We start from the raw sequence: 54303 nt of genomic DNA on the forward strand, positions 1-54303 counted from the left end.
TGGACACGTTCCCACCGTGGTCGTCGGAGGTGAACGGGAACCAACGCCGGGATAGCCGGTGAAGAGCCGTCCAGCATCCGGTGAACTTCTGGTGCTCCGACCCGATTCGCGCCTCGGGTGGGAGTCGAGCGCTGCATCCTGAGGACGTGAGAGTCGCGATCGTGACAGAGTCCTTCCTTCCGCACATGAACGGTGTCACCGGATCCGTCCTGCAGATCCTCAGTCACCTCGAACGTGCTGGCCATGATGCGCATGTGATCGCGCCCGATGGGACCGGCATCCCCGGGGAGGTGCACGGAGCCGCTGTGGAGGCGGTCCCCAGCCTCGCGCTGCCGGGGTACCGCAGTGTGCGCGTGGGGACCCCGCCTGCACGTCAGGTCGCGGCATCGCTGCGACGCTTCCGCCCCGATGTCGTCCACCTGGCTTCGCCCTTCGCCCTCGGATGGCGAGGCGCGCTCGCCGCAGAGCACATCGGCGTCGCCGCCGTCGCCGCGTACCAGACCGATGTCGCGGCATACACGCAGAGGTATCGCATCCCTGTGGCGACCGGTGTCGCCGAATCGCACATCGCGCGGCTCCATCGGCGCGCGACCATCACGCTCGCGCCGTCGCCCGACTCGGCGCAGCAGCTCGCGCAGCTCGGTGTGGATCGCATCCGTCTGTGGGGGAGAGGCGTGGATGCCGAGCGGTTCCAGCCGGCCCGCCGGAGCGCGACACTGCGCGCGGAGTGGGCGAGCGAGGTCGTGATCGGCTACGTGGGCAGGCTCGCACCCGAGAAGCAGGTGGAAGACCTGGCAGTGCTGCAGACGATCCCCGGTGCGCGCCTCGTGATCGTGGGCGACGGACCGAGCAGGCCTCGACTCGAGTCCCTGATGCCCGGTGCGTGCTTCCTCGGGCACCTCGAAGGCGACGCGCTCGCAGCAGCCATCGCATCCTTCGACGTGTTCGTGCACCCGGGAGAGAGCGAGACCTTCGGACAGACCCTCCAGGAGGCCCACGCCAGCGGGGTGCCCGTCGTCGCCACCGGTCGCGGCGGCCCCCTCGGCCTCGTCCGGATGGGAATCGACGGATGGCTCTACCGTCCCGGCGATCTCGGCGACCTGCGGATGCGCGTGGTCGACCTCACCGGCGACGGCCGCAAACGCCGGGCGTTCGGCGCAGCGGGACGCGAGGCCGTGCAGGGTCGCAGCTGGGCGAACGTCTGTTCTCAGCTGATGGGGCATTACGAGGAGGCCCGAGAGCTCAGGATGATCGATGAGGGAGCGCGCGCTCGCCGCCTGACGCGGCCGGAGCCCATCGCCCCGGTGCAAGCGCGCACCTGGCGGCGTTACGTGGCGCTGGGGGACTCGCTCACGGAAGGCCTGTGCGATCCGGCACCGGATGGTGCGCTCCGTGGATGGGCCGACCGGCTCGCCCTGCTGCTCGCCGCACGCGGAGGTCTCCGGTATGCGAACCTCGCCGTCCGGTCGAAGCGTGTGCGTGATGTGTGCGGCACCCAGCTCGATCGAGCGCTCGAACTGCAGCCGGACCTCGTGTCCATCCTGATCGGCGCCAACGATCTGGTTAAGTCGACGGTCGACGTGCCCGCGCTCGCCGCGGAGCTCGAGGGCGCGGTCACCCGGCTCCGCGACATCGGGGCCGACGTGCTGCTCGTCACGCCGTTCCTGCCCCGACGGAGAGCGGCCGGGATCTACACCAGGAGGTTCGCGGCATTCGCCACGGCACTGTCCGGCATCGCGGCGCGGACGAGCGCGATCCTGATCGACACCGACCTGTACCCGTCGCTTCCGGATCGCCCGAACTGGGGGGAGGACCTCGTCCACCTCAGCAGTCGTGGTCACAGATTCCTCGCGTATCGCGCGGGCGAGGTCCTCTCGGTGCCGCACGCCGACGCACTGGGGGTGCTCGATGCCGCGCTGCATGAGAACGAGCAGATCGGCGCGGGACTGTGGTGGCGCCGCCATGCGCTGCCCTGGGTGTGGCGACGACTGCACGGTCGGGCGGCCGGCGATGGCCGGGTCGCGAAGCACGACGACTACGTCTATCTCGGACGATCGAGCGCTCCGCAGGACGTCAAGGTCCACTGAACGAACCCGCCGCGGACGGAAACGGAGGACATCCAAGGGCGCGCTGATAGGCTGGAGGAGGTCGACGTGTGTCGACCGCACAATTTCATATCGACTCATGGAGCGATCGGCGGAGAGCTGGTCCCCTGTGGTGGGTTCCTCGGCGCGACGTCGGGTGGCTTTCTACTGGTGGCCAGCGTAGGTGAGATTCGCGGGGATGCCCGCGCGCCCGTATCCGGCTGAATCCGCTCCTTCATGAATGCGCTCGCGCGTCACACGGACTCGCGAGTCTAAACAAAGAAGGAGAGACCTCTTGGAAGGTCCTGAAATCACCGCCACCGAGGCCGTTCTCGACAACGGCCGCTTCGGCACCCGCACCATCCGCTTCGAGACCGGCCGCCTCGCGCAGCAGGCTCAGGGCGCAGTCGCCGCGTACCTCGACGGCGAGACCATGCTCCTCTCGGCCACCAGCGCAGGCAAGCACCCGCGCGAAGGCTTCGACTTCTTCCCGCTGACGGTCGACGTCGAAGAGCGTTCGTACGCAGCAGGCAAGATCCCCGGCTCGTTCTTCCGTCGTGAGGGACGTCCCTCGACCGAGGCGATCCTCGTCTGCCGTCTGATCGACCGTCCGCTGCGTCCGTCGTTCGTCGACGGCCTGCGCAACGAGGTCCAGATCGTCATCACCGTCCTGTCGATCGCCCCGGGCGAGTTCTACGACGCCCTCGCGATCAACGCGGCTTCCGCGTCGACGCAGATCTCGGGTCTCCCGTTCTCGGGTCCCGTCGCCGGTGTGCGCCTCGCGTTCATCCCCGGCCACGGCGAGCACGCGGACCAGTGGGTCGCGTTCCCGACGGCTGAGCAGGTCAGCGAGGCCGTGTTCGACCTGATCGTCGCCGGTCGCGTCGTCACCAAGTCCGACGGCACCGAAGATGTCGCGATCATGATGGTCGAGGCTGAGGCCACCGAGGGCAGCTGGAACCTCATCAAGGCCGGCGCCACCAAGCCCGACGAGGCTGTCGTCGCGCAGGGCCTCGAGGCATCGAAGCCCTTCATCGCTCAGCTCGTCAAGGCTCAGGCCGAGCTCGCCGCCAGCGCGTCGAAGGAGCCGGGTGTGTACCCGGTCTTCCCGCCGTACTCCAGCGAGGTCTACGACTTCGTGGCCGAGCGCTCCTACGACGACCTGGTGAACGTCTACCAGATCGCCGACAAGCAGGAGCGTCAGGGCAAGGACGACGAGGTCAAGGACCGCGTCAGGGCGCAGCTCATCGAAGCGGTCGAAGCAGGCAACCTGCCCGCTGGAGCCCCGATCGAGTTCTCCGCAGCGTACAAGTCCGTCACGAAGAAGATCGTCCGCGGCCGCATCCTCACCGAGAGCGTGCGCATGGACGGCCGCGGCCTGGCCGACATCCGTCCGCTCGACGCCGAGGTCCAGGTCATCCCGCGCGTTCACGGCTCCGCGATCTTCCAGCGCGGCGAGACCCAGATCATGGGAATCACCACGCTGAACATGCTCAAGATGGAGCAGCAGATCGACTCGCTGTCGCCGACCACGAGCAAGCGCTACATGCACCACTACAACTTCCCGCCCTACTCGACCGGTGAGACCGGCCGGGTCGGTTCGCCGAAGCGTCGCGAGATCGGGCACGGCTTCCTCGCCGAGCGCGCGCTCGTGCCGGTGCTGCCCAGCCGCGAGGAGTTCCCCTACGCGATCCGTCAGGTCTCCGAGGCGCTGAGCTCCAACGGCTCGACGTCGATGGGTTCCGTCTGCGCGTCGACCCTGTCGCTGCTGAACGCGGGTGTGCCTCTGCGCGCAGCCGTCGCCGGCATCGCGATGGGACTCGTCTCCGATGAGGTCGACGGAGAGACGCGCTACGCGGCCCTCACCGACATCCTCGGCGCAGAGGACGCACTGGGCGATATGGACTTCAAGGTCGCCGGTACCAGCGAGTTCGTCACGGCCATCCAGCTCGACACGAAGCTCGACGGCATCCCGTCGTCGGTGCTCGCCGGCGCGCTGACCCAGGCTCGCGACGCCCGTCTGACCATCCTCAACGTGCTGAACGCCGCGATCGACGCTCCCGACGAGATGGCGCCGACCGCGCCGCGCGTCATCAGCGTGCAGATCCCGGTCGACAAGATCGGTGAGCTGATCGGCCCGAAGGGCAAGACGATCAACGCGATCCAGGACGAGACCGGCGCGCAGATCTCCATCGAGGAGGACGGCACCGTCTACATCGGCGCGACCGACGGCCCCTCGGCCGAGGCTGCCCGTGCCCAGGTCAACGCGATCGCGAACCCGACCAACCCGGAGGTGGGAGAGCAGTTCCTCGGAACCGTCGTGAAGATCGCGACGTTCGGTGCGTTCGTCTCGCTGCTGCCCGGCAAGGACGGCCTGCTGCACGTCACCGAGGTGCGCAAGCTCGCCGGTGGCAAGCGCGTCGAGAACGTCGACGACGTCCTGTCCGTCGGCCAGAAGATCCTCGTGAAGATCACGAAGATCGACGACCGCGGCAAGCTGTCGCTCGAGCCCGTGCTCGACGACGCCCCCGCAGCGGACGCAGCTCCTGCTGACGAGGCCGCTGCCGAGTAATCGCCAGCGCTTCGACACGAGGCCCGGGCTGTCCACACGGACGGTCCGGGCTTCGTCGTATCCGATGTGATCAAACCGTTATGGGAAGTTCTTGCGCCGTTCCCCGTATTGGTCGGGGAGTTCGCAGATCTCGCCTACTCTCGAAGTACGCACCGGGGGGTGCATTTCAGGCAGTGACGCAGGTCGGTACGCACCGATTGACGCGGGGGTGAGGATATGCGGTTGTTCAGTGTAGGCGCAGGAGCGCCGGCCGATCGCGCGCAGCAGGGCGCCGCAGAGCACCCGTCCGCACCCATCCCGATCGTCGGACCCGGAATAGGGGAGACCATCCGCGTCCCTCTCGGCGAGACCGGGCTCGAGACCTTTCCGCTCATGCTCGGTGCGGCGGAGTTCGGCTGGAACGTCGATCTCGAGACGAGCCATGGGATCCTCGACCGCTACGTCGAATTCGGTGGCAACGCCATCCACACCGCCGACGGATTCTCCGGCGGTCGCAGCGAGCACATCATCGGCCAATGGCTGCAGTCCAGAGGGCGACGCGACCGCGCCCTGCTGAGCGTGCGGATCGGTGCTCACGCAGACAATCCGGGTCTCGGCTCGGTGAACCTCGTCCGCGCTGTCGAGGGGTCGCTCACGCGACTCGGCGTCGAGCGCATCGACGTGCTGTATCTCGACGCGACGCTCGACCGCACGACGAATCTCGAGGACACCCTCGCGACGGTCGAGTGGATGGTCGACGCGGGCAAGATCGGCGCACTCGGCGCATTCGGCTTCGCACCCGAGCGGCTCGTGGAGGCGCGCATCCTAGCCTCGGCCGGGTACCCACGCATCGAGGTCATCGATTCGCCGTACAACCTCGTCCGCCGTCAGCCGTTCGAAGGGGACCTGCGTCTGGTGGCGGGTGCGCAGAGCCTCGCGGTCACGCCGTCGCACGCTCTCGAGCACGGTTTCCTCTCCGGTCGCCACCGCAGCAAGGCGCTGACCTCGCGGGGCGTACGCGGGGAGCAGCTGCGGGGGCATCTCAACAGGCGTGGCACGAAGATCCTGCGGGCTCTCGACCAGGTCGCGACCGAACTCGAGGTTCCCGTGGCCGCCGTGTCCATCGCGTGGCTGCTCGCGCAGCGGACCATCGCGGCGCCCATCGTCAACACCTTCGCGACCGAGCACGTCGACGAGCTGATGCAGGGCGCCGGCGTCACGCTGTCGCGCGCACAGGTCACCGAGCTCACTCGCGCCGGCAACTGAGCGTCGTAACGCCTCTGTCACAGACCTGGCATAGGGTGGAGTGAATCCCGGCGGACGCTGTCGATGAAGCGAGCGAGTTTGTGACGCATTACATATATCTGGTCAGACATGGTGAACATCAGGACGCCGAGCACGGTCTCGCCGACGGACCCCTGTCGCCGCGTGGCCAGCGTCAGGCCGAACTCATCGCAGATCGGCTCTCGGGACTCCCGCTCGACGCCGTCTGGCACTCTCCGCTCCTGCGCGCCAACGAGACGGCCCGTGCGATCGCCGAGCGGCTCCCGTCGGTCGATCCAGAGCCGACCGCACTGCTGTTCGACTGCGTGCCCACGGGGATGACCGACGAGACCCCGGCCGCCTACGAACCGTTTTTCGGCTCGGTGACCGAGGCGGAGCTCGATGCCGGGCGTGCTCAGATGTTCGACGCGGTCAACGAGTTCCTGGTGCGCAAACCGGGTGACGTGCACGAGGTTCTCATCACGCACAACTTCGTGATCTCGTGGTTCGTGCGTGAGGTCCTCGGTGCCCCCGAGTGGCGATGGATGACCTTGAACCAGGCGCACTGCGGCCTCACGGTGATCGCCCAGAAACAGGGCCGGCCCTGGACGCTCCTCACTCACAACGACACCGGGCACCTCCCGGTCGAGCTGCGCACCGGCATCCCCGATGCGATGCCCGTCTGATTCCCCGTTGATTCCCTGAGTTCCGGCCCGCCGCGCCGGGCGGATCGACGTCGCGAAATAGACTGAACGCATGACCACCCAGGTAGCACTCGTCGGCGGAACCGGGAAGCTCGGATCGATCATCGGTGCGGTGATCGACGAGCTCGAGGGCTTCGAGGTGACGCGCGTGCTGACGTCTCGTAGCGACCTCGCCGAGCTCGACGGTGCGGACCTGGTGATCGACGCCACCACGCCTCAGGTCAGTGTCGACGTCGTGCGCGCTGCGGTCGAGCGCGAGATCAACATTCTCGTCGCCACGTCGGGATGGTCCACCGAGCGGATCGCACTCGTGCGTCCTCTGGTGGAGAACGCCGGAACCGGGGCTGTCTTCATCCCGAACTTCTCGCTGGGATCGGTGCTCGGTTCGGCTCTGGCCGCAGCAGCCGCGCCGTTCTTCGGATCGGCGGAGATCGTCGAGGCGCACCATGAGGCGAAGGTGGATTCGCCGAGCGGCACTGCGGTGCGCACGGCCGAGCTCATCGCCGCCGCACGCGCCGAACAGGGCCCCGTCAGCGCACCGCACGCCGACCAGCGAGCGCGCGGACAGCAGGTCGGCAGCGTGCCGATCCACTCGCTCCGGCGTCCCGGCGTCATCGCCAAGCAGGAGGTCGTCCTGTCCGGCCCCGGTGAGTCCCTCACGTTCACGCATGACACGGTCGACCCCGCACTCGCCTACGCCCCGGGCATCCGTCTCGCGGTGCCGTTCGCGGCCCAGGCGATCGGCGTCTTCGTCGGGCTCGAGAGCATGATCGACATCGGCATCCGCTCGTGATGTCGCGGATCGGCGTCGGCCTGATGGCCGCCGCACTGCTGGTCTACCTCGCCGTCGCCATCTGGTTGGCCGTGATGTTCTTCGCTGTCGGCACACCGGTGTCCATCGGCATGGGCATCGCGCTGATCGTTCTCGCCCCGATCGGGGCATGGGCGCTCGTCCGAGAGATGCAGTTCGGGTTCGCTGCCGACCGGCTCGGGCGTGAGCTCGATGCCGAGGGCGGTATGCCCGCGGCGGAGTCCGAGCTGACGCCGAGTGGCCGAATCGCTCGTGCCGACGCAGACCCGCTCATCGCTAGATACGCGGGGGAGGCGGATGCGGTGCCGACGGACTGGCGCGCGCGCTACCGACTCGGCGTCGTCCAGGATGCCGCTGGCCGCCGCAAGGACGCTCGCGCCAGCATCCGCGAGGCGATTCGCATCGCTCGCGGATGACCGACGTCAGGCGAGCGTGGCCTCGAGCGTGATCTCGATGCCGGCGAGCGCCTGCGATACGGGGCAGCCGACCTTCGCCTCGGCAGCGATCGACTGGAACTCCTCAGGGCTGAGCCCGGGGACGACCGCGTTCACGTTGAGGTGGCTTCCGCTGATTCCGACACCGGGCTTGAAGGTGACGGACGCGCTGGTGTTGACGCGCTCCGGCGGAGTGCCGTTCTCGGACAGCGCGTGAGACAGCGCCATGCTGAAACACGACGCGTGGGCTGCGGCGATCAGCTCTTCAGGCGTGGTGGTGGTGTCGCTGCCCTCGCTGCGGGCCTTCCAGTTGATCGGGAAGGTCCCGAGCTTCGACGAGGAGAACGCGACTGTGCCCGAGCCCTCGGTGAGGGATCCGGTCCAGGTGGTGGTGGCTTCGCTGGTGACGGGCATGATTCCTCCGTTGTATCGCGCGCTGCTCGATGCGGGTCGCGTGTGCGGCCAGCCTATCGAGCGTGGGCGTGCGGCGGAACAGCGCTCAGGCGGTCGACGCCGCGCGACCGAGGATGCCTGCTCGCTGCAGCAGCAGATAGATCTGGCATCCGAGGCAGAAGGAGAACGCCGCATTGAGGAAGGCGGCGATGAAAGCGGCGGCGGTCGCGATGGGCAGCGCCCACGGGACCCCGGCGAGGTGCAGCACGAGACCGATCGTGACGACGACGAGACCGACACCCTGGGCGAACCGCGGTGGACGCGGATCCTCGAGCTCGGTCGGAGCGGCCAGTCTCGGACGGATGACCCTGCGGAACACGACGCCCCATGGTGCAGTCGCGGGTGACAGGACGCCCCACAGGAACAGCAAGGCGATCACGATCGTGAGGAGGAACCCCGGGTCCAGCGCGCGCTGTGCAAGGGTCGCCGACGTCACGGCCCACGTGGCCGAGCCGATGTCGGCCGAGTCGAGCGGCTGATAGGCGAACCAGCCGAAGGTCCGTGCGGTCGAGATGCCGACCAGCGCCAGATATGTCGCGACGAGCAGCAGCACTGTCGTGACCGTCGCTGCGAATCGCGGGCCGCGGGGATCGATGCCGGCCGGTGTCGTCATGCGCTTTCCGTCCTCGTCATACGGTTGCCAGCGCGTCGTTCAGCGCGTGTCGATGGGGCACGCCATGGAAGCGTGCGCGGACGGCTCCTGATCCGTCGACGATGAAGGTCGTCGGTGTCTGCATGACCTTGTATCGAGCCGACAGATCCGGTCGATGCGTCAGGTCGACCTCCACGTGGTCCAGGCCCTCCGATTCTGCGACGTAGCTGCTGAGCATGCGTCGTACCTGGGGGCAGCGGGTGCACATCTCGGTGCTGAACTGCACGACTGTCGCTCTCGCGCCCAGGCGCGACACGCCCGCGTCGTTCGGATCGAAGCGCAGATGGCCGCCTCCGCGACGCCGTCCGTCGAGAAGTCTCAGCACGACACCGATCGTGCCGGCGAGCACGAGCAGCGCTGCGGCGAGGAGAAGGGCGACGGCGGGTGACATGCGTCGAGAATACGGGTGATCCGGCACCGCCCGGGCCGATATGTCGCATCGTGACGATCCGACTCGACAGCCCCCAGGGCGGGTAGTCTGGCACACATGAGCGCAGCCGTCCCGACGCCGTACGAAGACCTTCTCCGAGACGTGCTGGAATCCGGCACTCACAAGTCCGATCGAACAGGAACCGGCACCACCAGCGTCTTCGGGCGGCAGATCCGCTTCGATCTCTCCGAGGGCTTCCCGCTCATCACCACGAAGCGGGTGCACTTCAAGTCGATCGCCTACGAGCTCCTCTGGTTCCTCAGGGGCGACTCGAATGTGAAGTGGCTGCAGGAGCATGGCGTCACCATCTGGGACGAATGGGCGGATGCCGACGGCGATCTGGGTCCTGTCTATGGAGTGCAGTGGCGCAGCTGGCCGACGCCGGAGGGTGAGAGCATCGATCAGCTCGCTCAGGTGATCGAGCAGATCCGGCAGACGCCCGACTCCCGGCGACTCATCGTGTCTGCCTGGAACCCGGCCGACATCCCCGACATGGCGCTTGCTCCTTGTCACGCCCTGTTCCAGTTCTACGTGGCGGACGGCAAGCTCTCCTGCCAGCTCTATCAGCGCAGCGCCGACCTGTTCCTCGGCGTCCCGTTCAACATCGCGTCCTACGCCCTGCTGACGCTGATGATCGCCCAGCAGGTGGGACTCGAGCCTGGCGACTTCGTCTGGACCGGGGGTGACTGCCACATCTACGACAATCACCTCGACCAGGTGAATGAACAGCTCACGCGCGAACCGTATCCATACCCGACGCTGAGGTTCGCCCGGAAGCCCGAGTCGATCCTCGACTACGACTACGAGGACTTCGTCGTCGAGGATTACCAGCACCACGCTCCGATCAGGGCGGCGGTCGCGGTATGACCTGGGTCGGGCTGATCTGGGCCGAGGCGCACGGCGGCGTCATCGGAGCAGAGGGCGGCATGCCCTGGAACGTCCCCGAGGATCTCGCTCACTTCAAGGAAGTCACCCTCGGCGCTCCCGTGATCATGGGTCGCAAGACGTGGGACTCGCTCCCTGAGCGCTTCCGCCCGCTTCCAGGGCGAGAGAACATCGTCATCACCCGCCAGCAGGACTGGTCCGCGGACGGCGCCCGTCGTGCCGCGACCGTCACGGACGCGGTGCGCGGCCACGAGAAGGTATGGATCATCGGCGGCGCCGAGATCTTCCGCCTGGTGATCGCCGACGCCGACCGCCTCGAAGTCACCGAGCTCGACATCGAGGTCTCCGGCGACGCGTATGCGCCGTCCAAAGCCGGGTGGCGGCTCGTGAACGAGGGGGAGTGGCAGACGTCGCGCTCCGGCATCCGGTTCCGCTTCCTGGGATACGAGCGCTGATGCCCACCGCACTGATCACCGGAGCGAGCGCCGGCCTCGGCGCAGAGTTCGCGCGCCAGTTGGCCCGGCGCCGAGCCGATCTGATCCTCGTCGCACGTTCCGCCGGCGATCTCGAGGTCGTGGCGGCCGAGTTGCGCAGCGAGCACGGTGTCGCGGTCGAGGTGCTTCCCGCCGACCTGTCGATCGACGAGGATGTCGAGCGCGTGGCCGACCGTCTCCGTGATGCCTCCGATCCGGTCGACCTTCTCATCAACAATGCAGGCTTCGGCCTCCCGCTGCAGTTCGCCGACAACGACATCGACGACGAGGTGCGCCATCTGCGCGTTCACGTCGAGGCGTCGATGCGGCTCATGCACGCGGCGCTTCAGACGATGCGCGGCCGTGGGGGCCGGATCATCAACGTCGCGTCCGTCGCAGGGTTCATCTCGCGCTCCACGTATTCCGCGTGCAAGAGCTGGTTGATCGGATTCAGCCGCTGGGCGAATGTCGAGTACGCACCCGACGGAGTGACGGTCACCGCCGTCTGCCCGGGTTTCACGCACACGACCTTCCACGAGCGGATGGGACTCGAACCGGGGCACGAGGGCGTTCCCGGCTTCATGTGGCTCGACGCGCGGAATGTGGTCCGCGAGGCGCTCCGTGACGCGGCGCGCGGAAGGGCCGTCTCGATCCCGTCGCTGCGTTACAAGGCGATCGTCGCTGTCGCGTCCCTGCTTCCGAGCGCGCTGACCTCCGGCGTCGCACGTCGCGGCCGCGTCTGATCTGAACGTCGACCGCGTCCCGCTGTGGGCGCGCCGTGCGCGAATGAGGGCGCTAGGAGATCAGCGGAATCTGCCCAGACGGATACCGGCGTATCCGATCGCCGCCACGGTCTCTCCATCGGTGATGCGGCCATCGGAGATCATGCCGAGGACGTCGGAGAACGGTACCCAGGTGACGGCGTCGATGCCCTCCTCCGCCTGCGTGTGAGTGGAGTCGTCGGACGGAGTCAGACCCCGAGCGAGGAACACGTGCTCGGGGGCGTGGGCGATCCCGTTCAGGGCGTTCATCGTTCCGAGTTCCGTCCAGTCCTCGGCGACGAAGCCCGTCTCCTCGAGCAGCTCGCGCTGCGCTGCAGCGAGCGGTTCTTCGCCGTCGCTTCCTCCGGCAGGAATCTCTATCGACACTCCGGTCGTGTAGCGCTCGAGAGTGATGAGGCAGACGCGGTCCTCGTCATCGAGTGCGACGACGAAGACCGCCGGATGCCGCATGGTCACCACGCCGTAGATGCCATCGCCCCCGGGCCCCGTGACCTGGTCCTCCCGAACCTCGATCCACCGGTTCTCGTACACCGTCGACGATTCGCGTGTAACCCATGCCATGGAGTCGAGCCTATGTGGATCCCAATCAAGATGATGGTCGCGATCGTCCGGGGAGATGTCATCCGCCGTCCCTCGTCTGGGTGAGCGGCATTCGAACCGATACGCTGGGGGCATGACGCACTCGGGCAACCCCTTCGGACAGGTTCTCGTCGCGCTCGTCACTCCGATGACGGCCGACGGCGAAGTCGATTGGCCCGCCGTCGAGAAGCACATCGATGACGTCATCACCGCCGGTGCTGACGGAATCGTCGTGACGGGAACGACCGGCGAGACCTCGACCCTGACGGACCCTGAGAAGCTCAAGCTCGTCGAGGTCGGAAAGTCGGTCTCGGCCGGACGCGCCAAGATCATCACCGGCGGTGGATCCAACGAGACCGCGCACGCGATCGAGCTCTACAAGGCGAGCGAGAAGGCCGGCGCAGACGCCATCATGATCGTCACGCCGTACTACAACAAGCCGACCCAGGCCGGGATCCTCACGCATTTCCGCCTGGTGGCCGACGCCACCGACCTGCCGGTGATCCTCTACGACATCCCCGGTCGCACCGGCGTGCCGATCAAGTACGAGACCATCCTGCGCCTCGCCAAGCACCCGAACATCCTCGCCGTGAAGGACGCCAAGGGCGACTTCTCCGAGGTGAGCCGCGTCCTTAACCAGACCGACCTCATGTACTTCTCGGGAGACGACGCGAATGTTCTGCCGCATCTCGCCATCGGCGCGACCGGCCTGATCGGCGTGACCGCCAACGTCGCGGCGGCTCCGTACCGCACCATCATCGACGCCGTCAACCGAGGCGATCTGACGACGGCCACGGCAGAGCACAAGAGGCTCGAGCCGCTCGTGCGCGCGGTCATGACGCATGTCCCGGGAACCGTCGCCGCGAAGTACATCCTGCACGGCCTGGGCCGGATCTCCAGCCCCCGCGTGCGTCTGCCCCTGGTGGGTCCCGAAGAGTGGGAGGCCGCGCTCATCGAGGACGAGCTCGATCTCGTGAGGGACGTTCCGGGAGCAGACTTCTCCAACTTCCGCCCCGACCGCAACGCGGCCGCGGGCGGCGCCCTGCCGAAGGTGCACGGCACGACCCGCTGAGAACGCACGCGCCGAGGCGCGTCACCATGAACGAACGGACGCGTGGAGTGTCCGACTGAGGAGACAGCATGTCCATCCCGCTCGCAGAACCCGCAGCTCTCGACGAGGGGACGCTGCGGGTCACTCCGCTCGGCGGACTCGGTGAGATCGGTCGCAACATGACCATCTTCGAGTTCGACGGCAAGATCCTGATCGTCGACTGCGGAGTGCTCTTCCCGGAGGAGCACCAGCCCGGAGTCGACCTGATCCTGCCGGACTTCGAGCCGATCAAGAGCCGCCTCGACGACATCGTCGGAGTCGTCCTCACCCACGGGCACGAGGACCACATCGGTGCCGTTCCCTACCTGCTGCGCCTGAAGAGCGACATCCCCGTGATCGGATCGGGCCTCACGCTCGCGCTGGTCGAGGCGAAGCTCAAGGAGCACCGCATCAAGGCCTACACCCTCACGGTGAAGGAGGGCCAGCGGGAGCAGGTCGGACCGTTCGACCTCGAGTTCGTCGCGGTCAACCACTCGATCCCGGACGCACTCGCCGTGGCGATCCGCACTCCCGCGGGCCTCGTGCTGGCGACCGGCGACTTCAAGATGGACCAGCTTCCGCTCGACGGACGCATCACCGACCTCCGCGCGTTCGCCCGCCTCGGCGAGGAAGGGGTCGACCTGTTCCTCGTCGACTCGACGAACGCCGACGTGCCCGGGTTCACTCCCACGGAGCGCTCGATCGGCCCCGTGCTCGATCAGGTCATCGGCAAGGCGCCTCGCCGGGTCATCGTCGCGAGCTTCTCGAGTCACGTGCACCGCGTGCAGCAGGTTCTCGACGCCGCGCATGCGCACGGCCGACGGGTCGCGCTGCTCGGACGCAGCATGCTGCGCAACATGACGATCGCCGAGGACCTCGGATACCTGAAGGTGCCGAGCGGTCTTCTCATCGACTACAAGAAGGCCCGCGACCTTCCGGACGACAAGATCGTCTACATGTCCACCGGCTCGCAGGGCGAGCCCATGGCCGTTCTGAGTCGCATGGCCAACCTCGACCATGCGATCGAGCCCGGACCGGGTGACACCGTCATCCTGGCCTCGAGCCTCATCCCCGGCAACGAGAATGCCGTGTACCGCGTGATCGACGGTCTGACCAAGCTCGGCGCGAACGTGGTGCACAAGGCGAACGCCAAGGTGCACGTCTCGGGCCATGCTGCAGCGGGTGAGCTCATCTACTGCTACAACATCCTGCGACCCAAGAACGTGCTGCCGGTGCACGGCGAGTACCGCCATCTGATCGCCAACGCCAAGCTGGCGCAGGACACGGGCATCGAGGCCGAGCGCACGATCATCGCCTCGAACGGCACGGTCATCGACCTGAAGGGCGGCGACGCCCGAGTGGTCGGCCAGCTCGATCTCGGTTTCGTGTACGTCGACGGCTCGACCGTCGGCGCGATCACGGACGCAGACCTCAAGGATCGTCGGATCCTGGCTGAAGAGGGCTTCGTCTCCGTGATCGTCGTGGTCGATGCCGCCACCGGTCGCATCATCTCCGGTCCGGAAATCCACGCGCGTGGCATCGCCGAAGACGATTCCGTCTTCGATGACGTCACCCCGAAGATCATCGCCGCCCTCAAGGAGGCCTCCGGCAACGGCGTGCGCGACACGCATGCGCTCTCGCAGGTCATCCGTCGGACCATCGGGCGCTGGGTCAACCAGAAGCTCCGTCGTCGTCCGATGATCGTCCCGCTGGTCATCGAAGCGTGATCGGAGCCCGGTGGTTCGCGGGTTCCCAGTCGACCGACACTCGGCTGTAACGCGAACGGCCTAGGCTCACTCCATGCCGGACGTCTTCTCGATTCGACCCGCCGACCAGGCGGACGGGAGCTTCCTCGGCGACATGGTCGTCGAGGCGGCGAACTGGCGCTCCGGCGGGGCACGCGCTCGGCATGAGATTCTCAGCGCCGTCGAGCACCGGCGCTACATCGCGGGGTGGATGCGGCCGGCGGATGCCGGTTTCATTGCGCTCGACTCCGATCTGCGACCCATCGGTGCGGCGTGGTATCGGATGCTCGCGCCGGACGACGCAGGCTTCGGTTTCGTCGGAACCGCGGTGCCCGAGCTCATCATCGGAGTGCAGCCGATCTGGCGGGCGCACGGAGTCGGACGGACCCTGCTTCGACGCCTCGTCACCCACGCGCGCGAGCAGGGGCACCCTCGGATCAGCCTCAGCGTCGAACGGGACAACTTCGCGCACGCCCTGTATCGGTCGGAGGGCTTCGTGGTCACCGACGCGGGGGATCTCCGTGACACGATGGTGCATCGCACGTCCTGATCTCCCTTCGCGGGCCCGGGAACCGGCCGGAATGCCGCGTCATTACGGGTGAATGTCGGCCTCTGGCCGTAACGTGAGATCATGGCCAGGAGTACCACGAAGTCCGCGCGCGCGTCCGAGAGCGCCACGCCTCGCCCGAAGCGGCAGGCTGCGCCGAAGGCCCAGGCTGCGCCGAAGAAGTACATCGACGAGATCGACAAGCCTCCGGTGGCGGTACGAGCGTGGAACGGGCTCGCCCACGGCGTCGGTGGTCTGTTCCGGGCATTCGGCCCGGAGACGCTCGACAAGGATGACCGGCGCGACGGATTCCCCTTCCTGCTGGTGCTTCTGGCGATCGCCGGAGCGGTCAACGAATGGTTCTTCATCGGCAACGAGGTCGCGTCGAACATCAGCGCCTACTCGGTGGGGCTTCTGGTCGGGCGTGTGGCTTTCGTCATGCCCGTGCTGCTGCTGCTGCTGGCAGGGTGGCTGTTCCGCCATCCCTCGTCCGTCCACGACAACGGGCGCATCGGCATCGGCTTCGGACTCTTCGTGCTCACCCTGGCAGGCTTCTGCCACATCGCAGCGGGTCGAGTCGACTCCGCCGGACTGCTCGTTCGTGCGCAGCCCCGGGACGGCATGCCTGCGCTCAGCGAAGCGGGCGGTCTCTTCGGCTGGATGATCGGTGAGCCGCTCTCGTATCTCACTCCGGTGGGTGCCTATATCGTCCTGGCCCTGCTGGCGGGACTCAGCATCCTGATCCTGACCAAGACTCCGCCGAACCGTATCGGGCAGCGCCTGGGCGACCTCTACGCGTGGATGTTCGACGCTGAGCGCACCGAGAAGCCTGCGAAGGAAGCCGCGGCGATCGACGAGTCCGACAAGGTCGACGACCCCGACGTCCTTCCCTGGTGGCGGCGGAACAAGACCGGCCGTGAGGAAGACCCCGACGAGGGGACGCTGGGCTCCGACGACATCACCGCGCTGCTGACGACCTCCGAGCCGACTCCGGCTTACGATCAGGCCGTCGTCGTGGAAGATCCGTATGACGCGGCGACCGAGGTGCTGACGGACGTGCGGTCCGTGACGGAATCCCTGGCAGGGCAGCAGACCACCGCACTGCTAGACGACGAGTCCGACACCGGAGAGATGCCGGAGCTTCCGGGTCTCGACGGCTTCGGCACGGCCGGGCCGGGGGAGCGAGGCCCCCAGGCCCCCGTCGCCCCGTACGTGCTGCCGTCGCCAGGTCTTCTGGTCGAAGGGCCTCCACCGGTCGCGCGCTCCGAGGCGACCGACAAGGTGATCGAGCAGATCACGAGCGTGCTGACACAGTTCAAGGTCGACGCGAAGGTCACTGGTTTCTCGCGTGGCCCCACGGTCACCCAGTACGAGGTCGAGGTGGGGCACGGCGTCAAGGTCGAGAAGATCCTCCAGCTGAGCAACAACTTCGCGTATGCGGTCGCATCGAACGATGTGCGGATCCTCTCGCCGATACCCGGAAAGAGCGCGATCGGAATCGAGATCCCGAACGCCGACAAGGAGATGGTCGCGCTCGGCGATGTGCTCAGGTCTCCGGCAGCGCACAAGAGCACCCACCCGATGACGATCGGCGTCGGAAAGGACGTCGGTGGGAACATCGTCATCGCCAACCTCGCGAAGATGCCTCACCTGCTTGTCGCCGGTTCCACCGGCTCCGGAAAGTCGAGCTTCGTCAACTCGATGATCACGAGTCTGCTCATGCGCGCCCGACCCACGGATGTGCGGATGGTCCTGATCGACCCCAAGCGCGTGGAGCTGACGAGCTACGCCGGGGTGCCGCACCTGATCACACCCATCATCACGAACCCCAAGAAGGCGGCGGAAGCGCTGCAGTGGGTCGTGAAGGAGATGGACATGCGGTACGACGACCTCGCGTCGTTCGGGTTCCGTCACATCGACGACTTCAACCGTGCCGTCCGCGCCGGCGAGGTGGAGCTTCCCGTGGGAAGCGAACGCGTGCTCAAGCCCTACCCGTACCTCCTCGTCGTCGTCGACGAATTGGCGGACCTGATGATGGTCGCCCCGCGCGACGTCGAGGACTCGATCGTCCGCATCACCCAGCTCGCACGCGCGTCCGGTATCCACCTCGTGCTAGCGACGCAGCGACCCAGCGTCGATGTCGTGACCGGTCTGATCAAGGCGAATGTCCCCTCGCGCCTCGCGTTCGCCGTCACGAGCGTCACAGACAGTCGCGTGATCCTCGACAGCCCCGGCGCCGACAAGCTGATCGGACAGGGCGATGCGCTGTTCTCGCCCATGGGGTCGTCCAAGCCGTTCCGACTGCAGGGTGCGTGGGTCGATGAGAAGGAGATCGACGCGGTCGTCAAGCACGTGACGCGTCAGGCCCGTCCGGACTACCGCGCCGACGTCCAGGAAGCGCTGGAGCCCACGAAGAAGAAGGAGGTCGACGAGGACATCGGCGACGATCTCGAGCTTCTTCTCGCCGCGGCCGAACTCATCGTGTCGTCGCAGTTCGGGTCGACGTCGATGCTGCAGCGCAAGCTCCGCGTCGGGTTCGCGAAGGCCGGTCGCCTGATGGACCTCCTCGAGTCGCGAGAGATCGTCGGCCCGTCAGAAGGATCGAAGGCGCGCGATGTGCTGGCGACGGCCGAACAGCTGCCCCAGGTCATGGCGAAGCTGCGAGGCGACGACACTCCGCCGAAGCCGCCTGCCCCCTCCTCGGCCGCGACTGCTGCCGGGACGCCGCACGACCCGGTCGAGGCGCAGTTCCAGGGACTCCCTGTGGTCGAGGCTGAAGACGATGGCGACGAAGACGCCTGGGGACTGACGGGACGCGACTGATGGCCATTCCACGGCAGCTTCCCAACGCGATCACGGTCGCGCGCATACCGCTCGCGGTGATCTTCTTCGTCCTCCTGCTGATCGGTGGCACGTTCGGACTCGACGACATCGCTGTCCGCTGGATCGCCGCCGTTCTCTTCATCGTCGCGATCTCGACCGATTGGGTCGATGGCTATCTGGCCCGCCGCTACGAGATCGTCAGCGACTTCGGAAAGCTCTGGGACCCGATCGCCGACAAGCTGCTCACCGGCGCCGGTTTCATCGGTCTCGCGATACTCGGCGAGCTGAACTGGTGGCTGGTGATCATCATCCTCATTCGGGAGTGGGGCATCACGATCCACCGTCTCATGGTGGCGAAGGAGCACGTCGTGGCTGCGGCCTGGATGGGCAAGATCAAGACTGCAGTGCAGGCGGTGGCCTTGTCCTGGGCGCTGCTTCCGTTGCACGTCGTGATCGGGCTGGAGCCGTGGCTGCTCGTGACCGCGATCCTGATGGTGCTCGTGCTGATCCTGACCGTGGCGAGCGGAATCGACTACATCGTCGCGCAGGCACGAGGCGCGCGGCAGCCCTCGTGACATCTGCGTCGGCCGTGCTCGCCGCGCTGGTCGAGCGTGGCTGGACGCTCGGTGTCGCGGAGTCGTTGACGGGCGGTGCTCTCGCTGCCGAGTTCGTCTCCGTGCCGGGGGCGTCGGCCTCCCTCCGCGGAGCGATCGTCGCGTACGCCACTCCGGTGAAGCACACGCTGCTGGGCGTGGACGACGCGCTGCTCGACGCGCACGGTCCCGTGCACCCCGACGTCGCTCTTCAGATGGCGGCGGGGGTGCGCGGTGCGTTGAACGTCGACGGGGCCCCTGCCGACGTCGGCGTCTCGACCACGGGTATCGCGGGGCCGGACTCACCTGACGGTCAGCCGGTCGGCACGGTGCATGTGGCCGTGGTGACGCCGGATTTCTCGGTCACCGAGTTGTTTCGATTCGCCGGTGATCGTGCCGAGGTGCGGGCGCAGGCGGTCGACGCGGCGATCGATATGCTCGCTCGGGTTCTGCGGGAATAGGGGATGGGTGCGCTCCGTTATGTCCTATGTGCTCACACCGAAAGCACAGCGTGCGAAGGTAGATTTTGTGAAGGTCGGTAGGACTAGACTGGCGGTCTCTTCGAGGGAGACCTCGAGAAGGCGATCTGGGAGGAGGTTCCGATGATTCTTGTACGACAGGAAATCGGCGATGTGCTGAGGGACTTCCGCCTGCAGAAGGGGCGGACGCTCCGGCAGGTTGCAAGCAAGGCTTCTGTGGCGCTGGGCTATCTCAGCGAGGTCGAGCGGGGCCAGAAGGAAGCGTCGAGTGAGATTCTCGCCTCGGTGGCTGACGCTCTGGATGTTCCCATCTCGATCATCATGCGCGAGGTCGGCGACCGGATCTCGGTCCTCGAAGGAATTCAGGTCTTCCCTGATGTCGTTCCGGACGACCTCGTGGCTTCTGTCGAGCCCGAGCTGTCGCTCCACTGAACGTCGGACTCTCATAGCCTCTGATGCGACGTAGTGAGTTCCTCCGCGCAGTCGACGCTGAGTTCGGCGGTCGCGGGTCATCTCTGATCAGCGACCTCGTTCTGACTCAGCTCGCCGGGCGCACTGCCGACGAAGCGCTGGACGCTGGCGTCGCACCGCGCGAGATCTGGCTGGCGCTGTGCGCCGAGACGGATGTCCCCCTGGAGCGGCGACACGGTGCAGGTCGTCTGGAGCCGCGCAAGCGATGACCCTCTGAGGCGTTCGCGGCGAGGGCCGCGTTCGAGGCGGTTTCGATTTGCGACACGCCGCGACGGCGTGTCGTCGAATATGTGTTCGAAACGGGCGTAGTCTTCTGCACAAGTGGTTCAGAGACGTTTCTCTCCCTGTTTCGCGGTGCTGACGACGCAATGTCGGAGGCTCCTCCTACGGTGAAGAACAAGCCGAAGAGCCATACGCCTTGTCGGAGAGTTCCGCCCAGCCGGGAGGACCGCGACAGCCTACAGGCGGCACCACGCGAGCATAAGGAGCACGTCATGCCATCACCCGCTGACCGCGAGAAGTCCCTCGAGACCGCCCTCGCCCAGATCGATCGTCAGTTCGGAAAGGGCTCGGTCATGAGACTGGGCAGCGACGAGCGTGCGCCTGTCGCCGTCATTCCGACCGGTTCCATCGCTCTCGATGTCGCCCTCGGCGTCGGAGGACTGCCGCGTGGACGAATCGTCGAGATCTACGGTCCTGAGTCGTCGGGTAAGACGACGCTCACCCTCCACGCGATCGCCAACGCTCAGCGCGCTGGCGGAATCGCTGCCTTCATCGACGCCGAGCACGCGCTCGACCCTGACTACGCCGCGAAGCTCGGTGTCGACATCGACGCCCTTCTCGTCTCGCAGCCCGACACGGGTGAGCAGGCGCTCGAGATCGCGGACATGCTCGTCCGCTCCGGGGCGATCGACCTGATCGTCATCGACTCCGTGGCCGCGCTCGTGCCTCGAGCCGAGATCGAGGGCGAGATGGGTGACTCCCACGTGGGTCTGCAGGCTCGTCTGATGTCTCAGGCGCTGCGAAAGCTCACCGGTGGGCTCAACCAGACGAACACCACGATGATCTTCATCAACCAGCTGCGAGAGAAGATCGGTGTCTTCTTCGGCTCGCCGGAGACCACCGCGGGTGGAAAGGCGCTGAAGTTCTACGCGTCCGTCCGAATGGACATCCGCCGAATCGAGACTCTGAAGGACGGCACCGACGCAGTCGGAAACCGTACGAGGGTCAAGGTCGTGAAGAACAAGATGGCTCCGCCGTTCAAGCAGGCTGAGTTCGACATCCTCTACGGCGTCGGCATCTCCCGTGAGGGCAGCCTGATCGACTTCGGTGTGGAGCACGGCATCGTCAAGAAGTCCGGGTCCTGGTACACCTATGACGGTGACCAGCTGGGACAGGGCAAGGAGAACGCGCGAACGTTCCTGCTCAAGAACCCCGACATCGCGCTGGCGATCGAGACCCAGATCAAGCAGAAGCTCGGCATCGGAGGAGCCACCGAGGCACCTGCTGACGAGCTCGCCGAGCGCCGCCCGGCATGATCGTGATGGTTCGCGGTTGTGGCGCAACCGGAGCGAACTATGAGTGATGGCGGGGGCGAGCCTCAGGAGCTCGCCCCCATCATCCCTCTGTTCGGCCGTGATTCCGCGCGGATGAAGCCGGTCGATCGAAGCTCTGTCGGGTCCGATGCAGGTACCCGCCGCGCCGCGGAAGACGCAGGCCTCGTGGAATCGACGGCGGTGGGAGTCGCATCCACCGGCGACTCGGCTCCAGCTCCACTCGTCGACTCTCGTGGGCCCAGCGAACGGCATCCTGCTCGAGGCGCTGCGGCTCGGTCTGCACCCCGATTGCGTGCACTGCAACCACACGACGACGACTCAGCAGATGAGAGCGGCGTCGATCCGTCGAAGCTGCGCGTCGACGCCGAGGAGCTTCTCGTGCGCAAGCTGAGGGCTCGATCGCTCTCGTTGTCCGAGGCGCGGATGGTGCTCAGGGGCTACGAAGAGAACGGCGTCCGGCTCGACTCCGGGTCGATCGACGACGTGATCGACGACTTCTGTCGCCGCGGCTACCTCGATGACGCGGTTCTCGCCGATCAGCTCGTGATGTCGGGAATCGAGCGAAAAGGACAGGGGCGGGTCGCTCTTTCGCGGGTGCTCTCGCAGCGGGGGATTCCCCGCGATGTGATCGACGCGGCATTGGGCGATGTTCCCGACGACGACGCGGAGCGCGCACTCGAGTACGCTCGCTCGAAAGCACGATCGATGTCCCGCCTCGACCCGGATACTGCTCTGAGACGCCTCGTCGGTCAGCTATCACGTCGCGGGTACAACGGTTCCATCGCGATGACGGCTGCGAAGACGGCCCTCGCCGAGGAATCTTCCGGCTCGTCGTCGCGGGTCCGATTCGTCGATTCGGACTGACACCGGGGAGGGCGCGCACCTCGCCCGGCGCCGGCCGGTCAGCGGCAGCGGCAGCGAGGGGGGAACCGCTCGTACAATGGGGAGATCATGACTATCCCGCGCAGTGAACCGACGATCATCGCGTCGTCGTCAGCCGCAATCGACCGTGACGGGCGCCAGCGTTCGTACGAGGTCCGCACCTTCGGCTGCCAGATGAACGTCCACGATTCCGAACGTCTCTCGGGCTCGCTCGAAAGTGCGGGATACGTCCGAGCCACGGACGGCGCCGAGGCCGATGTCGTGATCATCAACACGTGCGCAGTTCGCGACAATGCCGCGGGCAAGCTCTACGGGACCCTCGGTCAGCTCGCTTCGGTGAAGCGCCGCAAGGACGGGATGCAGATCGCCGTCGGGGGCTGTCTCGCCCAGATGGACAAGCAAGCCGTTCTCGACAAGGCCCCATGGGTCGATGTGGTCTTCGGCACGCACAACATGGGGTCGCTTCCCGGCCTTCTCGAGAGAGCGCGACACAACGGTGACGCCGAGCTGGAGATCCTCGAGTCGCTCGAGGTGTTTCCCTCGACGCTCCCGACCAAGCGCGACTCTGCGCACAGCGGGTGGGTGTCCATCTCGGTCGGATGCAACAACACGTGCACCTTCTGCATCGTTCCGAGCCTTCGCGGCAAGGAGAAGGACCGCCGTCCGGGTGACATCCTGAACGAGATCCGCCTCCTCGTGGAGGACGGTGCCATCGAGGTCACCCTGCTCGGACAGAACGTCAACTCCTACGGCGTGGAGTTCGGCGATCGCCAGGCATTCGGCAAGCTCCTGCGCGCGGCGGGCGAGATCGACGGACTCGAGCGCATTCGCTTCACGAGTCCTCACCCGGCTGCGTTCACCGACGACGTGATCGACGCGATGGCTGAGACTCCCACTGTGATGCCGCAGCTTCACATGCCGCTGCAGTCCGGCAGCGATCGCATCCTCAAGTCCATGCGTCGTTCTTATCGCAGTGAGAGGTTCCTCGGAATCCTCGACCGCGTCCGTGATCGCATTCCGCATGCCGCGATCACCACCGACATCATCGTCGGGTTCCCCGGTGAGACCGAGGCGGACTTCGAGGACACGATGCGGGTGGTCGAACAGGCCCGCTTCTCGAGCGCCTTCACCTTCCAGTACTCGATCCGCGAGGGCACACCGGCGGCGACCATGGAAGACCAGGTTCCGAAGGCCGTCGTGCAGGAACGCTACAACCGGCTCATCGCGCTGCAGGAGCGCATCTCGCTCGAAGAGAACCAGAAGCAGATCGGCCGCGAGGTCGAGGTCCTCGTCTCGACGGGCGAGGGCAAGAAGGACGCCGAGACGCATAGGCTGACCGGCCGGGGAGAGGACAACCGCCTCGTGCACTTCGAGGTGACCCCGGGGTCGGCTGTTCCCCGGCCCGGTGACGTCGTCTCGGTGACCATCACCCATGCGGCTCCGTTCCACCTGCTCGCCGATGACCCGACGGGCTCCCCGCTCAAGATCCGTCGCACGCGCGGCGGGGACGCGTGGGATCGCGCCCAGGCGGAATCGTGCGCCGTGCCGGCGCCTGCGGCGCCCGACGGCACGCGGGCGGTGTCTCTCGGCCTGCCGACGCTGCGCGTCGGCAGGTGACCGCTGCTCGCGACGAAGCCGGTATCCAAGGGATGACTGGTACGGAGCCGGGCGGCACGCACGATGCGCCGCGGCTCTGGGCGGTCGTCGGCGCGACCGGGACGGGCAAGAGCGATCTCGCGCTCGATCTCGCCGCGGCGCTGCGCCGGCGGGGCAACGCGGCCGAGATCGTGAACGCCGATGCGATGCAGCTCTACCGCGGAATGGACATCGGCACGGCGAAGCTCGCCGCCGCTGACCGACGCGGCATTCCGCACCACCTCTTCGACGTGCGCGAGGTCGACGAGGAAGCGGCGGTCGCCTGGTATCAGCCTCTTGCGCGCTCCGTGATCATCGATATCCAGCGCCGTGGTGCTGACGCCATCCTCGTCGGCGGCTCCGGGCTCTACGTCTCCAGCGTCGTCTTCGACTTCGCCTTCCCGCCGCGCGACCCGGTCATCCGCGCTCGGCTCGAACGCGAGCTCGAGGACGAGGGTGCGGGGGCGATGCTCGACCGGCTGAGAGCGCTCGACCCGGCCACGGCGGCGCGCGTCGACCCCCACAACGGGAGACGGGTGATCCGCGCCCTCGAGGTGCTCGAGCAGGGCAGCGCCACACACGGTGCCGCTCTGCCGGAACAGCCGTCGCTCTGGCAGGCGGACACCCGACTGATCGGTCTCCATGTCGAGCGCAGCGTCCTCGTCGAACGGCTCGACGCACGGGTCGAACAGATGTGGCGTGCAGGCCTCGTCGACGAGGTGGCGGGGCTCCGGCGGCAAGGGCTCGAGGATGGCGTCACTGCGCAGCGTGCCATCGGCTACTCCCAGGCTCTGGGGCAGATCGACGGGCGGCTCAGTCAAGACGAGGCGATCGCCGAGACGCAGGCCCTCACGCGTCGGTATGCCCGACGTCAGGTGTCCTGGTTCAAGCGGTATCCGGGTCTCACCTGGCACGAACCCCCGGTCGACGCGACGGCACTCGTCGAGTCCTGAGTCGACATCTCCCTCACCGCCATCGCGCGATGTCGGTGACCGATGAGAAGGTGGATGCATGGCCACCCACTTCTACACGGCGAGCAGCCTCGACGGTTTCATCGCGACTGACCAGCACTCCCTCGATTGGCTCCTCAAGCAGGACATCGACGCCGAAGGACCGATGTCCTATGGGGCGTTCGAGAAGACGATCGGGGCGCTGGCCATGGGGGCATCGACCTACAACTGGGTCATGCAGCACGAAGAAGGGCGCTGGGGCTACGAGCAGCCGACCTGGGTGTTCACGCGCAGGGAGCTCGAGATTCCCGTCGGCGCCGACGTCCGCAAGGCGCAGGGCGATGTGACCGCCGTTCACTCCGAGATGGTCACTGCCGCCGGCGGCAAGGATCTGTGGGTCGTCGGCGGCGGAGACCTGGCCGGGCAGTTCGCGGATGCGGGTCTTCTCGATGAGGTGTGGGTGCAGTACGCGCCGGTCACTCTCGGATCCGGGGCGCCCCTGTTGCCGCGGATGCTGGACCTCGAGCTCCTCGAGGTGGCTCGCAACCGCAACTTCATGTGCGGGCGTTACCGCGTGCGCCGTGGCTGAGGCGTCAGCCCCTCGGCGCGCAGTCGAGAGCTGGCCGGTCCGGGCGTTCGACCGGGCGCACACCGAGGCGGTTGTCGCGCTCTGGGATGAGGCCGGGCTCACGCGCCCGTGGAACGATCCGCGGCTCGACATCGAGCGCAAGCTCACGGTGCAGCCGGAGCTGTTTCTGGTCGTCGAGAGCACCGAGCCCGAATCGAGCTCAGCGTCGATCCTCGGGACGGTCATGGCCGGCTACGACGGCCACCGCGGCTGGCTGTACTACCTGGCGACCGCCAAGTCGCACCGCCAGCGGGGGATCGCGCGAGCACTCGTGCACGAGGCCGAACGGCTTCTCGTCGCCATGGGCTGCCCGAAGGTGCAGCTCATGGTCAGGGAGGGGAACGAAGGCGTCCTCGGTTTCTACGACGACCTGGGCTACGAACGATTCTCCGTGTCGAACACGGGCAGACGCCTGATCGTCGACGCCTAGCCGAGATCTCTAGACTGGACGAATGGTCGCATTCACCAAAGGGCACGGTACGGGCAACGATTTCGTGATCATCGCCGACCCCGACGGCTCACTGGAACTCAGCTCGGAACAGGTCGCAGTGCTCTGTGACCGGCACCGCGGCATCGGAGCCGACGGCATCCTTCGTGTCGTGCGCTCTGCAGCGATCGTGGACGGGCGGGCGTCACTCGCTGAGGAGCCGGCAGCTGAATGGTTCATGGACTACCGCAACGCCGACGGATCGATCGCCGAGATGTGCGGCAACGGCATCCGCGTCTTCGCGCACTATCTCGTGCGCTCCGGGCTCGCCACGATCCAGCCCGGCTCGACGCTCCCGATCGGAACCCGAGCGGGCGTGCGCGACGTGACCCGCAGTGAGACGGGATATCAGGTGGATCTCGGCCTGTGGAAGCTCTCCGGCGACGACCCTCTTGTCACGGCGGACGGGCTCCCCGTCACGCGCCCGGGGCTGGGCATCGACGTCGGGAATCCTCATGTGGTGGTCGCCCTCGCATCCGAGGCGGAACTCGCCTCACTCGAACTCCACCGTGCTCCGGTGCTCGAACCCACCCCGCCCGCGGGTGCGAACGTCGAGTTCGTCGTCCCAGGTGAGCCGCTTGTGCGGGACGGGATCGGGCACGTCTCGATGCGCGTCTCCGAGCGCGGTGTGGGGGAGACCCTCAGCTGTGGCACGGGTGTGGCGGCCACAGCTCTGGCGGTGCGCTACTGGGCAGGTGCGAAGGCGCCCGACAACTGGCGGGTCGAGGTGCCGGGTGGCACGCTCGGCGTGCGCATGTTCCCCGCGGAGGACGGCGAGCACGTCGCGCTGTCCGGCCCCGCGCAGCTCGTGTTCAGCGGCGAGGTCGACCTGATCTGATGGGCGCGACCGGTCCGATCGATCTGGTCATCTTCGACTGCGACGGAGTCCTCGTCGACAGCGAGCGGCTCTCGATCGAGGTGGACCGGCGGGTACTCGCCGATCTCGGGTGGGAACTGTCCTCGGACGAGATCGTGCACCGGTTCGTCGGACGTTCTGCCGCCTACTTCCGCTCGGAGATCGAGTCGTACCTCGGGAGCCCGCTTCCCGACGACTGGGAGGCAACCTATCAGCCGTGGTACGTCGCCGCCTTCGCTGAGCTGATCGCGGTGGACGGCGTCGAGCGCGCACTCGACGAGATCGTGGCGGCCACGTGCGTGGCTTCGAGCGGTACCCATGCGAAGATCCGGAGAACGCTCGGGATGACCGGTCTCCTTCCGCGATTCGAGGGAAGGATCTTCAGCGTGGATGACGTGGTCGTCGGTAAGCCCGCCCCGGATCTCTTTCTGCACGCCGCAGATCGGCTCGGGGTGCACCCCGAACACTGCGCGGTGGTCGAGGACAGCCGGTTCGGCGTCCGCGCCGCTCGAGCCGCCGGGATGCGGGTATACGGCTACGCCGGCGGGCTCACCCCAGCCGAGTGGCTCGAACAGGAAGGAGCCGTCGTGTTCGCCGACATGCGCGACCTTCCCGACCTTCTCGGTCGCTGATGTCGCTGCGGCGAGACGTCAGACGAGAGCGATCGGCTCGGTGGGTGGGGTGCCGTGCTTGCGCACCTTGAGGATGCGATAGCCCTTGGAGGTCGCGGTGCGGTGCACGCTGAAACCAGGATGGAACGTCGAGCCGATCCACCGTTGCAGCGAATCCGCGCCGAGGTTGCGCTGCACGACGAGCCACGCGTCGCTGCGCTCGTCGAGGCGGGGGATCCACTTCTCGAGCAGGCCGTGAAGCTCGTTCTTGCCGACGCGGATCGGAGGATTCGAGCGGATCGAGCGGAAAGTCACGTCAGCGGGAACATCCTCGGGCAGTGAGGCGTTGACATTCTTGAGACCATGAGCCGCGGCGTTGCGACGCACGAGATCCAGAGCCCGCTCGTTCACATCGACCGCCCATACGGTCGCATGGGGCGCGGCCAATGCCATCGACAGCGTGACCGGTCCCCACCCGCTTCCGAGGTCGAGAAGATGGCCTCCCGGCGGAACCGGAGGCGTGTTTGCGAGAAGGACGGCAGTACCGGCATCCAGCCGATCCGGGCTGAAGACGCCGCCAGCAGTGGTGACGTCCAGCTCTCGGCCTGCGAGCGTCACACGGATCGATCGCAGGTTCTCGGGGCTTGCCGGGGCCGCGGTGAAGTAATGGTCGGACCCCATACCGTGAGCGTAGCGGACAGCGCGGGCTAAGGTTAAGGCTCGCAACAAAACCCAGAGATAAGGGACGGATGACGGAGACCAGCACACACTCCACAGGTGACGAAGCAGTCGATCGCGTTCTCGCGAATGCGGAGAAGCGGACGGAGGCACGAGTGTTCGGCGCCGCTCAGGCGCTGCAGGACCAGTCCACCGCGTCACACGCGTTCTCGGACGGCGACCAGTGGGACCTCGAGGATCGTCATGCGCTGCGGCGCGTCGGCGGTCTCTCCACAGAACTCGAAGACGTCACGGAGGTCGAGTACCGCCAGCTCCGGCTCGAGAACGTGGTGCTGGTCGGCGTGTATCCGCAGGGCGCTCAGGAAGACGCGGAGAACTCGCTCCGCGAACTCGCAGCCCTCGCGGAGACCGCAGGAGCCGTCGTCCTCGATGGCGTTCTGCAGAGGCGACCGCACCCGGACGCCGCGACCTACATCGGGCGCGGCAAGGCGCAGGAGCTGAAGGACATCGTGGCGGCCACGGGCGCGGACACCGTGATCGCCGACACGGAACTCGCCCCCAGCCAGCGACGAGCTCTCGAGGACGTGGTCAAAGTCAAGGTCATCGACCGCACCACCGTCATCCTCGATATCTTCAGCCAGCACGCCAAGAGCCGTGAGGGCAAAGCCCAGGTCGAACTCGCGCAGCTCGAGTACCTCCTGCCGCGCCTGCGCGGCTGGGGTGACTCGATGAGCCGTCAGGCGGGTGGCCAGGTCGGTGCCGGTGGTGCCGGAATGGGCTCCCGTGGCCCCGGTGAGACGAAGATCGAGCTCGACCGTCGCCGCATCCGCACCAAGATGGCGCTCCTTCGTCGGCAGATCCGTGACTTCGGCCCGGCGCGAGAGGCCAAGCGTGCCGAGCGCAAGCGCAACACGATTCCTTCCGTGGCCATCGCCGGATACACCAACGCCGGCAAGTCGAGCCTTCTCAACGCTCTCACGAGCGCAGGGGTGCTCGTGGAGAACGCACTGTTCGCGACGCTGGATGCGACGGTCCGCCGCTCGGAGACGTCGGACGGGCGTGTGTACACGCTGACGGACACCGTCGGCTTCGTCCGCAACCTTCCGCACCAGCTCGTCGAGGCTTTCCGATCCACGTTGGAAGAGGTCGGCGACGCCGACGTCGTGCTGCACGTCGTTGACGGATCTCACCCCGATCCCGCCGGTCAACTGCAGACCGTGCGGGACGTCATGGGCGACGTCGGTGTGCGTGATATGCCCGAGCTCGTGGTGTTCAACAAGGCCGATCTGATCGACGACGACGAGCGTCTCGTGCTGCGAGGCCTCGAGCCCACGGCGCATTTCGTCTCATCCCGGTCGGGCGAGGGCATCGAAGAGCTTCGAGCGGCGATCGAAGAGGCGCTTCCGAAGCCGGCCGTGGAGGTGCACGCGGTTGTTCCCTATGACAGGGGTGATCTGGTCGCGGCGATCCACGAGACCGGGATGCTGCTGGCGGTGGACCACAGCGAGCAGGGCACAGTCGTGCACGCGCGTGTGTCCGAGCGACTCGCCGCCGATCTGGCGCCGTTCGCGATCGACGCCTGACCGCTTTGCGGTGCGGGGCGCGGTTCAGCGCGCGACGAATCGCGCCTCGACCGTTGCGGAGATGACGATCTCGTCGGGTTCGTAGTCCATTGACGGCCCGCCCACGTCCTGGGACTCCTGCATCATCGCCCCGCGCATCTTGGGCATGACCGCGAGCGGCTGAACGGGCGCGGGGGTTATCAGCCCGACATCGGCGATCTCGACGGGAACGACGGAACCGAGTCCGAGCGCTGTGGCGTATGCTTGCGCGCGCGTCACGGCCGCTCCGACGGCCTGCGCCGCGACCTCCCGTTCGACCCGGGACCTCGTCTCGGCGGTGAGGTGCCAGTCGACCCAGCCGACCTCGACACCGTCCCATGCCGAGACCTCGGACACCCAGAGCGAGAGCGCCGAGGCTTCGGCGAACGTCGCAGTCAGATCCACGCCGGCGTAGTGAACGGGCGCGAGCTGCGTGCCCTCCGAGTTCCACGGGCGCTCGGCGCGCACGGACAACCGCTTGCTGGACCAGTCGACGACGATGCCCGTGTCGAGCCGCGCGGTGATGCTCTCGCGCACCGGCTCGGTGAGATGCATCACGCTATCGACCACTCCTGCGCGGTCGGCGCCGTCGGCGCGGACACTGACGTGGATGGTGGCGCGCTCGGGCGCAACTCGCGCCTCGTGATCGCCGCGGACGGTGACGGTGACTTCGCTCATGTCGTGACTCTACGCCAGGGCATGGAATGGCGAAGGCCTCGCGAACGTTGTAGTCTGTGAGGCTCGGGGACTCCGGTTCCCGGGATGATAAGTACACAGAGTGACAGCGGCTCCTTCGAGAGAAGGACCACGGGGCTGATCGGTTTCGACAGCGCCTGTGAATCCACGAGAAGCGGGCCGAGGATGCAGAGTTATCTCGTAAACGCTCTCTGCAAAAAAATAGTTGCCGAAACCAAGCGCAACGACTTCGCCCTCGCTGCATAAGCGAGCCCGATAGTCCGTCAGGCCGTATGTGATTCCGATACGGATCCTGGCGTCATTTAGGAATCTTGCTGCGTGATGGCGTCTGGACGTCACGTGGGACTCTTCCCAGGCTGGGCTCGTCGACTTAGGTGTCTGTGACAAAGGTCGGAGCCGAGCAGAACGTCTTCACAGACTGCGCCCGGAGAAGGCGTGGAGACTCAGCGTTGGACGGGGGTTCGATTCCCCCCAGCTCCACCACGTCGCTGTCACAAGCAAGAAGGCCCGCCTCCCTGGTGAAGATCACGAAGGGAGGCGGGTCTTTTGTGTGCGTGATCGGGAATCGACGCGGCTCAGGCTCGGCCTACGGCGCGCCAGGCAGGGTCTCGCAGGGGATGCCGTCGTTGTCGAAGTCGAGCTTTGCGACGTCGCCGTAGTAGGGGTAGAACCGGTCGAACCATTCCTTCGCTGCAGCGTAGTTCGCGAAGTCCGTGCAATTCCGCGTGTCCCCGGGGTTCCCCGGTTGCTGAGGCGGTTGAGGTTGCTGAGGCGGCTGAGGGACGGGGATGCCTGAGGACGGTACTCGGAAGTTGTCGCCTTCGTAGATCCACACCCGCCACCACTTGGCGAGGACTGCATCTCGTTCGGCCGCGTCCGCGGTGTAGAAGTGATGAGCCGCGGAGTTCGACCAGAACCGCGCGACGGGAACGGTGCCGGCCTGCGTGGAGTCGGCCGGGTAGACGTAGTACGCGATCCCTTCGTCTTTCCAGATGTTCGGCCACTTGGCGATGACAGCCGCGCGCTCGGCGGGGTCTGCGGTGTAGAAATGCCCCGAGTACGTGCTGCTCCAGAACCTGTAGAGCGGGATGGTTCCGGCGACCTGAGTCGTGAACGCGGTGTACCGCTGCCCCTCGTAGGTCCAGACGTTCGGCCAACGGGCGATGATCTGATCGCGCTCCGTCGGGTCAGTGGTGAAGAAGTGCCCCTGGTAGACGGGGCTCCAGAACCGGTACACGCCGACGGGGTCTGGCATCGGCGGCGCGGAGGGCCGTCCGACGGCGGGCGTCGCCGGCATCCAGGCGTCCCACTGGGGGCCGCATTCTCGGAGGAGCGTCTGGATGGCGCTCTTCTCGACGGGGTCGACGGACAGGTTCCACCGCCACTTCACCGCGACCCACTCGGAGACATAGGTGCACCGCATCGGCCGGTATGGAGGCAACCAGGATGCAGGATCCTTGTCGGCCTTCGCGGTGTTCACGGCGGCGGTGACCATGGTCAGGGTGCGCTGGTCGTCGAGGTCGTTGGAGTAGCTCTGTCGTTGCGCGTCGGTCCAGGCCCACGCGCCGGACGCCCACGCTTCCTTGAGCGCGACAAGGTGATCCATCTCGATCGCGGCGGGGTCGATGTGCGTGACGTTGTCGTAGTAGGAGAACCACTGACCTCCAGTGACGGTGCACGCGCCGGTGACGGTCGTCGGAATGTCGGACTCCTCGAGCAGCACCTCCTGACGGGTGCGGCATCCGTCCCCGTCGAGATCCGCGCCTTCGAAGAAGAGGTCGCGGTCGTACTTCACGGTGGACGGAGCCTCGACACGCAGCTGATCGAGGAGCGTGCCGACGGGTACCCAATCCGCCGCTGGCGGAGGCGCTGCCACCGCCGCTGACGGAGTGAGCGAGCCTGCAACGACCGCGGTCGCGACGAGGATGGCACTCAGGAACCGATTGCGCATGCCACTCCCTGTGAAATCGGCTCCGCCGTGGAGCCTCGCGCTCAGGATACACACAGAATACCGGTACCCTGTCGAGGTCGTTCGACGGCGCGTGCGTCCGCTGACACGTCCTCCCGCGTCGGTGGTCAGCCGGTGGTGAGCCGGTCGAGAGCGTCCTCTGCGGTGCGGAGATGCTCTTCCGACTCCCGCACTCGCTGCGCGAGCGATTCCTGTTCGGCCTTCGCCTCCTCGGCGTCTTCTCGCGCGCGCTTCGTTTCATGTCGGACCTTCGCCAGGTCAGCTTCGAGTTCACGCTCACGACGTGTGAGGGCTTCGATCCTCACCGCAGCATCGCGGAGTGCTCGGTCGGCCGTCGCCGCTTCGCGTGCCGCAGTGTCGTGAGCCTTCTGGGCTTCTCTGACGGCCCGTTCCGCGTCCCGTCGCTCTCTGCGTGACCGCACCTCGTCGACGGGTGTGGGCGAGATCGCGGGCGGTGCGGGTGCGCCTCCACCCACGAGGGTGTCGGCGATGTCGGCGAACGTGCCGGCCGGTTCCAGCTCGCGCACGAGCCTCGCCGAGGCGACGGCGGCGGCCGCAGTGGGATCGAAGAAGGCCGCGCTGATGGTCTGCTGAACCGCCTCTCTCGTCGAAGCCGTGACGCGCTGTCCGCGCGCTTCAGCGAGCGCAGCGGCATCTGCCGCGAGTCGGCTCGTGAGGGCGCGGCGGTCGCGACCGAGCTGCGCGAGCGCGCGAGCATCCAGGTCCGCCTGAGCTTCGCGGAGCTCTTCGGCGAGTTGAAGCGCTTCTCCGAGTTGCGCGGCGCGCTCGTGTGCGAAGACGTTGACCACCCAGGCGGCGACCGACGGCTTCTTCAGATCGCGAATCTGCGCGGCGAGGCCCGCGTCGTCGGCCTCGACGGCGCGCGCGTTGCGTGCGCTCACGAACTCTGCAGGTGACCCCGTGTACAGCTCCACTGCGATGTCAGCGAGCGGGGAGTCCATGCGTGCGACGATACACCGCGCAGGATGAGCTCCTCCCTGCCTCTTCAGATGCGCAGTCCGTGCCACCTGTGCCAGTATTCTGGTTCGCATGGCAACGCTGTTCTATGGCGCGTCGGACGTTCCGATCCACATCGAGGATCGATCACTCGCGCATCTGAAGATCGTCATCGCGACCAAGCTCCGCCGTCAGGAGAGCTTCACCCTGTCATGGCGTCATCCCGAGGGAGAGCCCGGCGGACGATCCACCATCTGGATCCATCCGTCCATCCCGCTGCGCTTCACCTTCGACGAGCCGGAGCAGCCTCAGTTGAACCCGCGGTGGATCGACGATCTGATGCAGTCGGTGAACTCGACAGGCGGCATCCTCCTCGTCGACGAGGTGATCGATTCTCCGGTCGAGTGAGCGTCAGCCGGCCCACTCGATCAGGATGAGGCCCTGGCGCGTGTCCGCGAACTTCACCCAGCCGTCGCCGAACAGATACGTCATGCCGTAGCCGTCTTCGTCGGTGCCCATCGCGAACTGCGGGTTCTCGGTGATGTAGATGCCGTCGGGGCCGTCCTCGCGGGTCCAGCCCTCTCCGAGGAGGGAGGTCTGTGCAGCAGTGGCGTCTTCAGCGCTGATCGTCGACCACCCGTAGAGCTGACCGTGATCTGAGGCGACGCTGTAGTCGGCCCAGAAGCAGAGGAGCCCGTCGGCGAGCGTCACGCCACCCACCACGAACTCCTTCTCCTCGAAGGTCCAGCCCTGATCGGTGAGTGCCTGCACGGTTCCGGCCGAGACGATCGTGTCGCAGGCTGGCTCCACCGCCGCGGAGGGTGTGGGAGTGGCTGCCGGCTCCGCAGTCGCCGTGGGGGAGGGCTTCGGCGAGTCGGGCGTGGGCGACGGCGCTCCCTCGGGCGTCGCTGCGCAGGAGACGAGCGCGACGGTGAGCAGGAGCGCACCGAGTGCGGCGGAGGTGAAGCGGTTCATCGCGCGTGCCTTCATCGGGGGTCAGTCGTGCAGAAGTGCGAGGAACGCGTCGTGGAGGATGCCGTTGGTGGCGAGCGCCGAGAGGTCGGAGATCGTCTCTGCGCCGTCGAAACCGGTCATCCGACCGCCCGCCTCGCGCACGATCGGGACTGCGGCCGCGACGTCGTACTCCTTGACGCCGAATTCCGCGACCATGTCGATCCGCCCCTCGGCCAGGAGCATGTAGGCGTAGATGTCTCCGTAGGCACGGTCGCGCCATACCCGGTCGGCCAGCTTCAGCAGCTGGTCGAGGTGACCGGACTCAGCCCATTGGGTGATGCTCTGGAAGCTCACGCTCGCGTCATCGAGAGACGACACGGAGGATGCCGAGACGCGGCGCGGTTCGGCATCCGTCGCCGTCCATGCCCCTGACCCTGACGCCGCCCACCAGCGGCGTCCGATCGCGGGCATGCTGACCACTCCGACCTGCGGTACGCCGTCGACCGCGAGGGCGATCATCGTGCCCCACAGCGGCACTCCGCGGAGGAAGTTCGCGGTGCCGTCGATGGGATCGATGATCCACTGCCGATGGGTGCTGCCCTCAGCGCCGAACTCCTCGCCGAAGATGCCGTCATCGGGCCGTTCGGTCGACAGGATGGCGCGGATCGCCCGTTCGGTGGCGAGGTCCGCATCGGTGACATGCGAATTGTCCGCTTTGGTCGAGATCTCCAGGTCGGAGCTGTCGAACCGGGGGAGCGACTGCGCATCTGCGGCGTCGGCGAGTCGAAGGGCGAGTGCGAGGTCGCGAGAGAAGTCGTCGACGCGGGGGGAGGCGGTCACATCTCCAGGATAACCGCCCCGCCCGGGGACCCGAGGGCTCGTGACACGGGGCGACACGCGCGGCGAACACGTGGGACCCGACTCGATTTCGCACCGCGGCGATCGGCTGGTAATGTAATTCCTCGGCCGGGGAATACCGCGCCACGCACCTCTAGCTCAATCGGCAGAGCAACTGACTCTTAATCAGTGGGTTCTCGGTTCAAGTCCGAGGGGGTGCACGGATCAGCCCTGACAGATCTCGCCATCTGTCAGGGCTTTTCTGCGTTAACGCGCAGAACGATTGCGTCGAATCGGTTGACACTTATGACGGCATCCGCCTTCTACTCGTCGTTTTGGGTGGACACCTAGCCGCGGTGGAAGAACGTCTCGAGAACATCGCGCGCTGCATCCGGGCCCTGCCGACGAGCGCGCTTGATGTAGTGCTTCTCGGCTACCTCCTCGGAGTTTCCGAGCTGGTCGGCCGCGGCCTTCGTCCCCACCTCGTCAGCGAGGAGCGTCGCCACCGCCTTGCGGAACTTCGTCGGCGTCACCCACGCATAGGGACTCTCGCGCAGTGCCTCGCGCCACTGGCGCATGAGGTTGTTGTCCCACTGATAAGTACCGGTCGACGACGGGAACACGATGCCGCTGTCAGAGTCAACACGGCGCCGCATCAGCATGTCGACGAGGAAGGCGGGCAGCTTCGCGTCACGGACGGATGAGTCTGTCTTCGGCTTCATCTGCACGACGAGCTTGCCGTCGTCGCCCTCGATGAGAGTGCGGTCGAGGCGAACGAACGGCGTCGGTGTGTCGAAGTGCACGTTCGCGTCGAACTGCAGGGCGAGCACCTCATTCGTCCGTGCGCCGGTTCCGATATACATGTCGGCGACGTCGGCCGAGACGCGGGAGTACGTCGAGCAGCTCGCCAAGGCGGAGTGATGCGCCGGCTGTGGCGGGCATCGATCTGGCATCCGAACGCGATCCCGCTGCACGAGCAGAAGTATCGCTCGCTCAAGCGGCTCTGGCTGCCGGTGTACGACATCATCGCCGTGCTCGCCGGGATCACTGCCGCCGTCTACGGGTCCAGGCTGCTCGACCGTCTGTACGGTGACTTCACGGACGCGATCGGCGTGTTCTTCTCGTTCGTCGCGCTGGTGTGCCTTGCCGGTGTCGCGTTCCCGCGATTGTGGGCGCTCGAGATCGCGGGAAAGTCGCTGCTCGTCGGCATGATCCTCGCTTACGCGATCGCGATCGTCGTGTCCCCATCACCCGAGCAGATCGCGCAGCAGGAAGCACCGTCGTGGTTCGTCTCGGTCATCCTGCTCCTTCCACTCCCGCTGCCCCTCTTCCGGCTGGACCTCCTCGCGACCGAGTGGGCCGACAGGCGGGCGGTGGAGAGGCGGAAGCCGTTGGAGGGCGCACGTGACTGATACCGGCATCATCGTCTCCGTCATCGCCCTCCTCTCCGGCGTGATCCTCGCGCTGATCGCTTTCTGGCGGTTCCGCCGCAAGGACCGTGCCGACGCTCAGCAGGTCGAGGAAGGCACGATCTCCGGACGCTTCAAGGACGCCGACGCGCTCATGCGGTACATCGACGAGCGCGTCGAGGAGCGCACAGCGCATCTCTCCGCGGAACTCGCGCAGGTGCGCCTCGACCTGCGCACCGTCGGCAAGGAATCGCACGAGATGCACGACGCCGTCCGCGCTCGTGAGACACAGCTGTGGCTATGGAACCACCGTGGCCGCCCCGGCGACCTTCCCATGCTCCCCGAGCCCATCCTTCGCCGCCTCGGCCTCGGCCACATGGTCGGCGACGACTGGCCTACTCAGCCCCTCAACCCCAAGACCTAGGAGGTCACCCATCATGAACAAGATCTGGTTCCCTCTGCAGCGCGCAATCCGCACCGCCGTGCAGGTAGTCGTCGCTGCCGCCGCCATCCTGGCGACCACCGTGATCGTCGCACCACAGATCCTCACCGCGATCCAGGACGTCCTCCCCGGACCCGTCGTCGCGTGGATCACCGGAGCGATTGCGATCCTCGCGGCCGCGAGTGCGGCGATCGCTCGCGTAATGGCGATCCCCGCCGTCGATGAATGGCTCCGACACATCGGCGCAGGATCCGCGCCCGCCGGCGCCGTCGCCTACACGCAGTTCGACGGCAGCGAGACGGGCCTCACCGGACGCCAGTACCGCGCGATGCAGGACGGCGCAGACACTGGCACCGACGGCTCGGCGAACCTCTAAACACGACGATCGCCTCAGCCTGTGACACAGAAGACCCCCACTCAGCTTCGGCTGGGTGGGGGTCTTCTGCGTTTGCGAGGCGGGTATGCTCGCCGCATGGCAAAACGGGTAATTCTTGAATCCAACGGCGACACATGGACGTTCGAGGAGGCGAAACGCGCGACCTTTGTCGATCGGAAGGGCCGTAGCCAGGACGGCGATTTCGAGGTCTTAGAAATCCAGGAGGGAGTCCCGTTCCTTCTGATCGGGACAAGCCTGCGCGGTATCTCTCGATTCGATTGGATGCCGGTGATCCAGTGGGCGGGTGAGTACGACCTCGTCGAAGTCTGAGCTTGTAGGCGCGGCGACAACGCCGTCACAGACAGCAACGCGCGATCAGTTGGAGGGCAAATCGGACTCGTAGCAGGGTGACCGCCCCGTCTCGAGCTGCGATCACCACCCTGCGCGGGGACTTAAACCAGAGACGCGCTGTGAGCTGTTATCCAGGCAGTTGCGCGCTCGGATGCCTGCATGACTGCATCGAACAGATCTTGAAGCGGAACAGCATCGTCGAGAGCTGAGTACTCAAGCGTTGTGAGGTTCAGGTGTCGGAGCCAAGTAGCACCTTCGAAGAATATGCCGCCCTCGACGGAAACGTTGGCGTCCACGAGCGAGATCCCCGGTTCTTCGCATAAGACCTTGTCCAGCCGTTCACCGAAGTGTTCCACCGAATTGCGCACGTCGCGCGAGAGCAGCAAAGGAGACGGGTCGATGATCGCGCGCAGTGTCGCGGCGCGCTCCTTCCCGAACCGCTTCACTTCTGCACTGCCGCGACGAAGTGCATCGGGGTCTACGATTTTCGAGATTTGCGCAGCTGCGGTCAGGAGTGCTTGAGCGGCTGCTAGATAACTCGCGTAATGCGGGGGTGAGCTCTGCGCAGGTACAACGTCGCGTTTGATCGCGGCGTTGAGGGCCTCGGCTGCGATCATTGCGAAATGACCCTGATGGACGATCTCTCCCAGATAACGGGCGGTGTCCCGTTCCCTCATGCTGAGCGCCGAACAGAGGGTATCCGCCACCTGTCGGGAACGTCGCGCGATAAGCGGGCGAGCTCTACCGGCGTGTAGATTTGCATGCGATCACGATAGCGGAACGCGACCCCGAGGGGCACGCAGTCCGGAGCCGTGGCTCGCGATCGGGTCCCCTCGGGGAGTAATGTGCGGACAACTCGAGCTGTACCCGATTTCCCAGCCCGTCGATCGGCGTGAGGCGGATACCTCAGATCGAGCCAAGGACTCGTTCTAGGTTTTCGAGGTCGTAAGGTCGACGGTTCTCCAGCTGTTGACCCGCTGAGATGAAGCCGTGTTCCTGACCCCGCGCGGCAGTCAACGCTCGCTGATGCGGAACGGGGGCTGCGCCGGAACGGATGTCGCCCAGCTCGAGGACGCGTGTTGTGGAAGGCGCGAATATCGACAGATGTAGGGCGCTGCCTGACCAACCGGCGAGGATCTGTGCACCGCGCGCGAGGGAAATCTGCTCCTTGATGGAAACCGACTCGGGAGTGACGACGTGGAAGCCGTGCTGTGCGAAGACCTGATCGGCTTCCCCCTGGTTGTCGAAGACCCGACTCGGGTTCACCGCGCCCCCGGTCCTGTGGTCCGTGACCGAGAAATACACGAGAGGATGCGTCGCGGGTGTCGCCAGGGTCGCACCTACCCGCTCCCAAACGTCCACCGCTTCCGGCGCGGCGAATCCGTTGATGACGACGGGACGAGAGGGGACGAGTAACCTCTGCACGCTCACGGGCCGATCATTCACGATGTGAAGCGGCAACCCCGACGCGCCCGCGGCGTCAAGCATCGCGCGCTGCCACGACCGCTCGCTGCTATCGAAGGCAAACCGGTGCGCAATGATGCCTCTCACATCTGAGTGCGGAAGCGGCCAGACATTCGGCAGCGTCTCGGTTAGCCAGTGACCGAACTGGCCCATCCAGTTACCGGCGTACAGCCATGTGCCATCGAATCTTTCGGCGATACGCGCCGCACGATGCACGGGTGGATCGCCGGCGATATAGAAGTCTCCCTGAAGACCGCCGCGGCGTTGCGATTCCTCAACGAGGACACCATCCGAGTCGTAGACCGCTCCGTAGTTCATGAATCGTGGGGCGGCGGCTCGGTCTGCGATGGCCTTCCGCTGGTAGATGGTCAGGTGCGCGTCGTCGATGACGCGACAAGTCGATTCACGGTCGACCGGCATGAGCGGGCCGTACCGCTGGAAGGTGAACGTCACCGAGCGAGTCTAATATGTGGCGTCATACTCGGGCCAGGACGCACCTGCGTGGGCAGTCGGGGTTCGGTGATCGGGCTGAGCGCGCCGGCTCGCACCGATCGCGATCCACGGTTCGAGCCCGGGCAGCTCTCGCAGCGCCGTCCCCAGGGTGATCGCGTAGTCGTCCTCGTGGAAGCCGATCGAGGGTCTCGTTGGCAGCTAGCATGAGGCGGTGTCTACACATATTGAGATGGTTTCGCCCGCCCTCGTAGCAACGTCGCCGATGAAGAATGGGCTGGGAAATCGAGTACAGCTCGTATTGTCCGCGCAGGCTATTGCGGACGGCGAGGGACGCAACTTCTACTACCACTGGCCGGTCGGCAAGGATGGCCGCAGGCAGTTTGGTGCACGCTTCGACGAACTGTGGGAGTACACAGGCGGCACCCCGATTGACGAACCGGGTCCAATACCAATGGTCGAGTTCTTCTCACAGCATGGATTCGGAGACCTAGAGCCGGTTCGCACCGAGCCCGTCATCTCCCTGACGGGCAACGGGGCGATCCCCGCGCTCGGTGACAGCCGGGATTGGACGAACATGCTGCCCGAGCTCAATCCGGCCGAGGAGGTGCGGGACCTCAGCACTGGTCCGTTGGGGAACCTCGGGCACGAATTCATCGGGGTGCAGGTCAGAGCGCACCCGACACTGACCCACCATCTGACGTTGGCCGAATCACCGGTGGAATGGTTCATCGGCAGGATGCTGGCCATACGTGAAGAGCGCCCCGATGTGGCGTTCTACCTGTCGTGCGACACTTCGAGTGCTGAGGAACGCATCAAGGATGCGGTGCCCGGTGTCGTTTCCTTGCAGAAAGCAGGCGAGTACAACTCCCGTCAGGGTCTTATCGAGTCCGTCGCTGATCTTGTGGTCCTGTCTCAGTCGCAGCGAATCATCGCCCCGTACGTTTCGACCTTCGCGAAGCTGGCATGGCACATGGCTCGGCGACGGATCCCGTTCGAGACCTCGAAGCAGTCCATCCCCGCGAAGAGCTGATTCATCCGAGCCTAGGCGCGTCACTCCGGCCACGACGCGCCCGCGTGCGCGGCCGGAGCGCGATGGTCCGGTTGTGCGCGGCGGTTCGCACCGACGGCGATCCACGGCTCGAGCCCGGGCAGCTCGCGGAGTGCCGTGCAGAGGGTGAGGATCTCGGCCTCTTCGAAGAACCCGACCCATGTGCCGACCGACTCGGTCAGGATGTCGACACGGCCGCCGGCGGTCGCGTAGAGTTCGGCGATCACGGGCGCCGGTGCGGTGGTATATCGGTTGCGTGAGCAGATCGCGTCGAGGGTGATACTGAGCATCACGTCAGGAGAGAGCCTTCGAGGCATGGCCGGGTGTCCTTCCTCCGGCCGAGATGATCGAGTCTAAGCGTCCTCGCGGACGGGCAGCACGTCGCTCAGATTGAGGTACGTGGGATGCGGCTCTGAGTCGATCGGATCGTCTTCGCGGGGACGGCGCCAGGTTCCATCTCTCTGCAAAGTCACTCCGCCAATGCCTGAGCCCGTTGCCATGCGAACTTCGCCACCATCGAGTTGGACACCTCCGACCGAACCGCGAATCGAGGTGCTGCCACCGCGTGCGATGACCGTGCCGGTGACTTGGCCCTGGATCTCGACTCTCCCGTCGAGGATCGTGATGTCGCCGTACACGGCACCTTGGATCATCGAGTCCGCGGTGATCGCAACGGCTCCGTACGCGGGCGGGAAAGTCATGCCGCCCAGCATACGACCTCGTCCGAATGTCGGTGACCTCTGGCACAGTCGGGCACTGTGACACCTGAAGAACTCCTCGCGTTCGAAGCGCGCTGGCCCCGTCATTCCACCACGAAGGGAGAGGCAATCCGCGGCCACCTCGGCATCTCACCCGCTCGCTACTACCAGCTGCTGCACCGCGCCGCGTCGTCGCTCGAGGGGATCCGTGAGCACCCCATCACCGCGCGCCGCGTCCGGGAGACGCTGGCGCTCCGAGCAGCATCCCGAGAAAGATTCGTGGGGTGACGAAGACCCATCGTCGGAGGACTTCAACGACTGGGGCGCGTGACGCTATCCGTCGTTTACTCGTCGTTTTGGTCACATACCTCGCCGTACTTCGACGTACCGGAGTCGCATAGTTCCGCGGAAAGTAGGGGGGAGGTATATCCAGGTACGGTTCACCGGATATCAGTGGGTTCTCGGTTCAAGTCCGAGGGGGTGCACGGATCAGCCTCGATGACTCTCGCCAGTCATCGGGGCTTTTCTGCGTCGCGGTGATGCCGCCGACATCGCTTTCCGTGCGCTAGTTTGATGCAAACGCTAAGGGGTGGCGATGCGCGCACGGGTGAAGAGATTCGCAGTCGGAGCGATCGTGGCCGTCTGCAGTCTTCCGCTCACCGCATGCTCGGCTGGGCTCGAGACGAGCATCGCCTACACGGCCTCTTCGGTGACGCTGGCCCCGGATGAGGCGCTCGTGGTCGACTTCGGTGACATCAATCCCACCGTCGGTGAGGAGTGGGTGCTGACGCGGGAGCCCGATCCGGCGGTTCTCGGACCGGGCGACGAGCGGTCGCGGTACCTGGGCGAGGAGGGTGAGACCGGAGCGCCGAGCGCGCTCACCTACCGCTTCGCGCCCGTGGGTGAGGGAACCACCGTGATCCAGTTCGAGTACCGATTCCGCGGCGCCGTTCCCGAGGACCTCGACGACCAGAAGACCGCGGAGATCACGGTCACCGTCAAGTAGGTCGATCAGGCGACTGCGATGACAGCGCCGCCGGTGGGCCTGCTGCGCTCTGAGAGCTCGCTCATCGCCCCACGGCATCGAACGCAGCAGGCTGGCGTGTCACCCGGCGTCGCCGAGCAGGATGGCCTGCGCGTCCTCGATCGCGGCGTCGTCGGGCTCGTCGTCGATGTGCGCGAGGATCTTCCTGCCGCAGAAGATCGTCGCCGCTGCGATGAGCACGGCGAGAGCGGCGACCAGATACGGGATCGTCGCGTTGAACGCGTGCCAGAGAGCCGCTGCGAGGGGCGGCGCGATGGCTCCGCCGAGGAACCTCACCGACGAGTACGCCGACGACGCGACCGAGCGGGGCAGGTCCGTGGCCTCCATCACCGCTTCGGTGAGCACGGTGTTCATCACACCCAGCAGCAGTCCGCCGATGACGATGCACACGACCAGCGCAGTGGCGGATTCGACCAGCAGGCCGGCGATGATCAGATCCACGGCGAGAAGCGGCAGGACGGTGAGGATCACGCTCGTGCGGGACATCCGGCGCATGAGCAGGGGAGCCACCCAGACGCTCGTGATGGCGAGGGCGAGGCCCCAGCCGAAGAACGTGAAGCCGATCCCCATGGCCCCGAAGCCCAGAGGGAACGGCGAGAACGCGAGCAGGATGAAGAAGCCGATGTTGTAGAAGAAGGCCGCGATCGCGAGAATCGCGAGCGCAGGACGACCCAGGGCCCTGAAGGGTGCCGAGAACGGGATGGGCGCGCGCTTGTCCTCGGGTCCGCGCAGAAGCACGAGCACGGCGAGGAAGGCGATCGCCATGAGCACCACCACTCCGAAGAACGGGGCGCGCCAGCTCTGCTCGCCCAGCAGGCCGCCCAGAAGCGGACCGATGGCGATACCGAGCCCGAGGGCTGCCTCGTAGAGGACGATCGCAGCTGAGCTGCCCCCCGACGCCGCGCCCACGATCGTCGCGAGAGCGGTGGAGATGAACAGCGCGTTGCCCAGACCCCATCCTGCGCGGAAGCCGATGACCGCGTCGACGCTGCCGCTGAGCGCGCAGAGCAGGGCGAACACCACGATGAGCGCCAGCCCGATCAGAAGCGTCTTCTTGGCGCCGATGCGGCTCGAGATCCAGCTGGTCACGAGCATCGCGAGACCGGTGACCGCGAGATAGCTCGTGAACAGGAGCTCCGTCTCGAACGGGGTCGCCTGCAGGGATTCCGCGATCGCGGGGAGGATGGGATCCACGAGTCCGATGCCCATGAATGCGACGACGCACGCGAAGGCGACGGCCCAGACCTGGGCTGGTTGCTTCCACACTGAGGTGGCGGGGGTGTTCACGCTGCTGCTCCTGTCGAGTCGGTGGTGGTGTGCGCCGCGAGGATCTCGGCGGCGCGCGTCAGGATGCTCCATTCGTCGCCGTCGAGGTCGGCGAAGCGAGGGGCGAGCGTGTCACGGAACTCTTCGCGCCATGACTGCAGCGCGTGGGACCCGGCCGCGGTGATGGCGACGGCCGTCGCGCGTGAGTCCTCGGCGACGGGGGAGCGAAGGACCAATCCCTCGCGCTCGAGATTCCCGATGAGCCGGGTCATCCCGGGCTGGGTCGTGCGTGCGGCTGCCGCGAGCTCTCCGACCCGCTTGGGCCCGGACTGCTCGAGCAGACTCAGCACCCGCCACTGCGCGGCAGGCGCATCATTGCCGGCGTCCTGTGCGGCGATCCGGCCGAGCGCATACCCGGAGAGCACGAGCGAGGGGATGACATCCTGACGATTCATACCAGAAAGTATATACCCACTGGTATGTATAAGTCCGAGTCAGCGCCGAGCCCCCGCGATCCGAGCCGAGAGCTGGTGCGCATGGGCGAGGAGCGTCCTGCCCAGCTCGCCGATCCGATCAGGGCCGAAGCGGAATCCCACGCCGGTCAGGCTCAAGGCCCATTCCGGTCGACCCGAGCGATCGAAGACCGCCGCGCCGAGACCCCAGCTGCCCTCCACGATCAGCCCCGGATTCACCGCATAGCCTCTCTCCTTCGTCTCGGCCAGCCGTGTTCGCAGAGGTGCGGCGCCGTGAGATCTGCCCCAATTGGCCTCGAGCTCCGGATGACGTTCCAGATAGGCGTCCACATCGTGGTCAGGGAGGAATGCCAGGATGGCGAGCCCGGCGCTTGCTACGCCGAGCGGAAACCGCACGCCCTCGCTCAGCACGAAAGACCGGATCGGGAAGGAGCCCTCCTCGCGGACGAGGCACACCGTCTCATCGGCACGGCGCACCGAGAGGAAGGCGCTCTCCTCGGTCTTGACCGCGAGCGAGCGGACGATATCACGCCCCAGGGCAGTCACGTCGTAACGGGCTGCGGCGACGGATCCCATGAGATAGAGCTCCGGCCCGGGCATCCAGCGAGTGGAGGACTCGTCGCGGTCGACCAGACCCTCGGCGCGAAGTGCGGAGAGCAGGCGATGCGCGGTCGAGCGGGACAACCCGGCGGACGCGGACAGCTCCTGGAGCGACGCACCGTCGTGGCCGCTGGAGGTCACGAGCCTCAAGAGCTTCGCGGCGCGCGCGATCGCCTGCGTTCCGGGAATCGAGGCGGAGGGTTCCATAATGTGGACGCTATTCGTTGATGTGTCCACATCGCAAGAGTGTTCTTCCCTCGGGGATGCCGGAGAGCGGATGCTGAAGGAACGAGCGTCATTCGAAGGAGCATGCGTGATCGACAAACAGTGGGCGAGCGCCGAAGAAGCGGTCGCAGACATCGAGGACGGTGCGTCTCTCGCCGTCGGAGGATTCGGGCTCTCCGGGAATCCGACTGCGCTCATCGACGCACTGCTCGCCCGGGGCACGAGCGGGCTCAGCATCGTCAGCAACAACTGCGGAGTGGACGACTGGGGGCTCGGCATCCTGCTCGCCGCTCGCCGGATCCGCAAGATGACCTCGTCCTACGTCGGGGAGAACAAGGAGTTCGAACGGCAGTTCCTCTCCGGCGAACTCGAGCTCGAGCTGACACCGCAGGGAACCCTCGCCGAGAAGCTCAGGGCGGGAGGGTCTGGGATCGCCGCATTCTTCACCCAGACCGGCGTCGGCACGCAGGTCGCCGAGGGTGGGCTCCCGCGACGCTACAACCCCGACGGCAGCATCGCGGTGGCGTCTCCGGCGAAGGATGTTCGTACCTTCGACACCGCGGCAGGGCCGCGCGAGTATGTGCTCGAAGAGGCGATCACCACCGATTTCGCGCTGGTGCATGCGCTGGCGGGGGACAGGCACGGGAATCTGATCTTCAACAAGGCGGCGCGCAACTTCAACCCGCTCGCGGGGATGGCCGGACGAATCTGCATCGCGCAGGTGGAGCAGCTCGTCGAACCGGGGGAGCTGGATCCGGACCGCGTCCATCTGCCGGGTGTCTTCGTGCACCGCGTCGTCGAGGTCGGCACCGACATCCCGAAGCGCATCGAACGTCGAACCGTCACGCCGGAAGGAGTCTGACATGGCGCTCACACGCGATGAGATGGCCGCTCGCGCTGCCGCAGAGCTGCGGGACGGCTCCTATGTCAACCTCGGCATCGGGCTGCCCACGCTCGTGCCGAACCACGTGCCCGACGGGGTGACCGTCGTGCTGCAATCCGAGAACGGCATCCTCGGCGTCGGACCGTACCCGCACGAGGGCGCGGTGGATCCGGACTTGATCAACGCCGGCAAAGAGACCGTCACGGTGCTGGCCGGTGCCGCGTACTTCGACTCCGCGACGAGTTTCGGCATGATCAGAGGCGGCAAGATCGACGCGGCGATCCTCGGCGCCATGCAGGTGTCCGCCACCGGAGACCTCGCGAACTGGATGATCCCGGGCAAGATGGTGAAGGGACCCGGCGGCGCGATGGATCTCGTGCACGGTGCCGCGCGCGTCATCGTGCTGATGGAGCACACCGCGAAGGACGGATCGGCGAAGATCGTGCACGACTGCTCGCTTCCACTCACAGGCCGCGGGGTCGTCGATCGCATCATCACCGACCTGGCGGTGATCGACGTGACACCGGACGGTCTCTCGCTCGTCGAGCTCGCACCGGGCGTGACGGTGGAGCAGGTCGTGGCGGCGACGGAGCCGACACTCACGGTCCCCGAAGAACTGCACGACCGATGAACGCACAGAACGGAGAGGCGGAGATGAACGCCCCAGACCACTCGAGCGACGCGGACGTCGTGATCGTCGCCGCGGCACGCACTCCCCAGGGCCGCCTCAAGGGACAGCTGGCGAGCTTCAGCGCGCCGGAGCTCGGCGCATTCGCGATCCGAGGTGCCCTGGAACAGGGGTCCATCGATCCCTCGGACGTGGACGCCGTGATCGTCGGCCAGGTCCTCGCGGCCGGCTCGGGACAGAACGCAGCGAGACAGGCGGCGATCGGAGCCGGTATCGGCTGGGACGTTCCCGCCCATTCCGTGAACAAGGTGTGCCTCTCAGGTCTCACGGCGATCATCGACGCGGCTCGGATGATTCGGACGGGAGACGCGGCGGTCGTCGTCGCGGCGGGCATGGAATCCATGACCAGGGCTCCGCACCTGCTCATGGGGTCGCGGGACGGATGGACGTACGGCAGCGTGGAGGTGCTCGATCACATGGCCCACGACGGCCTCACCGACGCGTACGACAAAGAGAGCATGGGCGCGTCCACCGAGCGCCACAACGCCCGCTACGAGCTGACGCGCGGGGCTCAGGATCAGGTGGCGGCGCTGTCGCATCAGCGTGCTTCGGCGGCTCAGGCCGCCGGCGTCTTCGACGATGAGATCGTGTCCGTCGCCGTTCCCCAGCGGCGGGGGGAGTCGACGCTCGTCACCGCCGATGAGGGCATCAGGCCCGACACGACCGTCGAGTCTCTCGCGGGCCTTCGGGCGGCGTTCGCCGAGGGCGGCTCGATCACGGCCGGCAATTCGTCTCAGATCTCCGACGGAGCGTCGGCGGTCGTCGTGACGACCCGCGCCACGGCGGCGACCAGAGGCTGGCCGGTGCTCGTCACCGTCGGCGCCAGCGGGCAGACCGCAGGGCCGGACAACTCGCTGCAGGCGCAGCCCGCGCGGGCCATCGAACGCGCGTGCGAGAAGCAGGGCATCACGGCCGCAGACCTCGATGTCGTCGAGATCAACGAGGCCTTCGGAGCGGTCGTCGCCCGATCGCAGCTCGAGCTCGGGCTCTCCAGCGACATCGTGAACGTCCACGGCGGCGGCATCGCGATCGGTCATCCGATCGGCGCGTCAGGCACACGTCTGGTCGTCCACATGGCACACGAACTCGCTCGCAGAGGAAGCGGCGTCGCGGCTGTGGGGCTATGCGGAGGAGGCGGTCAGGGCGAGGCGCTGATCCTCACCCGCTGAGACTCAGCGCTTGATCGGCTTGACGCCCTCGGAGCGCTGCTTCTTGGCTTCCTTCTCGCGCTCCTTCTGCTGCTTGGCATAGACCGGCGAATCGGGCGACACGGGGCGACCCTGCTTCGCGCGGCGGGTGTCGATGACAGCGCCGATCGACAGCGCGAGCGTGATTCCCCAGCTCACCCACGCGAGGGCGGAGCGCCAGGTGATCTTGGTGTCGCGGGATCCGCGGAGCAGAGTGACGCCCGTCATGATCGCGCCGACGATTCCGGTGCCCGAGAGGTAGTTCATGACTTCACGCTACCTGTCGACGGCTGCGTCGCGCCCCGCCTTGACAACTCGGCGGGGAATCTGTCAGAGCCGTTCGCCGATGAGGCGGCCCGGGAACTCAGGCGTCGTCCCGCCGACCGCGCTACCATGGAAGGGTCGCGGCTGGTCCGCGGCCGCAATCCGTGTATCTACCGGCCGCCGGCTTCCCGGCGGACAGCGGCGGCACCCGACCCCGCGTCCGTGGACGCGCGAGAGCCCATGACACACGCAACTCCCATTCCCGAGCACCCTGCCCCGATCCCCGCGGCTGAGGAGCGAGGACTGCTCCGCATCGCGGGGCTCCCGTATTTCATCATCGCGTTCATCGCCCGGCTTCCGTTCGCGATGATGGTCGTCGGAGTACTCACGGTCGTCGTCTCGGCGCGCGGTTCGCTCTCGCTCGGCGGACTCACGTCCGCGGCCGTCGGACTCGGCACGGCATGCTTCGGACCTCTGCTCGGCGCCGCCGCCGATCGGTTCGGACAGCGCATGGTGCTGCTGATCCTGGCGATCGCCAACGGGGCGATGCTGGTGCTCTTCACCGTCGTCGTCTACACGGGGGGAGCGGACGCGCTGGTGCTGATATCCGCGTTCGGCATCGGCGCCACCGCTCCGCAGGTCGCTCCGATGTCTCGATCCAGACTCGTGACGATGATCGCCGATCGGATGCCTGAGGCGGCGCGCACGCGCACCGTCTCGGGGACCATGGCGTATGAGTCCGCCGCCGATGAGACCGTGTTCGTGTTCGGCCCGTTCATCGTCGGCATCCTCGCCTCCGCCATCGCGCCGTGGGCCCCGCTCATCGGTGCGGCGGTGCTCACGGTCGTGTTCGTGGGCGCGTTCGCCCTGCATCCGAGCGCGCGTGTCGTCTCGGTGCACCGAGGCGAGGACGGGCGGGCGCCGTCGGCCGTGACCGAGCTCTTCAGCCCGCGTCTGCTGATCGTCGTCGTCGGCATCCTCGGCGTCGGCATGTTCTTCGGCACGATGCTCACATCGCTCACCTCCTTCATGGCGGACCGCGGCGCCGCAGAACAGGCAGGGCTCCTCTACGGCGTGATGGGCGTCGGGTCGGCGATTCTCGCGCTCGGCGTCGCGTGGCTCCCGGTGCGGTTCTCGCTCCGCGCGCGCTGGCTGCTGTTCGCCGGCATCCTGCTCGGCGGAAGCCTGCTGCTCCTCCTCGTCGACTCGCCGGCGACCATGATGATCGCTCTCGGGATCATGGGGATCGGCATCGGCCCGACCCTCGTCACGCAGTACAGCTTCGGGGCTGCGCGCAGCCCTCTGGGGCGCTCGGCGACCGTGATGACGATGCTCGGCTCGGGGATCGTCGTCGGCCAGTCCCTCGGCGCGGCCGTGGCGGGAGAGCTCGCCGAGAGCGCGGGAACGACCAGCGCTCTCGTGCTGCCGATCATCTCTGCGGCGATAGCCTTCGTCGCCGGGCTTGTCAACTGGTGGCTGAGCGGCCCCCGACCTCGCGTAGCCTCGGTCTGAGCTTCTGTAGCCTGAGGAGCACCCCCACTGCATCGTCAGGAGCACTCACCCATGTCAGTCGCAGATTTCGTCGTCGTCGCCAACCGACTTCCCGTCGACCGGGTCGTGGGTCCTGACGGAGACGAGGAGTGGCGGACCTCCCCGGGCGGTCTGGTCGCCGCACTCGAGCCGATGATGCGAAGTGCGCGCGGAGCCTGGGTCGGGTGGGCCGGCCAGCCGGATGTCGAGCTGGATCGATTCGAGATCAACGGCATCGACCTGATCCCGGTGCCGCTCAGCGCCGAGGAGGTCGCCGACTACTACGAGGGCTTCGCGAACGACACGATCTGGCCGCTGTACCACGACGTCATCGCGCCGCCGCAGTACCACCGCGAATGGTGGGAGGCGTACGTCAAGGTCAACCGCCGTTTCGCGGAGGCAGCCGCCGACGTCGTCGCACAGGACGGCACCGTCTGGGTGCACGACTACCAGCTGCAGCTGGTGCCGCAGATGATCCGCGAACTGAGGCCCGATGTCACGATCGGCTACTTCCACCACATCCCGTTCCCTGCGCACGGGCTCTATGCCCAGCTCCCGTGGCGTGATCAGGTGCTCAAAGGCCTGCTCGGCGCTGATGTCATCGGCTTCCAGCGCGCACAGGACGCCACCTACTTCCTGACCGCTGTGCGCCGTCGTCTTCGTCACGAGGTGAAGGGGTCGGCGGTCACCATCCCGACCGCGGGGGGCGGCACGCGCACCGCCGTCGCTCGGGCCTTCCCGATCTCGATCGACACCGCTCCGTACCTCGAGCTCGCGGCACGCCCCGATGTCCGAGCGCGCGCGGCCGAGATCAGAGCGAGCCTCGGCAACCCGAAGAAGATCCTCCTGGGCGTGGACCGCCTCGACTACACCAAGGGCATCCGGCATCGCATCAAGGCGTACGGCGAGCTCCTCGAAGACGGCAAGCTGAGCGTCGACGACGTCACCTTCGTGCAGGTCGCGAGTCCGAGCCGAGAGCGTGTCGACGCGTACGTGCATCTTCGCGACGAGATCGAACTCGCGGTCGGGCGCATCAACGGCGATCACGACACCATGGGGCACACCGCCATCCGCTATCTGCACCAGGGCTACCCGCGCGAGGAGATGGTCGCACTGTACCTCGCCGCCGACGTCATGCTCGTGACCGCGCTGCGCGACGGCATGAACCTCGTCGCGAAGGAGTACGTCGCGACGCGGGCCGACAATCGCGGGGTGCTCGTGCTGAGCGAGTTCACGGGCGCCGCCGACGAGCTGCGGCAGGCGGTGCGCGTCAACCCGCACGACATCGCCGGGTTGAAGGACGCGATCATGACCGCGGTCACCATGACGCCCGCTGAGCAGGGCAAGCGGATGCGGTCGCTGCGACGTCGCGTGCTGGAGAACGACGTGAACGCGTGGTCGTCGTCGTTCCTGCGCGCACTCGCGGACGTCCGCGGACGCTGATCGGCCGGGTCGCACCGTTCCGCCGGGTCATACTGGGAGGACACCGCCTCGATTGGAGACACTGTGACCCGTAGCTGGACCCCCGGAGCCGCAGACCCGGCGCTGAGCGCCATCGCCGCCACACCCAGACTGATCGTCGCGCTGGACTTCGACGGCACGGCATCTCCGCTCGTCCCCGATCCGATGGCCGCCAGGGCTCTGCCCGAGGTCGCCGTGCAGGTCGCCCGTCTCGCGGCGCTCCCCGACACGGTCGTCGCCTACGTCTCCGGGCGCAGCATGCATGACCTGCGGGTGATCACCGAGCACACGGATGACTCGCTGATCGCGCTGGCCGGATCGCACGGTGCGCAGTACTGGTATCCCGGGGTCGGCGCCAACGAGGCCGACGGCGACACCGCGGAGGGGTCGCGAGAGGAGCTGTGGGAGGCCGCGCGGCCGATCATCGATCGATACGAGGGGGCGGAGCTCGAGCCCAAGACCTTCGGAATGGGTGTGCACACCCGCACGGCCACACCGGAGGTCGAGAAGGCGGTGTTCGCCGAGATCGATGCACTCGTCGCGGAGCGCTTCCCGCACTGGCGACGCCGCTCGGGGCACCGTGTGCTCGAGTTCTCGTCGCGGAACGAGGGCAAGGATGCCGCGATGACCGCGCTGCGCGAGCATTTCGACGCCACCGCCATCCTTTTCGCCGGCGATGACGTCACGGACGAGGACGCCATGCGCGTGCTCAGCGGCGACGATCTCGGCGTCCGCGTGGGACCGGGGGAGAGCGCCGCCGAGCTTCGTGTGGAGAACCCACAACAGATCGCCCTGCTTCTGGAGGCGCTCGCGGACGAGCGCACCTCCCGGCGGGAATAGACTTCCGTCATGTCCTCGCATGATCCCTCCACCAGCGCGCCCATCGACATCAAGCCCCGCAGCCGCGTCGTCACCGACGGCATCGAGGCGACGACCTCCCGAGGCATGCTCCGTGCCGTCGGCATGGGCGACGCCGACTGGGACAAGCCCCAGATCGGAATCGCCTCCAGCTGGAACGAGATCACACCCTGCAACCTGAGCCTCGACCGGCTCGCGCAGGGTGCCAAGGAGGGCGTGCACTCCGGCGGCGGGTACCCGCTGCAGTTCGGGACGATCTCGGTCTCGGACGGCATCTCGATGGGCCACGAGGGCATGCACTTCTCGCTCGTGTCGCGCGAGGTCATCGCCGACTCGGTCGAGACCGTGATGATGGCCGAGCGACTCGACGGATCGGTGCTGCTCGCCGGTTGCGACAAGTCGATCCCCGGAATGCTGATGGCCAGCGCCCGGCTCGACCTGTCGAGCGTGTTCCTCTACGCCGGCTCCATCGCACCGGGCTGGGTCAAGCTCTCGGACGGCACCGAGAAGGACGTCACGATCATCGACTCGTTCGAGGCCGTCGGCGCCTGCCGCGCGGGACTCATGAGCGAAGAGGACCTCAAGCGCATCGAATGCGCGATCGCACCGGGTGAGGGCGCCTGCGGTGGCATGTACACGGCGAACACGATGGCGTCGGTCGCCGAGGCCCTGGGCCTGAGCCTTCCCGGGTCTGCCGCTCCGCCCGCCGCAGATCGTCGTCGTGACTACTTCGCGCACCGTTCCGGCGAGGCCGTCGTCAACCTGCTCCGCCAGGGCATCACGACCCGCGACATCCTCACCAAGGAGGCGTTCGAGAACGCGATCGCCCTCGCGATGGCCCTGGGCGGTTCGACCAATGTCGTGCTGCACCTGCTCGCGATCGCGCGCGAGGCCGAGGTCGAGCTGAGCCTGCACGACTTCAACCGCATCGGCGACAAGGTGCCGCACGTCGCGGACATGAAGCCGTTCGGCAAGTACGTCATGAACGACGTCGACCGCCACGGCGGCATCCCCGTGATCATGAAGGCGATGCTCGACGAGGGCCTGCTGCACGGTGACGCGCTCACCGTGACGGGCAAGACGCTCGCCGAGAACCTCGCGGACCTCGACCCGCAGCCGATCGACGGCGAGGTCATCCACACCTTCGACAACCCGATCCACGCGACCGGCGGCCTGACGATCCTGCACGGGTCGCTCGCGCCCGAGGGTGCCGTCGTGAAGACCGCAGGCTTCGACGCGGCCGTCTTCGAGGGCTCCGCCCGGGTGTTCGAGCGCGAGCGCGCGGCCATGGACGCCGTGGCCAACGGCGAGATCGAGGCGGGCACCGTCATCGTCATCCGCTACGAGGGTCCGAAGGGCGGACCCGGTATGCGCGAGATGCTCGCCATCACCGCGGCCATCAAGGGCGCGGGGCTCGGAAAAGATGTACTACTCTTGACTGACGGACGATTCTCAGGCGGCACAACCGGCCTGTGCATCGGCCACATAGCACCCGAAGCGGTGGACGCAGGTCCTATCGCCTTCGTGCGCGATGGTGATCTGATACGGGTCGATATCGCAGCTCGCTCTCTCGACCTACTCGTCGACGAGGCGGAGCTCGCCTCCCGCCGCTCTGGCTGGGAGCCGCTACCCCCGCGCTATACCCGTGGCGTTCTTGCCAAGTACTCGCGTCTCGTGCGGTCCGCCGCCGAGGGCGCGACGACCGGCTGATCCGCGTCGGCTCCGGCATCCCAGCCTCCGACGTCGCCAACAGACCATCAGAAGGAGTGTCATGACTGCTGACACCGTCTCGGCTGTGCCGAGGCCGCCCGCACCCAAGTCCGCCGCACCGGAGATCTCCGGAGCCGAGGCCGTGGTCCGCACGCTCGAGCTCCTCGGCGTCAAGGACGTCTTCGGTCTTCCCGGAGGAGCGATCCTCCCGGTCTACGACCCGCTGATGGACGCCGCCGAGCTGCGGCACATCCTCGTGCGGCACGAACAGGGAGCGGGACACGCCGCCGAAGGCTACGCGTCGTCCTCGGGCAAGGTCGGCGTCTGCATCGCGACGTCGGGTCCCGGTGCGACCAACCTCGTGACCGCGATCGCCGACGCCTACATGGACTCGGTGCCGCTGCTCGCGATCACCGGGCAGGTGTTCTCGACGCTGATGGGCACTGACGCGTTCCAGGAGGCCGACATCGTCGGCATCACGATGCCGGTCACGAAGCACTCGTTCCTCGTGAAGGATGCGTCGGAGATCCCGGGCGCCATCGCGGCGGCCTATGAGATCGCCTCGACCGGCCGACCGGGTCCGGTGCTCGTCGACATCACGAAGGACGCCCAGCAGGCGATGGCGCCGTTCGTCTGGCCTCCCAAGTACGACCTGCCCGGATACCGCCCCGTGACCAAGGCGCACGGCAAGCAGATCCAGGCGGCGGCGGCCCTTCTGGCCGAGGC

At 66.8% G+C, this 54303-nt stretch carries 62 protein-coding genes, 1 tRNA gene and 1 other RNA gene (2 of these 64 only partly in view); 44 read left to right on the plus strand and 20 right to left on the minus strand.

Annotated elements, in window-relative coordinates; all coding sequences use genetic code 11:
- A protein-coding gene (locus tag AB0P11_RS15665; protein ID WP_363522877.1) for a VTT domain-containing protein crosses the window boundary here: on the minus strand, positions 1 to 7 show its start. Its footprint begins 566 nt before the window's first position; 7 of the gene's 573 nt are visible here — the first part of the coding sequence; its start codon is at positions 5 to 7; its stop codon lies beyond the left edge, outside the window.
- Positions 8 to 161: 154 nt separating this feature from the next.
- On the opposite strand from AB0P11_RS15665, the gene AB0P11_RS15670 reads away from it, so the two are divergent.
- From AB0P11_RS15670 to AB0P11_RS15695, 6 genes are all read left to right on the plus strand, one after another.
- Entirely contained in the window at positions 162 to 2087 is a 1926-nt protein-coding gene (locus tag AB0P11_RS15670; RefSeq protein ID WP_363522879.1) for a GDSL-type esterase/lipase family protein, read from the plus strand.
- 292 nt (positions 2088 to 2379) lie between these two features.
- Positions 2380 to 4656 (plus strand): polyribonucleotide nucleotidyltransferase, encoded by a 2277-nt coding sequence (locus tag AB0P11_RS15675; RefSeq protein WP_053095817.1) that lies wholly within the window; start codon positions 2380 to 2382, stop codon positions 4654 to 4656.
- 216 nt (positions 4657 to 4872) lie between these two features.
- Positions 4873 to 5901: an aldo/keto reductase gene (locus tag AB0P11_RS15680; RefSeq protein WP_053095818.1), complete on the plus strand. Its 1029-nt coding sequence runs from the start codon at positions 4873 to 4875 to the stop codon at positions 5899 to 5901.
- A gap of 80 nt (positions 5902 to 5981) precedes the next feature.
- Positions 5982 to 6584 carry a histidine phosphatase family protein gene (locus tag AB0P11_RS15685; RefSeq protein ID WP_053095819.1) on the plus strand — a complete coding sequence of 201 codons (603 nt, stop codon included), beginning with the start codon at positions 5982 to 5984 and terminating at the stop codon, positions 6582 to 6584.
- Between the two features lie 70 nt (positions 6585 to 6654).
- The gene (dapB, locus tag AB0P11_RS15690) at positions 6655 to 7395 is read left to right on the plus strand and encodes a 4-hydroxy-tetrahydrodipicolinate reductase (RefSeq protein WP_053095820.1); all 741 of its coding nucleotides are present in this window, start codon (positions 6655 to 6657) and stop codon (positions 7393 to 7395) included.
- Positions 7395 to 7829: a hypothetical protein gene (locus AB0P11_RS15695; RefSeq protein ID WP_082297789.1), complete on the plus strand. Its 435-nt coding sequence runs from the start codon at positions 7395 to 7397 to the stop codon at positions 7827 to 7829. Before dapB ends, AB0P11_RS15695 begins: the two co-directional genes overlap by 1 nt.
- A 6-nt stretch (positions 7830 to 7835) precedes the next feature.
- Here the strand turns inward: AB0P11_RS15695 and AB0P11_RS15700 are convergent, their stop codons facing one another.
- The 3 genes from AB0P11_RS15700 to AB0P11_RS15710 form a co-directional block, all read right to left on the minus strand.
- Positions 7836 to 8261, minus strand: coding sequence for an OsmC family peroxiredoxin (locus tag AB0P11_RS15700; protein WP_056278497.1), 426 nt, complete (start codon positions 8259 to 8261; stop codon positions 7836 to 7838).
- A gap of 85 nt (positions 8262 to 8346) precedes the next feature.
- Complete coding sequence (locus AB0P11_RS15705; RefSeq protein ID WP_053095823.1) at positions 8347 to 8913, minus strand: DUF4395 domain-containing protein; 567 nt, start codon at positions 8911 to 8913, stop codon at positions 8347 to 8349.
- 16 nt (positions 8914 to 8929) lie between these two features.
- Positions 8930 to 9343: a thioredoxin family protein gene (locus tag AB0P11_RS15710; RefSeq protein WP_053095824.1), complete on the minus strand. Its 414-nt coding sequence runs from the start codon at positions 9341 to 9343 to the stop codon at positions 8930 to 8932.
- Between the two features lie 96 nt (positions 9344 to 9439).
- Between AB0P11_RS15710 and AB0P11_RS15715 the strand changes: the two genes are divergently transcribed.
- Genes AB0P11_RS15715 through AB0P11_RS15725 form a run of 3 tightly spaced genes read left to right on the plus strand, consistent with a single transcriptional unit; the run spans position 9440 to position 11483 of the window.
- Entirely contained in the window at positions 9440 to 10249 is an 810-nt protein-coding gene (locus AB0P11_RS15715; protein WP_056278499.1) for a thymidylate synthase, read from the plus strand.
- Complete coding sequence (locus tag AB0P11_RS15720; protein WP_053095826.1) at positions 10246 to 10722, plus strand: dihydrofolate reductase; 477 nt, start codon at positions 10246 to 10248, stop codon at positions 10720 to 10722. The genes AB0P11_RS15715 and AB0P11_RS15720 overlap by 4 nt, the downstream gene beginning before the upstream one ends.
- The gene (locus AB0P11_RS15725; RefSeq protein WP_056278502.1) at positions 10722 to 11483 is read left to right on the plus strand and encodes an SDR family oxidoreductase; all 762 of its coding nucleotides are present in this window, start codon (positions 10722 to 10724) and stop codon (positions 11481 to 11483) included. The genes AB0P11_RS15720 and AB0P11_RS15725 overlap by 1 nt, the downstream gene beginning before the upstream one ends.
- 60 nt (positions 11484 to 11543) lie before the next feature.
- Here AB0P11_RS15725 and AB0P11_RS15730 read toward each other — a convergent pair whose 3' ends face one another.
- Positions 11544 to 12083: an NUDIX hydrolase gene (locus AB0P11_RS15730; protein WP_056278504.1), complete on the minus strand. Its 540-nt coding sequence runs from the start codon at positions 12081 to 12083 to the stop codon at positions 11544 to 11546.
- A gap of 112 nt (positions 12084 to 12195) precedes the next feature.
- On the opposite strand from AB0P11_RS15730, the gene dapA reads away from it, so the two are divergent.
- The 16 genes from dapA to AB0P11_RS15810 all read left to right on the plus strand — a co-directional run bounded on the left by dapA (position 12196) and on the right by AB0P11_RS15810 (position 27475).
- Entirely contained in the window at positions 12196 to 13173 is a 978-nt protein-coding gene (dapA, locus tag AB0P11_RS15735) for a 4-hydroxy-tetrahydrodipicolinate synthase (protein ID WP_053095829.1), read from the plus strand.
- Positions 13174 to 13241: 68 nt separating this feature from the next.
- Entirely contained in the window at positions 13242 to 14918 is a 1677-nt protein-coding gene (locus AB0P11_RS15740) for a ribonuclease J (RefSeq protein WP_053095830.1), read from the plus strand.
- Positions 14919 to 14991: 73 nt separating this feature from the next.
- A complete protein-coding gene (locus AB0P11_RS15745; protein WP_056278507.1) occupies positions 14992 to 15486 on the plus strand; it encodes a GNAT family N-acetyltransferase in 495 nt (164 codons plus the stop codon).
- An 81-nt stretch (positions 15487 to 15567) separates the two neighbouring features.
- Positions 15568 to 18306 (plus strand): DNA translocase FtsK, encoded by a 2739-nt coding sequence (locus AB0P11_RS15750; protein ID WP_053095832.1) that lies wholly within the window; start codon positions 15568 to 15570, stop codon positions 18304 to 18306.
- On the plus strand, positions 18306 to 18881 hold the full coding sequence (pgsA, locus tag AB0P11_RS15755) for a CDP-diacylglycerol--glycerol-3-phosphate 3-phosphatidyltransferase (RefSeq protein ID WP_363522885.1): 576 nt from the start codon (positions 18306 to 18308) through the stop codon (positions 18879 to 18881). The genes AB0P11_RS15750 and pgsA overlap by 1 nt, the downstream gene beginning before the upstream one ends.
- On the plus strand, positions 18878 to 19360 hold the full coding sequence (locus AB0P11_RS15760) for a CinA family protein (RefSeq protein WP_320488068.1): 483 nt from the start codon (positions 18878 to 18880) through the stop codon (positions 19358 to 19360). Before pgsA ends, AB0P11_RS15760 begins: the two co-directional genes overlap by 4 nt.
- Before the next feature lie 141 nt (positions 19361 to 19501).
- On the plus strand, positions 19502 to 19810 hold the full coding sequence (locus AB0P11_RS15765) for a helix-turn-helix transcriptional regulator (RefSeq protein WP_042541772.1): 309 nt from the start codon (positions 19502 to 19504) through the stop codon (positions 19808 to 19810).
- 23 nt (positions 19811 to 19833) lie between these two features.
- Entirely contained in the window at positions 19834 to 20058 is a 225-nt protein-coding gene (locus tag AB0P11_RS15770; protein WP_053095835.1) for a DUF3046 domain-containing protein, read from the plus strand.
- A gap of 285 nt (positions 20059 to 20343) precedes the next feature.
- Entirely contained in the window at positions 20344 to 21387 is a 1044-nt protein-coding gene (recA, locus tag AB0P11_RS15775) for a recombinase RecA (protein ID WP_053095836.1), read from the plus strand.
- A gap of 396 nt (positions 21388 to 21783) precedes the next feature.
- A complete protein-coding gene (locus AB0P11_RS15780; RefSeq protein WP_363522888.1) occupies positions 21784 to 22269 on the plus strand; it encodes a regulatory protein RecX in 486 nt (161 codons plus the stop codon).
- 87 nt (positions 22270 to 22356) lie between these two features.
- On the plus strand, positions 22357 to 23904 hold the full coding sequence (miaB, locus tag AB0P11_RS15785; protein WP_053095838.1) for a tRNA (N6-isopentenyl adenosine(37)-C2)-methylthiotransferase MiaB: 1548 nt from the start codon (positions 22357 to 22359) through the stop codon (positions 23902 to 23904).
- A 32-nt stretch (positions 23905 to 23936) separates the two neighbouring features.
- Positions 23937 to 24875, plus strand: a complete 939-nt coding sequence (gene miaA / locus AB0P11_RS15790; RefSeq protein WP_285363173.1) for a tRNA (adenosine(37)-N6)-dimethylallyltransferase MiaA — start codon at positions 23937 to 23939, stop codon at positions 24873 to 24875.
- Between the two features lie 58 nt (positions 24876 to 24933).
- Entirely contained in the window at positions 24934 to 25461 is a 528-nt protein-coding gene (locus tag AB0P11_RS15795) for a dihydrofolate reductase family protein (protein WP_363522891.1), read from the plus strand.
- Positions 25454 to 25930 carry a GNAT family acetyltransferase gene (locus tag AB0P11_RS15800; protein ID WP_285362964.1) on the plus strand — a complete coding sequence of 159 codons (477 nt, stop codon included), beginning with the start codon at positions 25454 to 25456 and terminating at the stop codon, positions 25928 to 25930. The genes AB0P11_RS15795 and AB0P11_RS15800 overlap by 8 nt, the downstream gene beginning before the upstream one ends.
- Positions 25931 to 25952: 22 nt before the next feature.
- Positions 25953 to 26825, plus strand: coding sequence for a diaminopimelate epimerase (dapF, locus tag AB0P11_RS15805; RefSeq protein WP_053095842.1), 873 nt, complete (start codon positions 25953 to 25955; stop codon positions 26823 to 26825).
- Positions 26825 to 27475: an HAD family hydrolase gene (locus tag AB0P11_RS15810; RefSeq protein WP_363522894.1), complete on the plus strand. Its 651-nt coding sequence runs from the start codon at positions 26825 to 26827 to the stop codon at positions 27473 to 27475. Before dapF ends, AB0P11_RS15810 begins: the two co-directional genes overlap by 1 nt.
- A gap of 18 nt (positions 27476 to 27493) precedes the next feature.
- Here AB0P11_RS15810 and AB0P11_RS15815 read toward each other — a convergent pair whose 3' ends face one another.
- Positions 27494 to 28135 carry a methyltransferase gene (locus AB0P11_RS15815; RefSeq protein ID WP_053095844.1) on the minus strand — a complete coding sequence of 214 codons (642 nt, stop codon included), beginning with the start codon at positions 28133 to 28135 and terminating at the stop codon, positions 27494 to 27496.
- Positions 28136 to 28203: 68 nt separating this feature from the next.
- Between AB0P11_RS15815 and hflX the strand changes: the two genes are divergently transcribed.
- Entirely contained in the window at positions 28204 to 29715 is a 1512-nt protein-coding gene (hflX, locus tag AB0P11_RS15820) for a GTPase HflX (protein ID WP_053095845.1), read from the plus strand.
- Positions 29716 to 29739: 24 nt separating this feature from the next.
- Here the strand turns inward: hflX and AB0P11_RS15825 are convergent, their stop codons facing one another.
- The gene (locus AB0P11_RS15825; protein WP_056278529.1) at positions 29740 to 30411 is read right to left on the minus strand and encodes an SIMPL domain-containing protein; all 672 of its coding nucleotides are present in this window, start codon (positions 30409 to 30411) and stop codon (positions 29740 to 29742) included.
- A 131-nt stretch (positions 30412 to 30542) separates the two neighbouring features.
- On the opposite strand from AB0P11_RS15825, the gene ssrA reads away from it, so the two are divergent.
- Positions 30543 to 30912: a transfer-messenger RNA gene (gene ssrA, locus AB0P11_RS15830) on the plus strand.
- Positions 30913 to 31015: 103 nt separating this feature from the next.
- Here the strand turns inward: ssrA and AB0P11_RS15835 are convergent.
- Entirely contained in the window at positions 31016 to 32380 is a 1365-nt protein-coding gene (locus AB0P11_RS15835; protein WP_363522897.1) for a DUF1524 domain-containing protein, read from the minus strand.
- Positions 32381 to 32505: 125 nt separating this feature from the next.
- Positions 32506 to 33360 (minus strand): transposase, encoded by an 855-nt coding sequence (locus AB0P11_RS15840; RefSeq protein ID WP_363522899.1) that lies wholly within the window; start codon positions 33358 to 33360, stop codon positions 32506 to 32508.
- An 88-nt stretch (positions 33361 to 33448) separates the two neighbouring features.
- On the opposite strand from AB0P11_RS15840, the gene AB0P11_RS15845 reads away from it, so the two are divergent.
- Positions 33449 to 33763: a hypothetical protein gene (locus AB0P11_RS15845; protein WP_056278625.1), complete on the plus strand. Its 315-nt coding sequence runs from the start codon at positions 33449 to 33451 to the stop codon at positions 33761 to 33763.
- 3 nt (positions 33764 to 33766) lie between these two features.
- On the opposite strand, the gene AB0P11_RS15850 is transcribed toward AB0P11_RS15845, so the two are convergent.
- Both AB0P11_RS15850 and hisN read right to left on the minus strand, forming a co-directional pair.
- Positions 33767 to 34330, minus strand: a complete 564-nt coding sequence (locus AB0P11_RS15850; protein ID WP_056279038.1) for a hypothetical protein — start codon at positions 34328 to 34330, stop codon at positions 33767 to 33769.
- A gap of 21 nt (positions 34331 to 34351) precedes the next feature.
- Positions 34352 to 35149: a histidinol-phosphatase gene (hisN, locus tag AB0P11_RS15855; protein ID WP_056278626.1), complete on the minus strand. Its 798-nt coding sequence runs from the start codon at positions 35147 to 35149 to the stop codon at positions 34352 to 34354.
- A gap of 145 nt (positions 35150 to 35294) precedes the next feature.
- On the opposite strand from hisN, the gene AB0P11_RS15860 reads away from it, so the two are divergent.
- A tRNA-Lys gene (locus tag AB0P11_RS15860) sits at positions 35295 to 35367 on the plus strand.
- 126 nt (positions 35368 to 35493) lie between these two features.
- On the opposite strand, the gene AB0P11_RS15865 is transcribed toward AB0P11_RS15860, so the two are convergent.
- Entirely contained in the window at positions 35494 to 36057 is a 564-nt protein-coding gene (locus AB0P11_RS15865; protein ID WP_363522902.1) for a hypothetical protein, read from the minus strand.
- Between the two features lie 9 nt (positions 36058 to 36066).
- Between AB0P11_RS15865 and AB0P11_RS15870 the strand changes: the two genes are divergently transcribed.
- From AB0P11_RS15870 to AB0P11_RS15885, 4 genes are all read left to right on the plus strand, one after another.
- Positions 36067 to 36558 carry a hypothetical protein gene (locus AB0P11_RS15870; protein ID WP_363522904.1) on the plus strand — a complete coding sequence of 164 codons (492 nt, stop codon included), beginning with the start codon at positions 36067 to 36069 and terminating at the stop codon, positions 36556 to 36558.
- Positions 36551 to 36979 carry a hypothetical protein gene (locus tag AB0P11_RS15875; RefSeq protein WP_363522906.1) on the plus strand — a complete coding sequence of 143 codons (429 nt, stop codon included), beginning with the start codon at positions 36551 to 36553 and terminating at the stop codon, positions 36977 to 36979. Before AB0P11_RS15870 ends, AB0P11_RS15875 begins: the two co-directional genes overlap by 8 nt.
- Before the next feature lie 13 nt (positions 36980 to 36992).
- Positions 36993 to 37373: a hypothetical protein gene (locus AB0P11_RS15880; protein ID WP_363522908.1), complete on the plus strand. Its 381-nt coding sequence runs from the start codon at positions 36993 to 36995 to the stop codon at positions 37371 to 37373.
- 96 nt (positions 37374 to 37469) lie between these two features.
- Positions 37470 to 37703 (plus strand): hypothetical protein, encoded by a 234-nt coding sequence (locus AB0P11_RS15885; protein WP_363522910.1) that lies wholly within the window; start codon positions 37470 to 37472, stop codon positions 37701 to 37703.
- A gap of 122 nt (positions 37704 to 37825) precedes the next feature.
- On the opposite strand, the gene AB0P11_RS15890 is transcribed toward AB0P11_RS15885, so the two are convergent.
- Both AB0P11_RS15890 and AB0P11_RS15895 read right to left on the minus strand, forming a co-directional pair.
- Positions 37826 to 38431, minus strand: coding sequence for a hypothetical protein (locus tag AB0P11_RS15890; RefSeq protein ID WP_363522912.1), 606 nt, complete (start codon positions 38429 to 38431; stop codon positions 37826 to 37828).
- Positions 38432 to 38630: 199 nt separating this feature from the next.
- Entirely contained in the window at positions 38631 to 39641 is a 1011-nt protein-coding gene (locus tag AB0P11_RS15895; protein WP_363522914.1) for a glycosyltransferase 61 family protein, read from the minus strand.
- A 229-nt stretch (positions 39642 to 39870) separates the two neighbouring features.
- On the opposite strand from AB0P11_RS15895, the gene AB0P11_RS15900 reads away from it, so the two are divergent.
- Entirely contained in the window at positions 39871 to 40671 is an 801-nt protein-coding gene (locus AB0P11_RS15900) for a hypothetical protein (RefSeq protein ID WP_295104496.1), read from the plus strand.
- A 20-nt stretch (positions 40672 to 40691) separates the two neighbouring features.
- Here AB0P11_RS15900 and AB0P11_RS15905 read toward each other — a convergent pair whose 3' ends face one another.
- A complete protein-coding gene (locus AB0P11_RS15905; RefSeq protein WP_363522916.1) occupies positions 40692 to 40979 on the minus strand; it encodes a hypothetical protein in 288 nt (95 codons plus the stop codon).
- A gap of 63 nt (positions 40980 to 41042) precedes the next feature.
- The gene (locus AB0P11_RS15910) at positions 41043 to 41402 is read right to left on the minus strand and encodes a hypothetical protein (protein ID WP_363522918.1); all 360 of its coding nucleotides are present in this window, start codon (positions 41400 to 41402) and stop codon (positions 41043 to 41045) included.
- A 45-nt stretch (positions 41403 to 41447) separates the two neighbouring features.
- Between AB0P11_RS15910 and AB0P11_RS15915 the strand changes: the two genes are divergently transcribed.
- Both AB0P11_RS15915 and AB0P11_RS15920 read left to right on the plus strand, forming a co-directional pair.
- Positions 41448 to 41675 (plus strand): DUF3263 domain-containing protein, encoded by a 228-nt coding sequence (locus tag AB0P11_RS15915; protein ID WP_295104502.1) that lies wholly within the window; start codon positions 41448 to 41450, stop codon positions 41673 to 41675.
- A 346-nt stretch (positions 41676 to 42021) separates the two neighbouring features.
- Positions 42022 to 42393: a hypothetical protein gene (locus tag AB0P11_RS15920; protein ID WP_363522920.1), complete on the plus strand. Its 372-nt coding sequence runs from the start codon at positions 42022 to 42024 to the stop codon at positions 42391 to 42393.
- Between the two features lie 99 nt (positions 42394 to 42492).
- Here AB0P11_RS15920 and AB0P11_RS15925 read toward each other — a convergent pair whose 3' ends face one another.
- The 3 genes from AB0P11_RS15925 to AB0P11_RS15935 are packed head-to-tail and all read right to left on the minus strand — an operon-like array spanning position 42493 to position 44978.
- Positions 42493 to 43719, minus strand: coding sequence for an MFS transporter (locus tag AB0P11_RS15925; protein WP_056278628.1), 1227 nt, complete (start codon positions 43717 to 43719; stop codon positions 42493 to 42495).
- Entirely contained in the window at positions 43716 to 44153 is a 438-nt protein-coding gene (locus AB0P11_RS15930) for a MarR family transcriptional regulator (RefSeq protein ID WP_056278629.1), read from the minus strand. The genes AB0P11_RS15925 and AB0P11_RS15930 overlap by 4 nt, the downstream gene beginning before the upstream one ends.
- A gap of 39 nt (positions 44154 to 44192) precedes the next feature.
- On the minus strand, positions 44193 to 44978 hold the full coding sequence (locus AB0P11_RS15935; protein ID WP_053095854.1) for an IclR family transcriptional regulator: 786 nt from the start codon (positions 44976 to 44978) through the stop codon (positions 44193 to 44195).
- Positions 44979 to 45084: 106 nt separating this feature from the next.
- Here AB0P11_RS15935 and AB0P11_RS15940 point away from each other — a divergent pair, with 106 nt between their 5' ends.
- Genes AB0P11_RS15940 through AB0P11_RS15950 form a run of 3 tightly spaced genes read left to right on the plus strand, consistent with a single transcriptional unit; the run spans position 45085 to position 47736 of the window.
- On the plus strand, positions 45085 to 45858 hold the full coding sequence (locus AB0P11_RS15940) for a CoA transferase subunit A (protein WP_056279039.1): 774 nt from the start codon (positions 45085 to 45087) through the stop codon (positions 45856 to 45858).
- A gap of 1 nt (position 45859) precedes the next feature.
- Positions 45860 to 46510: a CoA transferase subunit B gene (locus tag AB0P11_RS15945; RefSeq protein WP_187249537.1), complete on the plus strand. Its 651-nt coding sequence runs from the start codon at positions 45860 to 45862 to the stop codon at positions 46508 to 46510.
- Positions 46507 to 47736, plus strand: a complete 1230-nt coding sequence (locus AB0P11_RS15950; RefSeq protein WP_363522924.1) for an acetyl-CoA C-acetyltransferase — start codon at positions 46507 to 46509, stop codon at positions 47734 to 47736. The genes AB0P11_RS15945 and AB0P11_RS15950 overlap by 4 nt, the downstream gene beginning before the upstream one ends.
- A gap of 3 nt (positions 47737 to 47739) precedes the next feature.
- On the opposite strand, the gene AB0P11_RS15955 is transcribed toward AB0P11_RS15950, so the two are convergent.
- On the minus strand, positions 47740 to 48021 hold the full coding sequence (locus AB0P11_RS15955) for a hypothetical protein (protein WP_053095855.1): 282 nt from the start codon (positions 48019 to 48021) through the stop codon (positions 47740 to 47742).
- Positions 48022 to 48258: 237 nt separating this feature from the next.
- Between AB0P11_RS15955 and AB0P11_RS15960 the strand changes: the two genes are divergently transcribed.
- From AB0P11_RS15960 to AB0P11_RS15980, 5 genes are all read left to right on the plus strand, one after another.
- Positions 48259 to 49530, plus strand: a complete 1272-nt coding sequence (locus AB0P11_RS15960; RefSeq protein WP_285362955.1) for an MFS transporter — start codon at positions 48259 to 48261, stop codon at positions 49528 to 49530.
- Between the two features lie 51 nt (positions 49531 to 49581).
- On the plus strand, positions 49582 to 50991 hold the full coding sequence (locus AB0P11_RS15965) for a trehalose-6-phosphate synthase (RefSeq protein WP_053095857.1): 1410 nt from the start codon (positions 49582 to 49584) through the stop codon (positions 50989 to 50991).
- A gap of 63 nt (positions 50992 to 51054) precedes the next feature.
- On the plus strand, positions 51055 to 51849 hold the full coding sequence (gene otsB / locus AB0P11_RS15970) for a trehalose-phosphatase (RefSeq protein ID WP_083569323.1): 795 nt from the start codon (positions 51055 to 51057) through the stop codon (positions 51847 to 51849).
- A gap of 9 nt (positions 51850 to 51858) precedes the next feature.
- The gene (gene ilvD / locus AB0P11_RS15975) at positions 51859 to 53577 is read left to right on the plus strand and encodes a dihydroxy-acid dehydratase (RefSeq protein WP_053095858.1); all 1719 of its coding nucleotides are present in this window, start codon (positions 51859 to 51861) and stop codon (positions 53575 to 53577) included.
- 61 nt (positions 53578 to 53638) lie between these two features.
- Positions 53639 to 54303 carry the 5' end (the start) of an acetolactate synthase large subunit gene (locus AB0P11_RS15980; protein WP_053095859.1) on the plus strand. The gene runs 1138 nt beyond the window's last position, so only the first 665 of its 1803 coding nucleotides appear in the window; it begins with the start codon at positions 53639 to 53641; its stop codon lies beyond the right edge, outside the window.

The organism is Microbacterium sp. NPDC079176 (genome assembly GCF_040686675.1).
GTDB lineage: Bacteria > Actinomycetota > Actinomycetes > Actinomycetales > Microbacteriaceae > Microbacterium.

Bases quoted from the DNA above. Each gene is read 5' to 3' on its own strand.
- AB0P11_RS15880 (WP_363522908.1), top strand. From the start codon at position 36,993: ATGAACAAGATCTGGTTCCCTCTGCAGCGCGCAATCCGCACCGCCGTG.
- AB0P11_RS15960 (WP_285362955.1), top strand. From the start codon at position 48,259: ATGACACACGCAACTCCCATTCCCGAGCACCCTGCCCCGATCCCCGCG.
- AB0P11_RS15700 (WP_056278497.1), bottom strand. From the start codon at position 8,261: ATGCCCGTCACCAGCGAAGCCACCACCACCTGGACCGGATCCCTCACC.
- AB0P11_RS15935 (WP_053095854.1), bottom strand. From the start codon at position 44,978: ATGGAACCCTCCGCCTCGATTCCCGGAACGCAGGCGATCGCGCGCGCC.
- AB0P11_RS15845 (WP_056278625.1), top strand. From the start codon at position 33,449: ATGGCAACGCTGTTCTATGGCGCGTCGGACGTTCCGATCCACATCGAG.
- AB0P11_RS15900 (WP_295104496.1), top strand. From the start codon at position 39,871: ATGGTTTCGCCCGCCCTCGTAGCAACGTCGCCGATGAAGAATGGGCTG.
- AB0P11_RS15815 (WP_053095844.1), bottom strand. From the start codon at position 28,135: ATGGGGTCCGACCATTACTTCACCGCGGCCCCGGCAAGCCCCGAGAAC.
- AB0P11_RS15910 (WP_363522918.1), bottom strand. From the start codon at position 41,402: ATGCTGGGCGGCATGACTTTCCCGCCCGCGTACGGAGCCGTTGCGATC.
- AB0P11_RS15745 (WP_056278507.1), top strand. From the start codon at position 14,992: ATGCCGGACGTCTTCTCGATTCGACCCGCCGACCAGGCGGACGGGAGC.
- AB0P11_RS15730 (WP_056278504.1), bottom strand. From the start codon at position 12,083: ATGGCATGGGTTACACGCGAATCGTCGACGGTGTACGAGAACCGGTGG.
- AB0P11_RS15680 (WP_053095818.1), top strand. From the start codon at position 4,873: ATGCGGTTGTTCAGTGTAGGCGCAGGAGCGCCGGCCGATCGCGCGCAG.
- AB0P11_RS15715 (WP_056278499.1), top strand. From the start codon at position 9,440: ATGAGCGCAGCCGTCCCGACGCCGTACGAAGACCTTCTCCGAGACGTG.
- AB0P11_RS15885 (WP_363522910.1), top strand. From the start codon at position 37,470: ATGGCAAAACGGGTAATTCTTGAATCCAACGGCGACACATGGACGTTC.
- AB0P11_RS15695 (WP_082297789.1), top strand. From the start codon at position 7,395: ATGTCGCGGATCGGCGTCGGCCTGATGGCCGCCGCACTGCTGGTCTAC.
- AB0P11_RS15725 (WP_056278502.1), top strand. From the start codon at position 10,722: ATGCCCACCGCACTGATCACCGGAGCGAGCGCCGGCCTCGGCGCAGAG.
- AB0P11_RS15825 (WP_056278529.1), bottom strand. From the start codon at position 30,411: ATGAGCGAAGTCACCGTCACCGTCCGCGGCGATCACGAGGCGCGAGTT.
- AB0P11_RS15870 (WP_363522904.1), top strand. From the start codon at position 36,067: ATGCGCCGGCTGTGGCGGGCATCGATCTGGCATCCGAACGCGATCCCG.
- ilvD (WP_053095858.1), top strand. From the start codon at position 51,859: ATGTCCTCGCATGATCCCTCCACCAGCGCGCCCATCGACATCAAGCCC.
- AB0P11_RS15705 (WP_053095823.1), bottom strand. From the start codon at position 8,913: ATGACGACACCGGCCGGCATCGATCCCCGCGGCCCGCGATTCGCAGCG.
- AB0P11_RS15850 (WP_056279038.1), bottom strand. From the start codon at position 34,330: ATGAACCGCTTCACCTCCGCCGCACTCGGTGCGCTCCTGCTCACCGTC.
- AB0P11_RS15720 (WP_053095826.1), top strand. From the start codon at position 10,246: ATGACCTGGGTCGGGCTGATCTGGGCCGAGGCGCACGGCGGCGTCATC.
- AB0P11_RS15765 (WP_042541772.1), top strand. From the start codon at position 19,502: ATGATTCTTGTACGACAGGAAATCGGCGATGTGCTGAGGGACTTCCGC.
- hflX (WP_053095845.1), top strand. From the start codon at position 28,204: ATGACGGAGACCAGCACACACTCCACAGGTGACGAAGCAGTCGATCGC.
- AB0P11_RS15965 (WP_053095857.1), top strand. From the start codon at position 49,582: ATGTCAGTCGCAGATTTCGTCGTCGTCGCCAACCGACTTCCCGTCGAC.
- AB0P11_RS15750 (WP_053095832.1), top strand. From the start codon at position 15,568: ATGGCCAGGAGTACCACGAAGTCCGCGCGCGCGTCCGAGAGCGCCACG.
- AB0P11_RS15950 (WP_363522924.1), top strand. From the start codon at position 46,507: ATGAACGCACAGAACGGAGAGGCGGAGATGAACGCCCCAGACCACTCG.
- miaA (WP_285363173.1), top strand. From the start codon at position 23,937: ATGACTGGTACGGAGCCGGGCGGCACGCACGATGCGCCGCGGCTCTGG.
- AB0P11_RS15905 (WP_363522916.1), bottom strand. From the start codon at position 40,979: ATGCTCAGTATCACCCTCGACGCGATCTGCTCACGCAACCGATATACC.
- recA (WP_053095836.1), top strand. From the start codon at position 20,344: ATGCCATCACCCGCTGACCGCGAGAAGTCCCTCGAGACCGCCCTCGCC.
- AB0P11_RS15930 (WP_056278629.1), bottom strand. From the start codon at position 44,153: ATGAATCGTCAGGATGTCATCCCCTCGCTCGTGCTCTCCGGGTATGCG.
- dapB (WP_053095820.1), top strand. From the start codon at position 6,655: ATGACCACCCAGGTAGCACTCGTCGGCGGAACCGGGAAGCTCGGATCG.
- AB0P11_RS15955 (WP_053095855.1), bottom strand. From the start codon at position 48,021: ATGAACTACCTCTCGGGCACCGGAATCGTCGGCGCGATCATGACGGGC.
- AB0P11_RS15835 (WP_363522897.1), bottom strand. From the start codon at position 32,380: ATGCGCAATCGGTTCCTGAGTGCCATCCTCGTCGCGACCGCGGTCGTT.
- AB0P11_RS15945 (WP_187249537.1), top strand. From the start codon at position 45,860: ATGGCGCTCACACGCGATGAGATGGCCGCTCGCGCTGCCGCAGAGCTG.
- miaB (WP_053095838.1), top strand. From the start codon at position 22,357: ATGACTATCCCGCGCAGTGAACCGACGATCATCGCGTCGTCGTCAGCC.
- AB0P11_RS15770 (WP_053095835.1), top strand. From the start codon at position 19,834: ATGCGACGTAGTGAGTTCCTCCGCGCAGTCGACGCTGAGTTCGGCGGT.
- dapF (WP_053095842.1), top strand. From the start codon at position 25,953: ATGGTCGCATTCACCAAAGGGCACGGTACGGGCAACGATTTCGTGATC.
- AB0P11_RS15840 (WP_363522899.1), bottom strand. From the start codon at position 33,360: ATGGACTCCCCGCTCGCTGACATCGCAGTGGAGCTGTACACGGGGTCA.
- AB0P11_RS15810 (WP_363522894.1), top strand. From the start codon at position 26,825: ATGGGCGCGACCGGTCCGATCGATCTGGTCATCTTCGACTGCGACGGA.
- AB0P11_RS15740 (WP_053095830.1), top strand. From the start codon at position 13,242: ATGTCCATCCCGCTCGCAGAACCCGCAGCTCTCGACGAGGGGACGCTG.
- pgsA (WP_363522885.1), top strand. From the start codon at position 18,306: ATGGCCATTCCACGGCAGCTTCCCAACGCGATCACGGTCGCGCGCATA.
- dapA (WP_053095829.1), top strand. From the start codon at position 12,196: ATGACGCACTCGGGCAACCCCTTCGGACAGGTTCTCGTCGCGCTCGTC.
- AB0P11_RS15795 (WP_363522891.1), top strand. From the start codon at position 24,934: ATGGCCACCCACTTCTACACGGCGAGCAGCCTCGACGGTTTCATCGCG.
- AB0P11_RS15710 (WP_053095824.1), bottom strand. From the start codon at position 9,343: ATGTCACCCGCCGTCGCCCTTCTCCTCGCCGCAGCGCTGCTCGTGCTC.